At 38.1% G+C, this 57671-nt stretch carries 48 protein-coding genes, 17 tRNA genes, 3 rRNA genes and 3 riboswitches (2 of these 71 cut by a window edge); of the genes, 13 read left to right on the top strand and 55 right to left on the bottom strand.

Features of this window, described 5'->3' with window-relative positions; genetic code table 11:
* Positions 1 to 24, bottom strand: partial view of an IclR family transcriptional regulator gene (locus ACE1MS_RS01410; RefSeq protein WP_447402652.1) — the 5' end (the start) only. Its footprint begins 705 nt before the window's first position; only the first 24 of its 729 coding nucleotides appear in the window; its start codon is at positions 22 to 24; the stop codon falls past the left edge of the window.
* Positions 25 to 262: 238 nt separating this feature from the next.
* On the opposite strand from ACE1MS_RS01410, the gene ACE1MS_RS01405 reads away from it, so the two are divergent.
* Positions 263 to 1924, top strand: a complete 1662-nt coding sequence (locus ACE1MS_RS01405; RefSeq protein WP_447402651.1) for a M20/M25/M40 family metallo-hydrolase — start codon at positions 263 to 265, stop codon at positions 1922 to 1924.
* 67 nt (positions 1925 to 1991) lie between these two features.
* Here the strand turns inward: ACE1MS_RS01405 and ACE1MS_RS01400 are convergent, their stop codons facing one another.
* The 5 genes from ACE1MS_RS01400 to ACE1MS_RS01380 all read right to left on the bottom strand — a co-directional run bounded on the left by ACE1MS_RS01400 (position 1992) and on the right by ACE1MS_RS01380 (position 5838).
* Positions 1992 to 2279 carry a hypothetical protein gene (locus tag ACE1MS_RS01400; protein ID WP_447402650.1) on the bottom strand — a complete coding sequence of 96 codons (288 nt, stop codon included), beginning with the start codon at positions 2277 to 2279 and terminating at the stop codon, positions 1992 to 1994.
* Positions 2280 to 2294: 15 nt separating this feature from the next.
* Entirely contained in the window at positions 2295 to 2945 is a 651-nt protein-coding gene (locus ACE1MS_RS01395; protein WP_447402649.1) for a methyl-accepting chemotaxis protein, read from the bottom strand.
* Between the two features lie 127 nt (positions 2946 to 3072).
* Complete coding sequence (locus ACE1MS_RS01390; protein WP_012292539.1) at positions 3073 to 4257, bottom strand: NAD(P)/FAD-dependent oxidoreductase; 1185 nt, start codon at positions 4255 to 4257, stop codon at positions 3073 to 3075.
* 45 nt (positions 4258 to 4302) lie between these two features.
* On the bottom strand, positions 4303 to 4731 hold the full coding sequence (locus tag ACE1MS_RS01385) for a DUF1641 domain-containing protein (protein ID WP_012292538.1): 429 nt from the start codon (positions 4729 to 4731) through the stop codon (positions 4303 to 4305).
* 477 nt (positions 4732 to 5208) lie between these two features.
* Positions 5209 to 5838, bottom strand: coding sequence for a TetR/AcrR family transcriptional regulator (locus ACE1MS_RS01380; protein WP_230584527.1), 630 nt, complete (start codon positions 5836 to 5838; stop codon positions 5209 to 5211).
* A 116-nt stretch (positions 5839 to 5954) separates the two neighbouring features.
* Between ACE1MS_RS01380 and ACE1MS_RS01375 the strand changes: the two genes are divergently transcribed.
* On the top strand, positions 5955 to 8141 hold the full coding sequence (locus ACE1MS_RS01375; protein ID WP_012292536.1) for an MMPL family transporter: 2187 nt from the start codon (positions 5955 to 5957) through the stop codon (positions 8139 to 8141).
* A 348-nt stretch (positions 8142 to 8489) separates the two neighbouring features.
* On the opposite strand, the gene ACE1MS_RS01370 is transcribed toward ACE1MS_RS01375, so the two are convergent.
* From ACE1MS_RS01370 to ACE1MS_RS01335, 8 genes are all read right to left on the bottom strand, one after another.
* Positions 8490 to 9365: a MurR/RpiR family transcriptional regulator gene (locus ACE1MS_RS01370; RefSeq protein WP_036166650.1), complete on the bottom strand. Its 876-nt coding sequence runs from the start codon at positions 9363 to 9365 to the stop codon at positions 8490 to 8492.
* Between the two features lie 71 nt (positions 9366 to 9436).
* A complete protein-coding gene (gene murQ, locus ACE1MS_RS01365; RefSeq protein WP_031418311.1) occupies positions 9437 to 10342 on the bottom strand; it encodes an N-acetylmuramic acid 6-phosphate etherase in 906 nt (301 codons plus the stop codon).
* Between the two features lie 5 nt (positions 10343 to 10347).
* Complete coding sequence (locus tag ACE1MS_RS01360; protein ID WP_031418310.1) at positions 10348 to 11355, bottom strand: N-acetylglucosamine kinase; 1008 nt, start codon at positions 11353 to 11355, stop codon at positions 10348 to 10350.
* Positions 11342 to 12169, bottom strand: a complete 828-nt coding sequence (locus ACE1MS_RS01355; protein ID WP_198695249.1) for a carbohydrate ABC transporter permease — start codon at positions 12167 to 12169, stop codon at positions 11342 to 11344. Before ACE1MS_RS01355 ends, ACE1MS_RS01360 begins: the two co-directional genes overlap by 14 nt.
* 11 nt (positions 12170 to 12180) lie before the next feature.
* A complete protein-coding gene (locus tag ACE1MS_RS01350) occupies positions 12181 to 13125 on the bottom strand; it encodes a carbohydrate ABC transporter permease (protein ID WP_416277986.1) in 945 nt (314 codons plus the stop codon).
* Positions 13126 to 13182: 57 nt separating this feature from the next.
* Positions 13183 to 14496 carry an ABC transporter substrate-binding protein gene (locus ACE1MS_RS01345; RefSeq protein WP_180276606.1) on the bottom strand — a complete coding sequence of 438 codons (1314 nt, stop codon included), beginning with the start codon at positions 14494 to 14496 and terminating at the stop codon, positions 13183 to 13185.
* On the bottom strand, positions 14493 to 15521 hold the full coding sequence (locus ACE1MS_RS01340) for a serine hydrolase domain-containing protein (RefSeq protein ID WP_289450013.1): 1029 nt from the start codon (positions 15519 to 15521) through the stop codon (positions 14493 to 14495). Before ACE1MS_RS01340 ends, ACE1MS_RS01345 begins: the two co-directional genes overlap by 4 nt.
* A gap of 144 nt (positions 15522 to 15665) precedes the next feature.
* Complete coding sequence (locus ACE1MS_RS01335) at positions 15666 to 17180, bottom strand: DHA2 family efflux MFS transporter permease subunit (RefSeq protein ID WP_031418305.1); 1515 nt, start codon at positions 17178 to 17180, stop codon at positions 15666 to 15668.
* Between the two features lie 157 nt (positions 17181 to 17337).
* Between ACE1MS_RS01335 and ACE1MS_RS01330 the strand changes: the two genes are divergently transcribed.
* Positions 17338 to 18255 carry a TetR/AcrR family transcriptional regulator gene (locus ACE1MS_RS01330; protein WP_012292526.1) on the top strand — a complete coding sequence of 306 codons (918 nt, stop codon included), beginning with the start codon at positions 17338 to 17340 and terminating at the stop codon, positions 18253 to 18255.
* Between the two features lie 32 nt (positions 18256 to 18287).
* On the opposite strand, the gene ACE1MS_RS01325 is transcribed toward ACE1MS_RS01330, so the two are convergent.
* Together ACE1MS_RS01325 and ACE1MS_RS01320 are read right to left on the bottom strand one after the other, a co-directional pair.
* Entirely contained in the window at positions 18288 to 19931 is a 1644-nt protein-coding gene (locus ACE1MS_RS01325; RefSeq protein WP_099805784.1) for a sensor histidine kinase, read from the bottom strand.
* Positions 19928 to 20629, bottom strand: coding sequence for a response regulator transcription factor (locus tag ACE1MS_RS01320; protein ID WP_012292524.1), 702 nt, complete (start codon positions 20627 to 20629; stop codon positions 19928 to 19930). Before ACE1MS_RS01320 ends, ACE1MS_RS01325 begins: the two co-directional genes overlap by 4 nt.
* A 103-nt stretch (positions 20630 to 20732) precedes the next feature.
* On the opposite strand from ACE1MS_RS01320, the gene ACE1MS_RS01315 reads away from it, so the two are divergent.
* The 3 genes from ACE1MS_RS01315 (at position 20733) to ACE1MS_RS01305 (ending at position 23054) form a co-directional block, all read left to right on the top strand.
* On the top strand, positions 20733 to 21872 hold the full coding sequence (locus ACE1MS_RS01315; RefSeq protein WP_198695245.1) for a DUF418 domain-containing protein: 1140 nt from the start codon (positions 20733 to 20735) through the stop codon (positions 21870 to 21872).
* Positions 21873 to 22098: 226 nt separating this feature from the next.
* Positions 22099 to 22638 (top strand): DUF1273 domain-containing protein, encoded by a 540-nt coding sequence (locus ACE1MS_RS01310; protein WP_031418299.1) that lies wholly within the window; start codon positions 22099 to 22101, stop codon positions 22636 to 22638.
* Positions 22639 to 22739: 101 nt separating this feature from the next.
* Entirely contained in the window at positions 22740 to 23054 is a 315-nt protein-coding gene (locus tag ACE1MS_RS01305; protein WP_012292521.1) for a hypothetical protein, read from the top strand.
* Between the two features lie 45 nt (positions 23055 to 23099).
* On the opposite strand, the gene ACE1MS_RS01300 is transcribed toward ACE1MS_RS01305, so the two are convergent.
* The 3 genes from ACE1MS_RS01300 to ACE1MS_RS01290 all read right to left on the bottom strand — a co-directional run bounded on the left by ACE1MS_RS01300 (position 23100) and on the right by ACE1MS_RS01290 (position 26595).
* A complete protein-coding gene (locus tag ACE1MS_RS01300; protein ID WP_031418298.1) occupies positions 23100 to 24494 on the bottom strand; it encodes an L-cystine transporter in 1395 nt (464 codons plus the stop codon).
* A 291-nt stretch (positions 24495 to 24785) separates the two neighbouring features.
* Positions 24786 to 25736, bottom strand: a complete 951-nt coding sequence (locus ACE1MS_RS01295; protein WP_197224085.1) for a GGDEF domain-containing protein — start codon at positions 25734 to 25736, stop codon at positions 24786 to 24788.
* Positions 25714 to 26595, bottom strand: a complete 882-nt coding sequence (locus ACE1MS_RS01290; protein ID WP_031418296.1) for an EAL domain-containing protein — start codon at positions 26593 to 26595, stop codon at positions 25714 to 25716. The genes ACE1MS_RS01295 and ACE1MS_RS01290 overlap by 23 nt, the downstream gene beginning before the upstream one ends.
* Before the next feature lie 327 nt (positions 26596 to 26922).
* Between ACE1MS_RS01290 and ACE1MS_RS01285 the strand changes: the two genes are divergently transcribed.
* From ACE1MS_RS01285 to ACE1MS_RS01270, 4 genes are all read left to right on the top strand, one after another.
* Positions 26923 to 27108, top strand: a complete 186-nt coding sequence (locus ACE1MS_RS01285) for a hypothetical protein (protein WP_031418294.1) — start codon at positions 26923 to 26925, stop codon at positions 27106 to 27108.
* Positions 27098 to 28534 (top strand): amidase, encoded by a 1437-nt coding sequence (locus ACE1MS_RS01280; RefSeq protein WP_447402648.1) that lies wholly within the window; start codon positions 27098 to 27100, stop codon positions 28532 to 28534. Before ACE1MS_RS01285 ends, ACE1MS_RS01280 begins: the two co-directional genes overlap by 11 nt.
* Before the next feature lie 126 nt (positions 28535 to 28660).
* Positions 28661 to 29821 (top strand): PucR family transcriptional regulator, encoded by a 1161-nt coding sequence (locus tag ACE1MS_RS01275; RefSeq protein ID WP_197224083.1) that lies wholly within the window; start codon positions 28661 to 28663, stop codon positions 29819 to 29821.
* Between the two features lie 105 nt (positions 29822 to 29926).
* Positions 29927 to 30823, top strand: a complete 897-nt coding sequence (locus tag ACE1MS_RS01270) for a DMT family transporter (RefSeq protein WP_031418289.1) — start codon at positions 29927 to 29929, stop codon at positions 30821 to 30823.
* Between the two features lie 57 nt (positions 30824 to 30880).
* Here ACE1MS_RS01270 and ACE1MS_RS01265 read toward each other — a convergent pair whose 3' ends face one another.
* A complete protein-coding gene (locus ACE1MS_RS01265; protein WP_012292515.1) occupies positions 30881 to 31453 on the bottom strand; it encodes a YitT family protein in 573 nt (190 codons plus the stop codon).
* Positions 31454 to 31624: 171 nt separating this feature from the next.
* Between ACE1MS_RS01265 and ACE1MS_RS01260 the strand changes: the two genes are divergently transcribed.
* Complete coding sequence (locus tag ACE1MS_RS01260) at positions 31625 to 32941, top strand: DUF2252 family protein (protein WP_031418287.1); 1317 nt, start codon at positions 31625 to 31627, stop codon at positions 32939 to 32941.
* Between the two features lie 22 nt (positions 32942 to 32963).
* On the opposite strand, the gene ACE1MS_RS01255 is transcribed toward ACE1MS_RS01260, so the two are convergent.
* The 8 genes from ACE1MS_RS01255 to ACE1MS_RS01220 all read right to left on the bottom strand — a co-directional run bounded on the left by ACE1MS_RS01255 (position 32964) and on the right by ACE1MS_RS01220 (position 41844).
* Entirely contained in the window at positions 32964 to 33485 is a 522-nt protein-coding gene (locus tag ACE1MS_RS01255) for a DUF2179 domain-containing protein (protein ID WP_012292513.1), read from the bottom strand.
* A gap of 518 nt (positions 33486 to 34003) precedes the next feature.
* Positions 34004 to 35302: a nucleobase:cation symporter-2 family protein gene (locus tag ACE1MS_RS01250; RefSeq protein ID WP_031417662.1), complete on the bottom strand. Its 1299-nt coding sequence runs from the start codon at positions 35300 to 35302 to the stop codon at positions 34004 to 34006.
* A complete protein-coding gene (locus tag ACE1MS_RS01245; RefSeq protein ID WP_036162548.1) occupies positions 35302 to 35886 on the bottom strand; it encodes a xanthine phosphoribosyltransferase in 585 nt (194 codons plus the stop codon). Before ACE1MS_RS01245 ends, ACE1MS_RS01250 begins: the two co-directional genes overlap by 1 nt.
* Before the next feature lie 131 nt (positions 35887 to 36017).
* Positions 36018 to 36119: riboswitch (purine riboswitch) on the bottom strand.
* Between the two features lie 164 nt (positions 36120 to 36283).
* On the bottom strand, positions 36284 to 38107 hold the full coding sequence (locus ACE1MS_RS01240; RefSeq protein ID WP_198695288.1) for an APC family permease: 1824 nt from the start codon (positions 38105 to 38107) through the stop codon (positions 36284 to 36286).
* Positions 38108 to 38226: 119 nt separating this feature from the next.
* Positions 38227 to 38376, bottom strand: a riboswitch (cyclic di-AMP (ydaO/yuaA leader).
* A gap of 213 nt (positions 38377 to 38589) precedes the next feature.
* Positions 38590 to 39108, bottom strand: coding sequence for a PepSY domain-containing protein (locus ACE1MS_RS01235; RefSeq protein WP_036160619.1), 519 nt, complete (start codon positions 39106 to 39108; stop codon positions 38590 to 38592).
* Positions 39109 to 39200: 92 nt separating this feature from the next.
* On the bottom strand, positions 39201 to 39866 hold the full coding sequence (locus ACE1MS_RS01230) for a PepSY domain-containing protein (RefSeq protein ID WP_036166615.1): 666 nt from the start codon (positions 39864 to 39866) through the stop codon (positions 39201 to 39203).
* Positions 39863 to 41158 (bottom strand): sensor histidine kinase, encoded by a 1296-nt coding sequence (locus tag ACE1MS_RS01225; protein ID WP_099805790.1) that lies wholly within the window; start codon positions 41156 to 41158, stop codon positions 39863 to 39865. Before ACE1MS_RS01225 ends, ACE1MS_RS01230 begins: the two co-directional genes overlap by 4 nt.
* Positions 41155 to 41844, bottom strand: a complete 690-nt coding sequence (locus ACE1MS_RS01220; protein ID WP_012292506.1) for a response regulator transcription factor — start codon at positions 41842 to 41844, stop codon at positions 41155 to 41157. The genes ACE1MS_RS01225 and ACE1MS_RS01220 overlap by 4 nt, the downstream gene beginning before the upstream one ends.
* A 212-nt stretch (positions 41845 to 42056) precedes the next feature.
* Between ACE1MS_RS01220 and ACE1MS_RS01215 the strand changes: the two genes are divergently transcribed.
* A complete protein-coding gene (locus ACE1MS_RS01215; protein ID WP_012292505.1) occupies positions 42057 to 43322 on the top strand; it encodes an Nramp family divalent metal transporter in 1266 nt (421 codons plus the stop codon).
* 629 nt (positions 43323 to 43951) lie between these two features.
* Here ACE1MS_RS01215 and ACE1MS_RS01210 read toward each other — a convergent pair.
* The 5 genes from ACE1MS_RS01210 to ACE1MS_RS01190 form a co-directional block, all read right to left on the bottom strand.
* Positions 43952 to 44641, bottom strand: a complete 690-nt coding sequence (locus ACE1MS_RS01210) for an ABC transporter permease (protein ID WP_031417679.1) — start codon at positions 44639 to 44641, stop codon at positions 43952 to 43954.
* Complete coding sequence (locus ACE1MS_RS01205; protein WP_031417680.1) at positions 44634 to 45557, bottom strand: ABC transporter ATP-binding protein; 924 nt, start codon at positions 45555 to 45557, stop codon at positions 44634 to 44636. The genes ACE1MS_RS01210 and ACE1MS_RS01205 overlap by 8 nt, the downstream gene beginning before the upstream one ends.
* 137 nt (positions 45558 to 45694) lie before the next feature.
* Positions 45695 to 46630, bottom strand: a complete 936-nt coding sequence (locus tag ACE1MS_RS01200; protein WP_012292501.1) for a sensor histidine kinase — start codon at positions 46628 to 46630, stop codon at positions 45695 to 45697.
* Positions 46631 to 46635: 5 nt separating this feature from the next.
* Positions 46636 to 47328, bottom strand: coding sequence for a response regulator transcription factor (locus ACE1MS_RS01195; RefSeq protein ID WP_031417681.1), 693 nt, complete (start codon positions 47326 to 47328; stop codon positions 46636 to 46638).
* A gap of 161 nt (positions 47329 to 47489) precedes the next feature.
* Positions 47490 to 48953 carry an amino acid permease gene (locus ACE1MS_RS01190; protein WP_031417683.1) on the bottom strand — a complete coding sequence of 488 codons (1464 nt, stop codon included), beginning with the start codon at positions 48951 to 48953 and terminating at the stop codon, positions 47490 to 47492.
* Positions 48954 to 49035: 82 nt separating this feature from the next.
* A riboswitch (Lysine riboswitch) is annotated at positions 49036 to 49212 on the bottom strand.
* 151 nt (positions 49213 to 49363) lie between these two features.
* Here ACE1MS_RS01190 and ACE1MS_RS01185 point away from each other — a divergent pair.
* A complete protein-coding gene (locus tag ACE1MS_RS01185; protein WP_031417685.1) occupies positions 49364 to 50596 on the top strand; it encodes a CynX/NimT family MFS transporter in 1233 nt (410 codons plus the stop codon).
* Positions 50597 to 50654: 58 nt separating this feature from the next.
* Here the strand turns inward: ACE1MS_RS01185 and ACE1MS_RS01180 are convergent, their stop codons facing one another.
* The 22 genes from ACE1MS_RS01180 to ACE1MS_RS01075 all read right to left on the bottom strand — a co-directional run.
* Entirely contained in the window at positions 50655 to 51176 is a 522-nt protein-coding gene (locus ACE1MS_RS01180; RefSeq protein WP_036166605.1) for a hypothetical protein, read from the bottom strand.
* Positions 51177 to 51241: 65 nt separating this feature from the next.
* Positions 51242 to 52288 carry a nitric oxide synthase oxygenase gene (locus tag ACE1MS_RS01175; RefSeq protein WP_031417689.1) on the bottom strand — a complete coding sequence of 349 codons (1047 nt, stop codon included), beginning with the start codon at positions 52286 to 52288 and terminating at the stop codon, positions 51242 to 51244.
* 289 nt (positions 52289 to 52577) lie between these two features.
* Positions 52578 to 52649 (bottom strand) — tRNA-Glu (locus ACE1MS_RS01170).
* 1 nt (position 52650) lies between these two features.
* Positions 52651 to 52727, bottom strand: a tRNA-Asn gene (locus ACE1MS_RS01165).
* Between the two features lie 7 nt (positions 52728 to 52734).
* Positions 52735 to 52808: transfer RNA gene (locus ACE1MS_RS01160), tRNA-Ile, on the bottom strand.
* Between the two features lie 4 nt (positions 52809 to 52812).
* Positions 52813 to 52886, bottom strand: a tRNA-Gly gene (locus ACE1MS_RS01155).
* Positions 52887 to 52892: 6 nt separating this feature from the next.
* Positions 52893 to 52968 (bottom strand) — tRNA-Phe (locus ACE1MS_RS01150).
* 4 nt (positions 52969 to 52972) lie between these two features.
* Positions 52973 to 53065 (bottom strand) — tRNA-Ser (locus ACE1MS_RS01145).
* 13 nt (positions 53066 to 53078) lie between these two features.
* Positions 53079 to 53154 (bottom strand) — tRNA-Ala (locus tag ACE1MS_RS01140).
* A gap of 9 nt (positions 53155 to 53163) precedes the next feature.
* Positions 53164 to 53240, bottom strand: a tRNA-Pro gene (locus ACE1MS_RS01135).
* 15 nt (positions 53241 to 53255) lie between these two features.
* Positions 53256 to 53332: transfer RNA gene (locus ACE1MS_RS01130), tRNA-Arg, on the bottom strand.
* 18 nt (positions 53333 to 53350) lie between these two features.
* Positions 53351 to 53423 (bottom strand) — tRNA-Lys (locus ACE1MS_RS01125).
* Positions 53424 to 53436: 13 nt separating this feature from the next.
* A tRNA-Gln gene (locus tag ACE1MS_RS01120) sits at positions 53437 to 53511 on the bottom strand.
* Between the two features lie 9 nt (positions 53512 to 53520).
* Positions 53521 to 53596 (bottom strand) — tRNA-His (locus ACE1MS_RS01115).
* A 43-nt stretch (positions 53597 to 53639) separates the two neighbouring features.
* Positions 53640 to 53713: transfer RNA gene (locus ACE1MS_RS01110), tRNA-Trp, on the bottom strand.
* Between the two features lie 4 nt (positions 53714 to 53717).
* Positions 53718 to 53801 (bottom strand) — tRNA-Tyr (locus tag ACE1MS_RS01105).
* A 7-nt stretch (positions 53802 to 53808) separates the two neighbouring features.
* Positions 53809 to 53884 (bottom strand) — tRNA-Thr (locus tag ACE1MS_RS01100).
* Between the two features lie 10 nt (positions 53885 to 53894).
* Positions 53895 to 53970: transfer RNA gene (locus tag ACE1MS_RS01095), tRNA-Asp, on the bottom strand.
* A 4-nt stretch (positions 53971 to 53974) separates the two neighbouring features.
* Positions 53975 to 54050: transfer RNA gene (locus ACE1MS_RS01090), tRNA-Val, on the bottom strand.
* 11 nt (positions 54051 to 54061) lie between these two features.
* Positions 54062 to 54177 (bottom strand): 5S ribosomal RNA (rrf, locus tag ACE1MS_RS01085).
* Between the two features lie 65 nt (positions 54178 to 54242).
* A 23S ribosomal RNA gene (locus tag ACE1MS_RS01080) occupies positions 54243 to 57170 on the bottom strand.
* A gap of 307 nt (positions 57171 to 57477) precedes the next feature.
* Positions 57478 to 57671: ribosomal RNA gene (locus ACE1MS_RS01075) — 16S ribosomal RNA — on the bottom strand; it runs 1358 nt beyond the window's last position.
* Together the 16S, 23S and 5S rRNA genes with 17 tRNA genes alongside form the textbook arrangement of a ribosomal RNA operon.

The following is a 57671-nucleotide window of genomic DNA, read 5'->3' as shown; positions in this document are numbered from 1 at the left end:
TGCTCTTTCAATAGATTGAATCATTGCTCATCCTCCTTTTATTCATTTTAACGAATTTTTACTCATTTATATAGAGTTGCAACCGAATAAATTAATAAAAAGAAACAGAATTTTATAAAAACGAAAATTGACGTTTACGGTTTTTTCTTATATGATGAATCATATTCCACAATACGGATTAATTTTCACATAACGAAACAATGAAGTAAGTATAGTTGCTATTTTGAATGATATCTAATCGAACAAAAAAGGAGCCATATACATGTATTCACAACTAAGACAGTTACCCATCTCAAAGCAAATTGAAAAGCTTACAAATGAATTAGTAAATATTAATAGTATTAATGGTACTCAAGGAGAAGGGAAAATTATTGAGTATATCTATGCGAAAATGAAGGAATTCCCTTACTATCAAGAAAACCCTGCATTTCTTTGGACTTTAAACGTAAAACAGGACCCTATTGGCCGAAAAAATCTTTTTGCTTTCGTAAAAAGTCCTAATGAAACAAAAAGGACCATTATCTATCACGCTCATTTGGATACAGTGGACATAGAGGATTATGGTCATTTAAAAGAGTTTGCTTTTTCTCCTACCAAGCTTGAGGATTTCTTTAAAACCTATGAAGGAAATACGGATGTACAGAAGGATGCTCAAAGTGGCGACTGGATGTTTGGGCGTGGAGCTGTAGATATGAAAAGCGGAGCTGCTGTCCATATTGCCAATGTACAATATTTCACCAATCATCTTCATGAACTAGAAGGAAATATATTACTTATTTTAAATGGTGGCGAAGAGGCCGAGCATAATGGCATCATTGACGCATTAGATGAGCTTAATCGTTTAAAAATGGAGCAGGAACTAGATTTTCTAATGGCCATTAATACTGACTTTACAACTCCTTTATATGGTGATGACCCTCATCGTTATATTTATACGGGTGTTGCTGGAAAGTTACTGCCATCCTTCTACATTTATGGGCGAGAAGTACATGTGGGAGATACATTAAGTGGCATCGACCCCAATTATGTGGCAGCAAAAATTACGGAGCGTATTCATAATAATTTAGCATTAATGGAGGCAATTATAGGTGAAACCATCCTTCCACCTACATGCTTATATCAACGAGACACCAAAGAATCCTATACAGTTCAAACCGCATCTACTAGCCGAATTTATTTTAACTATTTTTTATATGAAGAGTCTCCAGATCATGTTGTTAAGAAACTTAAGTCTGTCGCACAACAGGCATGTATCGAAGCAAAGCAATATTTACAGCTTCAGTATGAGAAATATATGGAGCGTTCCAACATACCTAAGCGTTCATTATCCTGGCATATAGACGTTGTTACTTATGATGAGTTTATTGTTTATTTAAACGGAAAGGGTATTGAAACCGAGCTTATTATTGCTGATGTCTTGAAAAAAAATGCAGGTAAGGAATTACGCCAACAGTCGTTTGCAATCGTTGATGCGCTGCAAAAGGCAGATCCTGAGCATAAGCCTCGAGTTGTCTTATACTTTGCACCACCATTCCTTCCCCATAATTATTTAAAGGAAAGTGTGGCAAGAGACCAGCTATTAAAGCAAGCCATTTCACAGGTCGTTCATGAGGTAGCGAAAGAAACAGGCGAAGTATTTCAGGTTAAACGCTTTTTCCCTTATTTAGCGGATGGAAGCTTCTTATCTATTCATGCTACACAAGAGGAACTCCAAGAGTTGCTCAATAACTTCCCAAAATGGGATACACTCTATCCCCTACCATTTGAAAAAATAAAGGCGCTGAATATCCCTTCTGTTACAATGGGTGTATACGGAAAAGATGGCCACAAATGGACTGAGAGAGTTTATAAGCCTTATTCCTTCGGCGTGCTACCAAAGCTCATTCAGAAGGCTACAAAAGAAATATTCAAATCCAATCTTTAATATCGAAAAAGCACCGCTCTAATTATTTTTAGAACGGTGCTTTTTTATGTATCCAGTAAAACTATAGTTAAATTGAATGAGGAAAACCCTTCACCTTTTCAACAGCTTCTAGTAATTTTTTTGTGACGATATCTGATTCATCAATATGGTCAGTTAAAACTTTATTTGTTTCATCAAAAAGAGCTGTTGTTGTTTTAAATTTACTCATGACATCTTCAGTCGAAATTTTTTGGCTATCTATATAATCAAGTAATTCCTTCACTTCACCTTGGACATTCATTATGATTTGGAGTAATGCGTTAATTTGCTCAGACGTATCTGTACTTTTTTGAAGTCCTTCTGTCACCAGCTGCATATTATTTTTATTATCCTAATATGCCTCAGATATTTGATCCTCAATTTTTTTCGTAAGATTCACAATATCCTCTGTGCTTGACTTTGTATTTTCAGCAAGCTTTCGTACTTCTTCTGCAACGACTGAAAACCCCTTACCATGCTCCCCAGCTCTCGCTGCTTCAATAGATGCATTTAAGGCAAGTAAATTGGTTTGATTAGAAATCTCACTGATTACTTTGACGATATCAGTTATTTGCTTTGAACGTTCACTTAAATGGTTCATACTATTCGTCGTTTTTTTTGATTGCTCACCAAGCTCATCAATGACATGCTGAACTTCCTTTACAGCTTGTTTACTTTCAATCGATAAAGAAACCATTTCATCTGATGAATGAATTAAAGAGTTTCCTTTTTCTAGAGCATGTCCAGATATGGTATTGGATTCAATGGTGCTGTTTTCTACACGATTAAATTCGCTTAAAATATTTGTAACCATTTCACCCAAAATGACATGTTGATGATTAACTATATCGTGCTGTCCAATCGTTGAAATTAATTCCTTATGTAATTCATTGAGAAAAATTTGAAATTCATGATCCTTCTTATCTAGCTTTGCATTCAACTCGTCAATTTTCCCCTTAAATTGCTCTATATCTTCTCTTTTTGATTGAAATATCGTTAACACATGTCATCACTCCATAACTAGATTTGTATTAATTTTACTCTCTTTGAAGTAATTAATAAACAAATATCGTAAAGGTAGACTTTCCATAAAAAAATCCCACCTCCTAATAGAAGTGGGACCAAAATTTTTAGTAAGCTAAACCGAATAGAGCTTTAATATGTGTTAAATAACGAATATTCGAAGCTTCTTTCATTAATGTTGCAGGAAGACCTTTAAGTTCTGTGTTGCTTGCACCAATTGTAGCAACCGCATCTTTACGGCCTAGGCTTGCAAGTGTACCAGAGTTCACTGCTGAGAATGATTTCATCTCTTGGTTTTTATATTGTGCAAAAACATTATAACCAGCAAGCTCACCCATTTGCCAAGCAACTTGCGCAGTTGGCGCGTAAAGTGGACGACCACCATCAGCTGGTAATGCTACAGATGCGTCACCAATAACAAATACATCTTCGTGTGATGTAGATTGTAGGAATTCATTAATTGTTGCTTTACCACGGTCAGCTGCAAGTCCTGATTCACCTACTATTGGAAGTGGTGCTACCCCACCTGTCCATACAAGTGTGTTTGCAACAATTGGTTCACGGTCTTTTAGAGAAATAACATTACCGTCAACACCAGTTACAGGTGTACCAGTAATAAATTCCACACCGCGTTTTGTTAAGCTTTCAGTCGCGCGTTGAATAAGTGTATCCGGAAGTACTGGTAAGATTTTTGGACCAGCTTCAACAAGTTTAATTTTAAGATCAGCAAAGTTAACACCGTGTTTTGCAGCGATTTTCGGGAAGTTGTCCACGATTTCACCAACAAGCTCAACACCTGTTAAACCGCCACCACCGATAACGATTGTTGCATCTGCTTCATCTTTAGATTGTGCATATGCTTTAATGCGATCTTCGATATGTTTGTTAATTTTATTGGCATCATTTACTGATTTAAGAACCATTGAGTTTTCTTCTAATCCAGGGATACCGAAGAAACCAGTTTGGCTTCCTAAAGATACTACAAGCGTATCGTACGTTAATGTATAGCCATTATCTAAATCCACTTTTTTATTATCTACATTGAATTTCGTTACTTTTGCAATGTGTAGATCGATGTCTAAACCTTTAAAGATTTTTTTAAGTGGTAATGCAACAGCACCTTCTGCAATGGTACCACCGGCTAAACGGTGAAGTTCAGTGATAATTTGGTGTGTTGGGAATTGGTTTACTACAGTAATTTTAGCTTCATCAGCTGATAGATACTTACGTGCTGTTAATGCAGTTAAAACGCCAGCGTAACCTGCACCTAAGATGACGATTTCTTTTGACATGATTAATTAATCCTCCGTCCTTACGAATTGAATTTACCTTAAGTCTTATTTAGCTTTGCGTTCTGAGCTTACTTGTAAGAAAGCATTAACAAAACGGAATACATTTTGAACTTGAGGGTCTTTTAGCATTTTCACAAGACCGAATAAACCTATTACTTCGTGGCTTTCAGATGCTCGGTCTTTCGCTTCAATTGCAGTTGCTGCTAGGTTTTTCGCAGAGCCTACTACAGGTCCAGCGATTTCTGTTACTGCACCCACAGTATCATTTTTAAGCACTTCATCTGTTGCTACAGCTTGAGCAAACTCGTATGATTTCGTTAATAAAGTCATCATTTCAGTTAACTTTGGTAATTGCTCAACTAAAGTTGTAAGCGATTCTTGAACTTCAGGTTTTAGTAATTGATCTAGTACATCTAATTGCTCTTTACTCACAGTTACTTGTTCAGCCTGTGCTTGGTTATTCGTTTCTGACATTTTGAACTCTCCTTTGCCATCACTAGTACTATTTTTTATTGCTTACATGTAAAAAAGACCATTAAGGTAAAACTTAACAGTCGTTACAGCGTATATCCTACACAATCACCAGTCACAAGGCCTGGATAGCGATTCGTATGACTTGTTATTACAATGTTAACTTTAAGTCGCAAAAAGCGCATCATAATACCATCCTTATCTTGTCTTGGTGACATTACAACCTTCATTATAAGACTGTTTGTACATTATTTCAATGCGCTAAATCACAATTTCGACAATCTTTTCAAAATTCATTGATTTTATCAACTATTAACTGCCTTACTATCATAAATTTTCTAATGCATCAAATTTTGTAGCTGTCATTCACTTTTTTGTCATTTTTAGAGACTCTTTTTAAAATTCAAATGACCTTTATAACAATGAAAGGAGCTATCTCTATTCTAATGAGATAACTCCTTTCATAAAAATTAGGAAGCTTTATTTATTTTGAACAGATAGCCAAAAGAAATTTGTTACTTCTTTTGCCGTTACATCTATTGAACCTAGCAAAGTTTTCCCGTCGCCATCTTTAAAATACCCTACCGTCATCAGTGCCATAAAGTTATGAGCAAAAAACTTGGCATTTCCTTTTCGAATCGTGCCCTTGTCCATTTCTATTTGTATAGCCCGCTCAATGGTGTGGTACATTTCATTTTCGGATGCTTGTACTTGTCTCAACTGAGATTCCGATAAATTGATGGAGGCCTCCCGCATAAAATTATTCATATCAATATCAATAGTTGCCGATAAATGAACCTTAACGAGCTGTTCAAGACGTTCTTTAAATGGTTTTTGTTGCTCTAAAATTTGTAGAATAGATAGCTTGATACGATCCATCATAGCAATTAGTGCCGATGTATACAATTCGCCTTTAGTTGGGTAGTAGTAATAGATAGTCGCCTTTGTTACGTTACAAGCTTTCGCTACATCATCCATCGAAATGTTTTTGTAGCCTTCTTTAATAAAAAGTTTTGTAGCCGTCTCAAGGACTAGATCTTTTGTCGGTTTCGCATTTTCATCATGGCGAGGTCTTCCAAGCATACGCGGTGACTGTTTCAACAAGTTCACCTCCTTTATAAAAAACAATCTTTTTACTCATATTATAACATATCGGTATTTCTAGATTGATTAATTAACCTTCTAGTATATATAATTAAATCACTTACAGGAATGGAGGTTTTCTTATGAAAAAACATCCACTTGAGCAATGGGGCTCAATGGTTGCAAGTAAAAAGGGGCGCTTATTAGCACTAGCCTTTTGGGTGTTATTAGTAATTGTATTGTCGTTTGCTTGGCCACAAATCAATAGTATTGAAAGTGAGTCAGGCAAAAACCTACCTGACACGGAAATGTCTGAACAGGCTGCGGCAATAATTGCCGATCAATTCCCTAATGATGCCGGTACACCATTATTATTGGTTTGGTATCGTGACAGTGGACTAACCAATCAAGACTATTCAGCCATACAAGGTGTATACAGTGAGCTTCAAGCTAAACCCTTAGCTCATCAAACGATGGTTCCACCATTTGATAAAATGCCAACCCAGGCTCTATCAGCCGCTACTTCAGAAAATGGCACAACCATCGTTACACCTGTATTTTTTGAAAAGGGGGTTGCTACAGATGTCCTACAGGATAGTTTAGATAAACTAACCAAAATAATGGAGAGCAACCAAGTCCAATTAGATAAAAAACTTTCGAATGATATGCTACATGTTCGTTATTCAGGACCAGTTGGAATCGCTACTGATGCTGTTAGTTTATTCTCCCAAGCAGATGTAAAGCTATTGATTGCAACAGTATTACTCGTTTTAGTACTACTTATAATTATATATCGTTCGCCATTACTGGCTATTATTCCTTTACTTGTTGTAGGTCTTGCCTATGGAGTAATCAGCCCAACATTAGGCTTCTTTGCGGATCAAGGATGGATTGATAAAGATTCACAGGCAGTCTCTATTATGACGGTATTACTTTTTGGTGCAGGTACTGATTATTGTTTATTCCTAATATCTAAATACCGAGAAATTCTCTTCCATGTTGAAGATAAAACTGTCGCAATGAAACTTGCTGTGAAAGAATCAGGTGGCGCTATTTTAATGAGTGCCCTAACAGTTGTCATTGGTCTAGCTACCCTTAGTTTGGCTCATTACGGCGCATTTCAACGCTTTGCCGTGCCATTCAGCTTTGGTGTACTTGTAATGGGAATTGCAGCTCTCGTCGTCCTTCCTGCAATTCTTGTCATCATTGGTCGTGTAGCTTTCTTCCCATTTGTTCCACGTACAGAAGAAATGGCACTGAACAAAGGAAAAAAACAACATAAGCCATCACATAAGATTAGTCATAAAATCGGACATTTTGTTACGCAGAAGCCATGGATTGTTATTACGGTAACCGTTATATTACTTGGCGGATTAGCAGCATTCGTTCCACGTATTCAATATACGTTTGATTTACTCTCATCCTTCCCAAAAGACATGCCGTCACGAGAAGGCTTCACTTTAATAGAAGAGAATTTTTCTCCTGGAGAATTAGCACCTGTACAATTAGTGATTGATACAGGGGGAAATGAAATTAATTTACAGCAACAGCTTTCAACAATTCCTTATATTGATAGTGTGGCAGATGTTCAAATAGGGAAAAAAAATAATGAGATTCAGTTATATGAACTATCTTTAAATGCTAACCCCTATGCAAAGGAATCGTTGGCTCATATTCCTGAGTTAAAGGCAGAGGTTATCGAAATACTCGAGCAAAGTGGGCTTAAAAATGCTGATAAGCATGTTTGGATTGGTGGAGAAACTGCTAGTCAGTATGATACCCAACAAATAACTAAGCGTGACGAAACGGTTATTATGCCAACCATGATTGCTTTAATCGCATTATTATTATTTGTTTATTTGCGTTCCATTACGGCCACTGTTTATTTATTGGCAACCGTGATTATCTCTTACTTTGGAGCATTAGGCGCAGGTTGGTTGATTTTACATCATATTATGGGGGCAGAAGCCATTTCGGGAGCTATCCCATTGTATGCATTCGTGTTCTTAGTAGCGCTCGGCGAAGATTATAATATCTTTATGATTTCAGAGATTTGGAAAAAACGTAAAACAACTGATCATTTAACAGCTGTAGAAGAAGGAGTTGTCCGAACGGGAAGTGTCATAACATCTGCTGGACTTATTTTAGCAGGTACTTTCGCCGTACTAGCAACATTACCAATTCAAGTACTTGTTCAATTTGGTGTTGTCACAGCAATCGGTGTACTTCTGGATACATTCATTGTTCGACCATTGCTTGTTCCAGCAATCACAACGGTTCTAGGCAAATACGCCTTCTGGCCAGGAAAACTATTCAAAAAAGAAGTCTAACCTTTATAAATAACACGGTCATTAGCAAATCCACTTGCTAATATCCGTGTTATTTTTTTATTAATACTAGAAACATTAGTCATATATTTATTCTAAACTGAGCCTTATAGGATCTCTATTAAAGGATTGACTTTATTAAACTATTCTAAATTACAGTAACGCTTTCCATTGCTTAACTCCTTTTCAGGCAATACCCTCGAAAAATATGCCTTTGATTTTGCTAGTTCACTTTATTTCTACGACCCTGAAACACAAGAACGTCTATAAAAGGTAGATTGTATCTGTACCAACACTCTATTTGTGACAAAGCGACAAAAACGAAGACGATGATAAGGAGTCGTCTTCGTTTTACTTTATTTTTCTTTTAGTTACCTTTTTATGCAAACCTTGAATAACTGTTCGTGTCTCATCTAAATAATCAATTGTCTGATTATACGCACTGGTCACTACTCCCATAAATAAAATATCAATGACGAGAAGCTGGGCAAGACGAGAGGAAGTGGCACCGCTTCTAAAGGTCGCTTCTACATTCGGTGATACATATAAACATATGTCAGCTAAACTAGATACTAATGAATTACCGTAACGTGTTAGGCTTATTGTAGTAGCAGGAGTTTCGCCTGCTATTTCAAGAATTTTGGCCACTTCATGTGTTTCTCCAGAGAAGGATATCCCGACTACCACATCCCCCTCCTGTGCATTAACAACCGATGTAGCTCCTAGATGTAAATCCATGAATGCTTTACTATGCCTATTAATTCTTAAAAATTTTTGATCTGCATCCATTGCCGTAATTCCAGAAGCACCTACACCAAAAAAAATAATTCTTCTTGCTTTTGCTAAAGCTGATACAGCTCGCTCTAATTCAGCTTCATCTATTAAATTAGCCGTTTGTGTCAGAATCTCACTACTCTGCAAGGTCACCTTCTCTACAATTGATTGTAACGGCTCATTTGCTTCAATATCTCTGTCGACGGTGTTCTTACGCTGTAAATCACCAGCAATACGTAATTTTAATTCTTGAACACCGCTGACATGCAAAGATTTACATAATCTTACAACAGCAGCACTGCTTGTTTGGCTTGCCTCTCCCAACTCTACAGCGGTCATTTTAATCGCCTGTGTGGGATGTTCTAAAATAAAGCTTGCCACCTTTTTTTCAGAAGGAGGTAGCTTCTCTCGCATTTCTGAAAGCATAATTAAACCGGCATTAATTTTTTCCATACATCCATCCCCACCTCTAGTATGTAGCCTTCATGAAAAAGTGAATGGAGCAGTTCCATTCACCTCTTACTTCAAAACTTCCGTAATTCTACTGCTCTACGCACATGCCCTTCGGATTGGGCGAGTAATGCGGTTGCTTCTTCTAACCCTGTATTTGTTAGTAACATGACAATAGCCAGTTTTACTTGATAGTTGGTTTGCTCTAAAACTTGCTCAGCTTGAATATAGGATACTCCTGTCACTTCACAAACAATTTGTTTGGCACGTTCACGCAATTTAAAATTACTAGCATGAACATCCACCATTAAATTTTTATAGACTTTACCTAGTTTGACCATGGTGGAGGTTGTAATCATATTCAGAATTTGTTTATGGGCTGTTGCGGCCTTTAGTCTAGTGGAGCCAGTCAGAATTTCTGGACCAGTAATAACCTCAATGGCTATATCTACATTTTCGCTAATGGTGGAACGAGCGTTACTGACCAAGCTAATCGTTTTTGCCCCTATATGCTGGGCATAATTTAAAGCTCCTTTGACAAAAGGTGTTCTACCACTTGCCGCAATACCAATAACTATATCTAAATTAGTTAGCCGTTGTTTCTCTAACTCTTGTCGTCCTAAAGATAAATCATCTTCTGCCCCTTCTATGGCAATCATTACGGCCTCTGAGCCACCTGCTAAAATGGCTTGCACTAGCTTAGGAGAAGTACTAAATGTTGGTGGACATTCAACGGCATCTAGCAGCCCGATTCTCCCACTCGTCCCTGCCCCTACATAAAACAATCTACCCTCATTTTTTAAAGCATGTACAACAGCCATAATAGCTTGTTCTATTTCAGGTAATACCTTGTCTATAGCCTGCGGAATTTTTTTATCCTCTTCATGCATGAGCCTTATAATTTCAGCAATGGACATTAAATCTAAATTAGCTGTGTCTGGATGATAATCCTCAGTCGTCAGTTTTGTCATTCGCTCCATCGAAATCAAATCCCTCCATTCGAATTTTTAACGCTCATCCAAGTTCCCTTTACTGTTTGTTGTAGAGCCCCTGTCATTGGAATTCCTTCACTAAAGAGCCCGTTTATAAAAGCACCAATAGCAGGTGGTACTTCAGGCTGAATGATTTGATTATAAATGGTAGCTTGTTGCAATTTTGCTTGAAAGCATTGAACAAAGTAATGGTTTTCAAATAAGCCTCCACATGTAACAATTGGAAATTTTTTTACGTGTGGTTCTTTTCTAAACATCATTTGGAGAAGTTGAACTAAATGGGTAACTGCATGGTCAGCAATCCTCTTCGCTGTCTCATTATTTTGGGTAGCTAAAAGTAATACCGTCCTAGCAATAGAGGATATACATATACGTGGCTGCGAATGCTCATAAATTAGCGTAATAATTTCAGTAGGATCTGTTAGTGCTAGACGCTCTAAAACAGCTTTAGAAAAGGCATCCTCATACAAACCACAAGCATCATATTGACGAGTAATGGTACGTAATGCTTCTTGTCCAATATAGTAGCCACTCCCCTCATCACCCAATAGATACCCCCATCCTCCAATGCGACTAATGAAATTTTCTTGAACAACATAAACAATTGAGCCTGTTCCGGCTATAACTACTAATCCCTCCTGCGTAAACGTCCCACTAGTAAGTGCCGCTACTGCATCATTTGTAACAGTAACCTTACAGAACGGGAAGGGGAAAATATGAGCTATCCACTCCTTCCAGCGTATTAAATCCTCTTGACGATCCCCTCCTGCTACGCATAAGAAAACCGTTGAAATATCACTTTTTGTAGCACCTACCCTTTGCACTAAACATTCTAGTAACTGTTGAATATGTTGTCTTACCTCATAGGATGGAGTAGACTTTATATTCGTGCCGTCTCCATCCATAACGGCGAGAACACTTCCATCTTTTGTCCCAATTACAGCACGAGTTTTCGTTCCACCGCCATCGACACCAATAATATATGACTTATTTAATGGCACCTGCCGTCAGCCCCTCCATAAATTGCTTTGAAGCAATAAAGAATAATAGAATCATTGGTAATGATGCTAATGTCAGTCCAGCAAAAAGTGAGCCCCAGTCAGCTGAATGCTCTCCAAATAACGACATCATTCCGACAGGGATTGTCCGTTTGATCTTTTCTGTAATAAAAATAAGCGGAAAGAAAAAGTCATTCCATGCTGCAATAAAATTGATAATAACGACTGTTCCTAGTGCAGGTCGCATTAATGGCAATACAACATACCAAAGGACCCTTAGGTTCCCAGCACCATCCATACGGGCAGCCTCCTCCAATTCAGAAGGTATCGTTTTAAAAAAGCCTGTTAGTATGAGCATGGATAAAGGTATACCTGTCGCTGTATTCATTAAAATCAAAGACCATAAAGAATTAATTAGTCCTAAATCACGCATTAAAATAAAAAGAGGGACGATTCCCAATTTTATTGGGATCATCATGCCTAATAAGAATATAAAGAATAAGGCATGGTTCCACGAAAATTTAAAGCGAGCTATATAAAAGGATGCCAATGAACAAACAACAACAATCAGTACAACAGATACAATACTGACAAATAGGCTATTCATAAAATATGTGGTAAAGGGAATTTTAGACAATAATGTGCGGTAAGTATCAAGGCTAAAGCTAGATGGAAAGCCCAATGGATCCTTGTAAATGTCCACACTTTTCTTAAAGGAGGACAAAATCATTAACAAAATAGGATATAAGCTAATTGTCGCTACTGTAAACAAAACAAGATAATAGAATGGTCGAACCCAAATGGCTCCTTGCTTCATATACCTCCCCCTTACATTTGGACGTCTTTTTTATTGGCCAAGCGTAAAAATAGCGTTGTACAAATTAATATAAATAGAAAAAGCACTGTCGCTAGGGCAGACCCTATACCAATTGCTGTAGCACCGGAAGCAGATGAACTACCAAAGGCTAAGCGATAGAAAAACACGGCCAATGTATCCGTAGAATAATAGGGCTCCCCCATAGAGCCTTGCATGGCATAAACAAGTTCAAATGCCTCAAAGGATTGAATAAATGTTAAAATGCCCATGATCATTATCGATGGCACCATTAAGGGCAAATAAATCATACGTAATAAAGTAAAGCCCTTTGCACCGTCTAGTCTCGCAGCCTCAATCAACTCATTGGGAATGCCTTGGAATCCAGCTAAAAAAATTAAAACGCCAAAGCCTAGCCCAAACCAACAATTGACTAAAATAATGGCAATTAAAGCTGTTCCAGGATCACCGAGCCAAGCCTTTTGCAACGTCTCTAAACCTAATTTATCTAAAAGGACATTTAAAGTTCCAAAATTAGGGTTTAAAATAAGCTTCCATAAAAAACCTACAACAATTACCGATAACACTCGCGGGAGAAAAAAGGCTGCCTTGAAAAACTCAGCTCCTTTAATTTTTTGGTAGATAATAAACGCTAAAAAGAAAGCTAACCCATTCATAACAACCATTTGCACAACAAAATAGATAACATTATGTTTGAATGCATTCCAAAACATGGAGCCATAAGGTTCTGTCGTGAAAAGCTTCGCGAAGTTTCGTAATCCAACAAAATCCCCACGTGACATTCCTTTCCATTCAAAAAAACTATAGGATAAAGCTGCTAGAATTGGATAAAGCACAAACATTCCATAAATTATAATTGCAGGAATAGGGAAAAGGTGGATAGACCACCTTGCCCATGATTTTCTTTTTGATAACGGTGAAGCTGTAGACTCCCTCATGATGAGCAGCCCCCTTTAAAATTCTGAGAAAGGAAGATTCCTTGTAAGGAACATTATTTATTTTTGAAATGGCGTGTACCAAGTTTTAGCGTTTTCTTGTACTTTGGCAGCGACCTCTTTAGGTGTTACTTGACCTAAATACATACCTTGTAGTTCACTTTCAAGTAAACTTTTTGTTGTTGGGTCCCCTCCTGTAAAATTAGTCACCCACATGTATGGTGTCGATTCATTTGCAGTGGATTTACTAATCTCATTTAATAGGGCATTGTCAGAGGTAATACCAGGTATGGCACTGATCATGGAAAATTCCTTCACAAACAATTCACCGAATTCCTTTGTAGTTAAAAACTCTAAAAATACCTTTGCAGCCTCTTTATTTTTCGAATTTGCATTAATAGCAAATGAGCCATCTACCCAAGTCGTCACTGTTTTCTGACCCCCTTTAGAGGGAATAGGAAAATACCCTAACTCTAAATCAGGATTCATTTCTAATACAACAGGAATTTCCCAGCTACCTAACGGGAACATAGCCGCCTCCTCTAATGCAAACAAAGTACGAATATCATCCATTCCTAACCCCTCTGAATTAGCAGGAAAATACTTCTTTAAGTCATTCATTACTTGAATTGATTCTATAAACTGAGCATCAGTAAAATCTTTTTCTCCCGCAAGCACTGCTTGGTAGAAATCATTGCCTTCGTAAATCGCCGGCCCTACAATCCCATGCAGTAATGACAATAACCAGCCTTCCTTCGTGCCCATTGCTATTGGTGTAATACCCTTTTCAAGTAATTGATCATTTAATGCTATGAACCCCTCCCAAGTAGTAGGTATTTCGAGGTTATGATCCTTGAAGATTTTTTTATTATAGAAAAATTGCGTTGAGCTCAAATTAATTGGTACCCCATATTGATTTCCATCTTCATCACGGGATGCTAGTAGTGCCTCTTCAGGAAAAGAAGGTAAACCATTTAAGCCATTTATTTTCTCGACATATCCTGCTTCAGCAAGCTTTAATCCAGCTGCATAAGGTCGTAAGTGGAAAATGTCTGGGCCTTCTCCAGCCTGTAATGCTGTATTGAGAACAGTGTTATACTCTGTATTTTTAGTCGGATTAAAGGAAATCTGTATTTCGGGATGTTGTTCATTAAATAATTCGATAACTTTTTCATATTTCGCCACATCTTCAGTACGCCAACTTCCTATCGTGAGAGAAATCTCTTCTATTTCCTCCCCTTCTTCCTTATCAGGTGTTGTTGAAACCGTTGTTTTCTCTTTTGAGGTACACCCCACTAAAGCTACAACGAATAATAATAGAAACAGCCATAACCATTTACTCTTTTGTTTCATGTCAACTAATCCACCCTTCATATAAAAAATTTTTCATAAATCAACGTATGAAGCTTTTCCCGAATACTTCTCATATTTGTATTCCTTCCATAATGAACTGCATTCGTCAGGAAAATAACAAAGGCCTTTTCAACAGGGTCCATCCAAATACTTGTGCCTGTAAAGCCTGTATGACCAAACGACCCCTTATTCCACCTCCTAGCAAAACAAGATGATAAGCAATCTCCATCCCATACTTCAAAACCAAGTCCCCTATTTCTGAATGTCTTCGTATAGGCAAGTTCTAGCCACTCATAAGGAAGAACTTGTTGTTGTGTAAGTCCTAACCAAATCTCTGCATACTTCGCTAAATCTTCCGCACATGAAAATAAACCGGCACTACCAGCTACACCTTCCAACAGCAGAGATTTTTCATCATGAACAATTCCTTGAACAAATTTTCCATCCACCATCTCTGTGGATGCCGTTAGTCCCCGTTGATGCTTCTGTAATTGAAAGTGAGTACGATTCATCCCCCAAGGCTTCAATATCTCCTGTTCAACGAATTGACTAAGTGACCTCCCCGATATTTTTTCAATCACTTTCCCTAATAAAATCATACCTAGATCACTGTAGAGTACTTGCTCACCTGGCTGAAACACCACTTTACTGGAAAATATCTCTGTCATTATGTCGCGTTGATGATGCCTTTGCACCACTGGCATTAAGTCTGCCGGTAGCCCTGAATTATGCTGTAATAAATGTTGAATTGTCATATTGGCATACTTAAAATTGGGTAAATATGTTTGAACCTTATCGTCCACAGTCATTTGTTGTCGACTCAAGAGCAATAAAGTAGCTGGTAGCGTTGCCACTACTTTTGTTAATGACGCTAAGTCGAAAATTGTATGGCTCGAAATGGATTGTTTACTGCCATCTTCAGCTGTAAAAGCCCCATAACTACGTGACAAAATTCTTTTATGATGCTGTTGAACAATCAATACTGCACCTGGAATTTCCTTTTTTCGCACTAAATCATTTATATAGGCATCTACCAAATAGAACACCCCGCAGCTTTAACTATCTAAATTTTCTGTAAATTAGTATTATCATATAAAATAAAATGATAAAAAATTACACCAATCTTAAAATTTTTTTTCATAAAAAAACTCCCCGCCAAGTCATTGCATACTTGATAGAGAGTTTCTTCATTATTTAGTTGGTTTTTTCAAATCCATCGAAGCTGCTGCACTTTCAACCTTTACGCGTTTTAAGAAGAATGCAAGCACGACTGCAATCACTGTTATACCAGCCGCAATTAAGAATGAGTGTGTAATACCATCTAATAAAGCAGTTTGCATAATTTGATCTTGCATTTGTTGCATTTGCTCTGGTGTAGGTGCTGCACCTGCTTGTGCTGCATTTGCTTTCGCCTCGACAATTAATTCTTCGGCTTTAGCTTTTGTACGATTATTCATGAATGTAACTAAAATCGCACTACCAATGGCTCCTGATACTTGCTGTAATGTGTTGTTAATAGCTGTACCATGTGGATTCATAATTTGTGGTAATTGGTTTAAACCGTTTGTCATAATAGGCATCATTACCATCGACATACCGAACATACGAATTGTATACATCGATACAATAAATGTATAGCTTGAATCAATTTCTAATTTTGTTAAACCGAATGTTGCGATTGTAGTAATCGTTAATCCGATAATGGCCAATATACGTGGACCAAACTTATCGAAAAGCTTACCAGTAATTGGTGACATAATCCCCATTACAAGCGCTCCTGGAAGCATCATTAAGCCAGCTTCAAAAGGTTCAATACCGCGAATAGATTGTACGTAAGCCGGTGTTAGAATCATCCCTGAGAACATTGCCATGGAAACAATAACAGAGATAACAGACCCTAATGCAAACATTGGATATTTATAAATACGTAATTCCAATAATGGTTGATCCATTTTTAATTGTTTAATGATGAAAATAATTAAGGCGATAAAGCCAATTGAAATTGTGCCATATACCCAAGGGCTTGACCAGCCTTTATCCCCTGCTGTACTGAAGCCGTATAAAATACCCCCGAATGCAACTGTTGATAAAAGTACTGATAGGAAATCTAAGTGAACTTCACGTGTCTCCATCACGTTTCTTAATTTCCAAACACCAAATAATAAACTAATAATCGCAAATGGAATAATCATTTGGAAAAGCATACGCCAATCATGATGCTCCACAATATAACCTGATAATGTCGGTCCAATTGCTGGTGCCATAATCATGACTAAACCGAAGATCCCCATTGCTGCCCCACGCTTCTCTTTCGGGAAGCTAGTTAGCATAACATTCATTAACAGTGGTGACATACTGGATGCTCCAGCTGCTTGCACCATACGACCTGCTAACAGCATGCCAAAGCTGGGAGCGAAGCCTGCCATAATTGTACCAATAGTAAAGATAGACATCGCTGTAATAAATAAATGTCTATTTTTAAAGCGTGTCACAAAAAATGCTGAAGCAGGAACTAAAATACCACTTACTAGCATATAGCCTGTTGCGAGCCATTGTACTTTTGAATATGTGATCCCAAAATCTTTCATAATTGTTGGTAATGCCACATTCAACAATGTGTTATTAAGAAAAGCAACAAAAGCACCCACAAATAATATAGCAATCATGCCATAAGGGGGCTTCTTCATTGTCTGCTCACTATTCATTTATATCCCTCAATTCTTTCGTGTGTTTTTCGATAAAACTTATTTTATACTCGTAGTCTACTTTTTTCAACAAATAAGTTTATATTTTTTATAAACGTTGATATATCAACGTTTATGGTGTAGAATAAGAGTATAATATTTTTAAAAAGGTGAGGTCATGAACAAAAGAAAAAGACAAATTATCACAGCTGCGCGTGCACTTTTTATTGAAAAAGGATTTCTAGATACATCGATTAACGACATCATCCATGATGCTAAAATTTCAAAAGGGACATTTTACAATCATTTCTCTTCGAAGAACGAATGCTTAATCGCCATTTTAGATGAAGGACGTGAGGAAGCAAGTAATCGTAGACATGAACTTATTTACGGAAAGGATCCTACAGATTTAGAAGTGTTAACACAGCAAGTTGCTGTTCTCATGTACGTCAATCGCGAACATAACTTAATTCAAATTTTTGAATCAATCTTTCATTCGAGAGATAAAGAACTAAAAAAAATTATTATTAACTACCATCTACAGGAATTAGAATGGTTAGCTAATCGTCTTGTTCAAGTCTTCGGTGAAGAAATTAGCCCAATAAGCTATGAATGTGCTGTGCAAACGCTTGGAATGATTAACCTCACATTGCGCGCAGTTTTTATAGCTGATTATGATAAATATATCAATCGAGAAGCCATTGTACGTGTAGCATTGCGCAATATTAGCGTTATTATACCTACTATGCTTGAATCGAAGGAAATTATCGTTAGCGTTGAAATGATCAATACTATTCAAAATGTAGTCAATTATAAAACCGTTACAAAAGATATGGTCATCGAACAATTACGCGGCTTTGCCAAAGGATTAACGAATAATGAAACAGTAGAAGGCTTGGAGTATGCAGAATTTTTATTAGAGGAGCTTCAACGCGAAAATCCAAAGCTTTTTATCATCGAGTCACTTCTTACACCTTTCCGTAAAGCATTCGTTGGAACAGAACATGTCGCAGAAGCCCGCGATATCGCCAATAGTCTATGGCGCTATGTAAAAATTGAGCGTCCGGCTGAGCGCTGCAACAAAAATAGACAATAATAAAAGAGGTATCAAAATTTGATACCTCTTTTTTAATGACATTGAAATCTTAAAATAAATACTGTACCGTCACGATCTGAACGTACACTTATGGTGCCATTGTGGAGGTCAATAAGCTGTTTTGTAATGGCTAGTCCTAAACCTGTTCCTGTTGTATCATCTGTCGTGTTAGTTCCACGGTAATAACGTTCGAATAGGTTATCGAGCTCTTCCTGAGGAATGCCAGGACCATGATCAGCAATTGTTAGCATCACTTCTTTACCAGTATGTTGCGCCTCCACCATTACCTTCGTGCCTACAGGTGTATATTTTTTCGCATTGGTTATTAAATTATCCATAATCCGCTTGAGCAAAAGTTCATCTGCCTGCAGCATCACATCACCATAAACCCTTACGCTTACCTGTTCATCAGCAAATTGTGTTAACCATGTTGTCAATGGCAGTAATACCTTATCAAGCTGTATGGCCTTATTTTTTAACTGATACGTATACGTTAAATCTTGTATGAGGGCATCCATATAGGTTGCCTTTTCCTGCATAGTTTGTGCAAAAATACGCATCTCATCCTTTGTCCACTCATAATCCTCCGAGGCAAGCATTGTGGAATAGCCATAAATAGAGCTTAAAGGCGTCTTTAAATCATGCGATAAACCTGTAATCCACTCCTCACGTAACTGCTCTGATTGCTTAATTTGCCTTTCATTTGAATCAAGTCGCTCAGATAAATGGTTTAAGGACTCCTCTACAGGCTGAAATAATTTAAATTTCCGTTTCAATTTCCCACTTTTCTTATGATGGATGTTCTTATCACTAATATCACTGTAATCGAATTGGGTAAGTCGCTCAATTCGCGATATGACATAAACAAGTGGACGTACAAATTGTCGTGAAATACTAATAGATAAAAAAATAACGCCCAGCAATAAAATAATATGCCCACCAAAGAAAACGGAAACAAACAATATCATCGCCTTATTGAAGGGCTCTTCAAATGGTTTATAGGATGGGTTAGGCATACGGACAACAAATGTGGACTCATCCGCTAAGGTTGTACTTTGCTTAAGTTCCTCATGCTCGAATATGTCATATTTCTCCTCAACCAGTTGGGGCTTCTTTAGCTCTTCATAACGTTTTCCTACAATGTCCGTCCGGTTCCATTCCGTATCATAAATTTCAACACTAGCTTTATGTTCTTTTAAACGCTGAATTGTGACATCTGAAATCGTCCCTGTAGCTAACCAATTATCAAGAGCCTCGTCAAATAATGGCTGAACAGGAGAAATAGGTAGAAATAACAAATAATATTTTGGAAGTTCCCATGTGTGCATACCTGGCTGCTTTAATGCAAAAATTTCACTATCAGGCCTTCCACATAGTTCACAGCTTTCCCCTGTATAATCTACAATGGTCATCGACTGATCAAATAAGTAAAGTTGACCTGCATTTTCCTCAGCACGCTCTACTAAATAATCGGCAATTTTAACGGAATCTCCCTTTTCTATGACGGCATCGTCCTCAATTTCAAAGGAGCTCATGACATGAATATTGTCTCCTACACGATCATTAATAAAGATCGCAAAAAACACCAAGCTCATAATAAAGCCCGAAATAATTAATAAATAAAATATAATGAAATACGATACAAAACGAAGCGTTAGTTTCCCTGCTGGCTTCATGAGGAAACATCCCCAACAAGCTTATAGCCAATACCTCTGACCGTTATAATGCAGGTAGGTTTACCAGGATTCTTTTCAATTTTTTCTCGCAGTTTTCGTATATGTACCATTACTGTATTATCATCAAACAAACAATCTCCCCATACACGCTCGTAAATTTGTTCCTTAGATAATACTTGCCCCGCATTATCACATAAATATTTCAATAAATGAAACAAACGGCCACTAATGATTTCCCTTACCCCATCTACAGTGATTTCTGCTGCATCAATATCGAATGTAAAACGGCTACATGTAAAAAGATGATTTTCTGTGACTTGCTTTTTCTTCATATAACGTGCTAACTGTACCTTTACCCTTGCAACAAGCTCGAGTGGATTAAATGGTTTTGTAATATAATCATCTGCACCATTCATAAAACCCCGAAGTTTATCGGCGTCACTGCTTTTAGCTGTTAAATAAAAAATAGGAGCATCGCTTTTTTCCCGAATAAGATTCGCCACTTCTAACCCACTACCATCCGGCAGCATAATATCTAAAAGGTAAAAATCAAATGTTTTAGCATAAATCTCGGATTTTGCTGCTTCTATCGTGTTACATAATGTAATGCTTGTCATGCCTTCTTTTCTTAAAATGATATCAATCATTTCAGCAATCGCTCGTTCATCCTCTAATACTAATATGGATGCTTTCTGCATATCCTCACCTACTTTTAAGATTACTTTAAGGTAGTCATTATTTCACCATAAGCTTCCTCAACTATTCTATGTATAAGATAACCAATTAAGGAGATAAAACGCAATGACAACTAATCGTGTTACTTTCATTGATACAATGCGTGGGTTTAGTTTATTTGGCATCTTAATGGCGAATTTGCTGATATTCCAGTTTGGAATGTATGGCAAAGATGAATTAAAAAATCTTTCTACCTTAGATAACGGAGCTTTATATTTTGTAAAGATTGTAATTGAAGGCTCCTTTATGCCCATCTTCACTATTTTATTCGGCTTCTCGCTTATTAAATTAATTGAATCCATTCGAAGAAAAAAAAATAAAAGCCGCTGGTCAGTATTACGTCGGGCAACTGGTTTAATTGCCCTCGGTTTACTACATTCCATTTTATTATGGGAAGGCGATATTCTTTTTACTTATGGCTGTATGACTTTATTTTTAATTCCCTTTATTAATCGTAAACCAAAAACTTTGTTTATATGGGCGGGTATTCTATTTGTCCTTACGACGGCTTTAACATACGATTCTATGGAGGCAACTAAAAAGGAACAAAAGGAATTAGATACTTACATTGAACAAGCAAATGATGTCTATGCTAATGGAAGCTACTTAGAAATTTTTGATTTCCGAGCAAATGCAGAAGTACCTGGAATGGAGGACCCTTCCTTCATCTTTATTGTATTAATTTTTGCGCCATTGTTTTATGCTCCCTTATTCCTCTTCGGTATGGCACTCGCTAAAAAGCAAGCCTTTACGAAAATGGACGAGGAAGTAAAGTGGTATAAGCTAGGGGCACTGCTAGTTCCTATAGGACTCGCATGTAAAAGTGTAAGTTTTATAGAAAGTGATTTTTCTTCCATCTTATCGATGGGCGGATCTCAGCTATTAGCACTTGGCTATGTCAGCCTTGCAGCTTTACTCTATAAAACACGCCCTGTACAGCTTCTCGCCCCTGCATTTGAGAGCGTAGGCAAATTATCTTTAACCAATTATTTACTACAAACTATTATTTGTACAACTGTTTTTTACGGTTATGGTCTCGGATTATACGGCAAGCTAGGTATCTTTGGCGGTATTTTATTCGGTATCGTTGTTTACAGTCTACAATGTGTCTTCAGCCTTGCCTATTTAAAGAAATTTAAACGCGGCCCATTTGAAACAGTCTTACGTGTATGGACGAATTGGTCGTGGACTGGTCAGGTGAAGTAAGACACCTACAAACTACTATAGAAGAAAGGAATTATTTCATATGAATAGTGACTCTAAAGAAGACTTTACAGACTCGTGGTGGTTTTTAGGTATTTGTGCGGCTGTAGCAGTAATTTTAACACTATTGCATTTTAATCGATAATATCACATTCGTTTTCCTTGCCCCCTACTGTATACTATTACTACAACTATACAGCTAGGGGGCATTTTCTTGTTAACGCGTATCATGATTACAGGCTATAAACCACATGAACTTGGTATTTTTAATGATAAACATCCTGGGATTGGCATCATTAAAAAGGCATTGGAAAACCGTCTACGTCTTCTACTTGATGAAGGGCTCGAATGGGTTATTATAAGCGGCCAACAAGGTGTAGAATCTTGGAGTGCTGAAGTTGTATGGACGCTAAAAAAAGAATTTCCTCATTTAAAATATGCAGTTATCACACCCTTTTTAGAACAAGAGAAAAATTGGCAGGACCCTAAAAAGGAAAAATACCAAACCATAATTGCCCGAGCAGATTTCGTTACAAGCATTACAAAAAAACCGTACGAAGCTCCTTGGCAATTTATTGAGAAGGATAAATTTATAATTCAAAATACAGATGGACTATTATTAATTTATGATGAAGAGAATGAAGGCTCTCCAAAATATATCAAACGTCTGGCAGAAAAATTTATGGAGTCACATGACTATTCACTTTTAACAATCAATGCCTATGATTTACAGATGATAGCGGAGGAAATACAGCAACAAGATTGGTAGAAAATAATTGATATAATTTTCCGACAATTATATACTAGTATTATGAAATAGGTTGTCTGTAGCCAGCTTTTTTACCACCATTCGAAAGGAGCTGTCATCATTTGAAGAAACAAATCGAAGTAATTTTTGAAGCTTCTCCTATAAATATTGCTCATGATACGTATCGCAGAGAGTGTAGCTATACACGCGGCATTCATATTGAAGAACAAGAATTTCTAGCCATTTTAAGTACCATGAGTAGGGATTCCCGCTTATATTTTGATTTTCATAACCCACGTAAAGAGATTAAAAAAGGAACATATTTAAATGGACACTCCGGTTTAGCCTACAATATTTTTGAGTATTATAAAAAACACTTTAATATTGAGATTATTGATATAATTAATGGTAAAGATTTTTATGTAAAAATCATATAAAATAACCCCCTTTAAAGTTTCACCTTTAAAGGGGGTTATTCGATGTTATAGGTCGGATACTTGCGCGCCTAACTCTTTATTATTATACATTTCTGTATCCAATTCTTTCGTAATACGTGCTGTTGTAACACCAGCTGTCATTGAACCACTTACATTTAAAGCTGTACGTCCCATATCAATTAAAGGCTCAACTGAGATTAATACACCTGCAAGGGCAACCGGTAAATCAAGGGCTGATAATACAAGGATTGCTGCAAAGGTTGCACCACCACCAACACCTGCTACACCAAATGAGCTAACTGCTACTACTGCAATAACTGTAATAATGAACACAGGATCAAGAGGATTAATGCCTACTGTAGGTGCGATCATAATCGCTAGCATGGCAGGATATACACCAGCACAGCCATTTTGACCAATTGATAAACCAAATGAACCTGAGAAGTTGGCGATACCCTCAGATACCCCTAGACGACCTGTTTGCGTTTTAATATTCATCGGTAAAGTACCAGCACTTGAACGTGAGGTAAAGGCGAATAATAATGTTTCCGCAGACTTTTTCATATACGTAATTGGATTTAATCCGCTTAATGTCAAGATTAATAAGTGTACTAAGAATACAATTATTAAAGCTGCATAAGAGGCAATTACAAACTTACCTAAATTATAGATGGCACCGAAATCAGATGTTGCTACAGTACGAGCCATAATAGCTAAAATTCCGTACGGTGTTAAACGTAAAATAATTGTTACAACACCCATAACAAGGGCATAAATAGCATCTAGCCCTTTTTTAATTGTTGCTGCTGTCCCTTCATCTTTACGTGCTACACGTAAATAAGCAAAGCCAAGGAATGCTGAGAAAATTACGACAGCAATTGTTGAAGTTGAACGAGCTCCTGTTAAATCAAGGAATGGATTGGCTGGGAATAACTCAACAATTTGTGTTGGTAAATCTGGTGCTGCTAAACCAGTCGTTTTTTCCTCTAGGTATTGGCCACGTGCTGTCTCCGCTTCACCTTGTAAAATGTGTGTTGCATCTAAATCAAATACTGTTGCAGAAAGAATACCTACTGCTGCCGAGACAGCTGTCGTACCAATTAAAATAGCTAAAATAAGAGCAGCCATTTTCCCAAAATTTTTGCCAATTTTCATTTTTGTAAAGGCAATGAGAATTGATATAAATACTAATGGCATGGCTACCATTTGTAACAATTTAACATACCCAGTACCTATAATATTGTACCAAGATGTTGTTTTGGCTAAAACTTCAGAATCAATACCGTAAATAAAATGAAGTCCAAGACCAAGTAAAATCCCTAAACCTAGACCTGCAAAAACACGATTCGAAAACTTCACGTGTTTTTTATTCATGACATATAAAATTCCAACGAACACAAGCAAAACTGCGACGTTAAGAATGATTTGTAAATTCGACAATGGAATGCCTCCTAAGGTGTTTTATAATAATGTAATCGAATTATATACCTATAATCCCTATAATTCAAGTATGTTTTATTAAGATTACTAATTTCATACAATAAAAACGATTTGTCATGATTTATTATGCCCTCGAAACGTAAAACGATTATTTTAGTGAAACTTCTTTAAAATATTTTAGTCTCCTATGCTTCAATTGGTGACAACATTATCACTTTAATGGGTTCATTCCCTGTGATTACAAAATTAATACTAAATACCCCTCTAAACATTAACAAAAACCTACATCGTTTAATGAACGAAGTAGGTTTCTTGTTTATTAATCAAATAACAGCTTCCAGTAATTTTTTTACACTGTTTTTTCACGTGCGTCACTGTATTAGATAATTGTTCTACGGAGTCAAAATATTGAAATTCATTTGTAATAACTGCAACGGATAAGGTAGTACATGTTAATGGCTCCAGTTTTCCAATTCTATTGGCTACCTGCACATATTCGAGATCCTCTAATTCATAAAAACTCGAAATATTTGCATCAAACTCATCAATAATTTTCTGGCAAATCGAGGCTGCCTCATAATGGGGCAAAATCGCTACAAAGTCATCGCCACCAATATGCCCTAAAAAATCGTCTACCTCACATAAATGTCTCTTAAGAATATCTGTTAAATATAGTAGGATTTTATCGCCACTATTAAAGCCATAGGTGTCATTATAGGATTTAAAATGATCTAAATCGAAATATATTAAACTATATTGTGGAAGTTTTAAGGCTTCCTCAAGCTTTTCATTGATTAATTTATTACCCGGTAAACTACTTAGTGGATTCAAAAAGCTAGCAATGGCCACCTGAGTGTCAACGAGCTTTAACAGAAGCTCCCTTATACTAACCATTCCATCATATAGATCATTTTTAGTGACAATTACATCATCATATAAATCCTCTGGGGGTCTAGACATCGCTTGAGTACTAACCTCAGTAATCGGTATATTCCGATCTACAATTAAAGGATTCTTTTTAATAATTAATTGATTTTGCCGTCCCATAAATAAATGATAGCCATATTGAGTGCCTATTTTTTGATAGAAATGCGTACGTGTAATATGCCCAATAGGTTTTTTATCACGAACTACAACCACACTCCGTAATGATGGGTTACTCGTAAAAAGCACATCTACTTCTTTATTTTTCACAAATTCATCAATACATGGAACCTTTTCAATGACTTCCCCAATCTTCATGGTCACCCACCCTTATTTTCCCCAAATGCATTTCCTTTGCGGGCTTTCCTATCGCATACCCTTGCGCATAGTGAATACCGATACGATGTAGATACTCAAGCTCTTCCTGTCTTTCTATTCCCTCAGCAATAATTTTAGTTTTAGCCTGCTCGGCATACTTCATTAGCAATGTAACAAGCTGCTGCTGCTCACTAATCTGATCAATACATTGAATTAATGAACGATCTAGTTTAATAAATTCTGGCTTTAAATAAATAAGTGTTTTTAAGCTATTGTAACCCGAGCCAACATCATCTACCGCAATACGATAGCCCTGCGATCTATAATGTGATAATACACGTTCAAACTCAACAAAATCTATAACAGCACTACGCTCCGTTAATTCAAAAACTACTTGTTGTGGCTTAATGCCGAGTTCCTTTAATAATTGTAGCGTTTCCCCACTATGATATTTTTTATCTAATAATACATTCGGGTGTATATTCAGAAATACTAAAAGGTTTTTATCTACCAAATCATTGTGCATACGTTCCTTGAAACGTTGTAAAGAAAGATTTCTACAAAAACACTCAAATAAAAATACACAATCTGTTTGTCCTACAAATTCATAAAACTGGTCTACACTCGTAAACAATTCAGAGGGTATTGGACGATTTAAAGCTTCAAATCCAATTGTTTGCGCTGTCTGTAAATCTACAATAGGCTGAAAGTATGTATGTAAAGAACCTTGTTGAATAATTTGCTTCAATGCTTTTAAACGTTTTATATATAACGTATTTTGTTGATGTTGCCCGTATAAATATTTTAATAAAGAAAAAACATTATTCGTTTTTCTAGTTTGTTCCACAGCTGACTCCATGCTTGCACCTCTTCAATTGGTTATTATGGTTCATTGTACGCTTCCATTGTAAATAGACTGTTAATCGCATGTAAAAAGAGCAGGCTCTAGCACTAGAATTCAGGATACCTTTTTCCGAGTAGTAAGATTTTGTTCACATCTATTAAACGGTTCTTATTTCACAATATTCACTTTATTACAAATTGTTTATTTGATATAAACTATCGTTAGTGTATGATTGTAATAATAGGATTATATTACCTATTATAATTATTTGTGATTGACGATATTGGTCTTTATGGGGAAACCTATTTAGATAATAAAACTATTCAAGGGAGGATCTTGTTAATGAGCTTGTCTATTCAACAATTATTGGAGAACAAAGGAATTACACCGAAACCTGAACACCTTGAACTATTAAAAACACGCTGGGAAGGTATGCAGTCCCTTCGTAGCCACCTAGAAGGTATTGCGATTGATGACGCGGATATCGCTGTACGCAATATTCCTGGAGGTGATCACATTGACAACTGATTTACATTTAAAATCTGTTGAAGAACTGGCACCTTTACTACAATCGAAGGCCTTATCTCCTGTGGAACTTACGAAAGCTATTCTAGATTTTGCTGAGGAAAGTCAGCCTAAGATTAATGCCTATATGGCCTTTTATCGAGAGGAAGCATTGTCTCAAGCAAATAAAATAGAACAAGAGATTCTCCAAGGGCAATATAAAGGAATGTATCACGGAATTCCGATGGCCTTAAAGGATAACTTATATTTTAAAGATAAAATTACAACGATGTCCTCCAAAATTCATAAGGACTTCGTTTCTAATTATGATGCAACAGTAGTAGAGAAACTTCGTGATGCTGGTGTTATTTTCACTGGAAAATTAAGCATGCATGAATATGCTTGGGGAATTACTAATAATAACCCTCATTACGGGCCCGTTCGCAACCCCTGGGATTTGGATAAAATTCCTGGTGGCTCTAGTGGTGGCTCCGGTGCCGCTGTTGCAGCAGGTGCAAGTGTCGCCTCACTAGGAACAGATACAGCAGGCTCGATTCGAATCCCTTCTTCTGCCTGTGGTATCGTTGGCTTAAAGCCTACGCATGGTCGTGTAAGTAAATATGGCTGTTACCCACTCGCTTGGAGCTTAGACCATATCGGCCCCATGACAAAGACGGTAAAGGATGCAGCCGGCTTGCTGGAAGTCATCTCTGGTTTTGATCATCGAGACCCTACTTGCATAGATGTACCTACTGACAATTACGTGCAGCAACTTTCAGGTAATAGTAAGGATTTAGTCATCGGCATTAATGAAGAATACTTCTTTAAAGACGTAGATGCTGACATAGAAAAGGCTGTTCGAGCGAGCATTCAAAGTTTAGTAGATCAAGGTGCTAAAGTGGAAGTAGTGCGAATTCCATCCTTACAATATGCAGAATGGGCAGAGCTTGTAACATCCCTTTCTGAGGCAGCAGCTATACACCATTCTGATTTACAAAAGAGACCTCAAGATTTCGGAGACGATATCCGGTTATTATTTGAGCTAGGGGAACTACCTTCTGCCGTTGATTACTTACAGGCACAGCAGGTACGTCGTCAAATTAAGCAGGAGTTTAACGAAATTTTTAATCAAGTAGATGTGCTTATTACCCCTACTCTACCTGTAGTGGCAAATACCATTGGTGATGATTTCGCTGAGCTAAATGGCAAAAAAGTAGATTTGATTGATAATATCATTCGTTTTACAGGACCAAGTAACTTAACAGGCTTACCTGCCCTTTCAGTTCCTTGCGGCTTTAAAGGAAATTTACCAATAGGTCTACAAATTATTGGTCCTGCCTTTAAAGAAGGACGAATTTTAAATGTTGGGTATGCTATTGAACAGACGAACCCATTAAAAAATAGAAAGCCTAATATTTTCGCTACTATTGAATCTATCAATAATGTTTAAAATCTGCTCACGATGAGCAGATTTTTTTATTGTATGTATAATCTTATCAAACTAATGGTTTTTTATTGTGGCGTACTTTTATAATAGAAGATAGTAGCTTACTACAAGAAAGGCAATGATCCATTCATGAATGTAGAGAATTTTTTACAATTACCCATTACTAAAGATTTTATCGTTGTAGCTGGTCACAGCGGTTTGCATAAAGCAGTTCACAACGTAGAAATACTAGACTTTGAATTCTCCCCAGATATACATCATGTGCGAGATACCATATTCACCCCTAACAGTGTTGTGTTAAGCAGTCTATTATTTGCCAAGCAAAAGCCGGAGTATTTATTAAATGCCGTCAAAAGCTTAATTGAGCTAGGAGCAAGTGCCTTAGCCTATAAGCCTGTTATTTATAAAGATTTGCCCGAAGAGGTTATAACTTATGCGGAAGAACAAAATTTCCCAATCCTTAGATTTGGTGGAGATGAGTTTTTTGAAAAAATCATTTTAGAAACGATGGCTTATGCTAAAACACAGGATTACTCGTTTTTTTTAGAAACAATTGTACGAAGATTAATGGAGGAGGATCTTGCACCGGAGGAGCTGAAGTCGATTTTTCAGCAAATCGAGAGACCCTTTGACAAGTATGTATTTGTAGCTAATCTAAGGGAAAAGGGTTTATCTCGAAGTGATTGGAGGCAAAACTTTTTATCAATGGAGCCTTTACTAAAAACGGGTTTAATTTGCTCCTATAAGCAAAGTCTTTTTATGATTATTACCCACCCATCTCAGCAGTTTCAGGTTGAGAGGTTTATACATGAATGGCTAACATTAAATACTATCCCTGCTGAAGCATTCACCTTTGGTTATAGCAATTGGTACGACACACAAACAGGAATCTCAATTGCTTTACAAGAAGCCTATTTTGCTAGTGTTTTTGCCGAAATTGAAAAGGTATCAAGCTGCCACTATAAGTCCCTTGCATCAGATCGTTTATTAATAGAGCTGTATCGTAAAGATCCTACATTTGCGATGGACTATGTATCTTCCTTTTTAGCGCCTTTACTCGATGATAAGGCAGATCCTGATTTATTAAAAACAGCCAAAACCTATATTACAAAAAAAGGAAACATTAAAGAGGTAGCTGTTGCCCATTATTGTCATCCCAATACTATCCGCTATCGTATGGCTAAAATCCGTCAGCTAGTAGTACCTGTAGAGAATGACTATGTATTTTATGAGCGTTTAGCTGCAGCCGTTAAATTGTACTTATTACATAGCAAATTGAGTGATGAATAATCGCTTTGGAATAAGTACAAAAAAACGCCTGAATATTTAGAAATAAAATCAAATTAATATCTTCTCTCTTATGCTATCCTAATGGAAGTTAGGAGGAAGAATTTCATGAAAACTTACATAGCTGATGGTATGCTACTCGTTACAGCCATTGTTTGGGGCAGTGGGTTTGTTATAACAGCCATTGCCTTAGAATATTTAACCGCTTATCAAGTTATGGCTGGTAGATTTTTATTAGCTTCAATTATATTAACTGTTTTATTCGGTTCCCGATTAAAAAAAGCGTCTAGATCTGTCATATGGAAAGGTGCTTTATTAGGTACGATATTGTATATAGCATTTGCTCTTCAAACGGTTGGACTTCAATATACCACACCATCAAAAAATGCCTTTTTAACCGCTGTTAATGTCGTTATTGTCCCATTAATCGCCTATGCGGTTTATAAGCGTCGAATTGATGGGTATGAAATCATTGGGTCCTTTATGGCCATTGTTGGAATTGGCTTTTTATCGTTACAAGGTTCATTGACGATGAATATGGGGGATGCCCTTTCGTTAGCTTGTGCCGTTGCTTTTGCCTTTGATATATTTTATACAAATCTTTTTGTTCAAAAGGAAGATGCCATTGCACTCACTATCATTCAATTTCTTACCGCTTCCTTTATAGGTATTCTTGTGGTCATTAGCCAAGGAGAAATCCCTACATCACTAGAAAAAGAAGCCATCTATTCGATTATTTACTTAGGTATTTTTTCAACAACGATAGCTTACCTCTTTCAAAATGTGGCCAATCAATATACTACTGCTACAAAGGCTGCTATTATACTATCAACGGAATCTTTTTTCGGCATGATCTTATCGGTTATCTTCCTGCACGAAATTTTAACGAGCCGTATGGTTGTAGGAGCTGTTCTTATTTTACTCGCCATACTCATTGCAGAAATCAAACCAGCACACCCTAAAAAGAAGCTGATGAAAACACTCGATAATCAGACACCCAAATAGTTTCAGTCTCTTACTGGAGCTATTTTTTTATGCAACACGCTCAGGAGTAAACGAATGTTATGAAGCACGACTCGTAATGATGCTCGTCGTTATGCCTACTACTAGAACCGTAATAATAGACAATAAAAAAGTAGTGGAGGATAACAGGAAGCCGCCCACAACAATAACGATAGAATCAATAAAAAATATTAATATCCCTACATTAATACTTGTTTTATCACTAATAAATTGTGCAATGAGGTCTGTCCCTCCAGTGCTTGTCTGAAAACGAAGCATTAAGCCGATTCCGAAGCCTACCAGAATCCCCCCAAGTATAGCACTGTAAAGAGCATCTATATGAATGAGATTTCTGACTGGCTTTAACAAGTCTATAGTCAATGAAGAGGTAATTAAGCCATGAATACTATTGTAAAAATAAGCTCTATATTTAAACCATGCAATAATAAAAATAGGGATACTAATGATAATAATCATTAAACCAATCTTTAGCTTATATAAATAATGTAAAATCAGCGCTAAACCTACTACTCCCCCATCTAATATTTCATAGGGTGTTAAGAATAAGTTAATTCCTAACGACAAAGAAATACTCCCTACTATAATGACAAGGCTTTTTATCAAAAAATACATATGACCCCCCTCCGTAACTGAGCATGTCTTATAGTATGAAAATAGGTGATTGAACATGTTACGAAATAACCCTAGATCCTTAGCCATTTTTATCGAGTACTTTTGATAAATTTCTTCGAAACCTATTCATTTATTTTTCGTATATACATGTAACCTAAAGGGGGTTTTTAGATGGAGCATGCATTATTGGAACAGGTGAAACATACAAGAGTTTTTTTAAGAAAGGAGCTATTAAATACTATCTTTGAGGAGTTTGATGCTCAACGAATGAAGTTAACTGAAGCACAGCGTTTGGAGAAGTATCAGAAAATGCTTGAAAGTCCATTTCGCTTTTTCCGAGGAAGTGCTTATCTCTTTTATTTTGACATGACAAAAATTTCTTCCATTTTCCATACACCTACTCTCAAACCAACTTGGATTCAAGGAGACATGCACATGGATAACTTCGGTGCCTTTCAAAATGAAGATGGTACGATTGTCTTTGATGTCAATGATTTTGATGAAGGTTATGTTGGCTCTTATTTGTATGACATTATTCGGATGAGTGTTAGTATCGCACTCTATTTAGAGGAACAAGGCGTACATAGGACTGCTCAGGAAACGGCTATTCAACACCTGCTCAACAGCTATATGGATCAGTTAAAACGTTTTCAGCGTAAACAGGATGATCCTCTAACGCTCGTATTTACGAAAGAAAACACAAAGGGACCCGCCAAGAAATTGTTGAAAAAGCTAGAGAAACGTCAAAGCTCCCAATTTTTACAGGATATATCCTATGTCAATGAAGACGGGCAACGACTATTTATTAGCAATGATGAAATTCAGCCCGTTACTGCCGATGAATATAATGCCATTACGAGCGCACTACCTGCTTACAAGATTAAAGATATTGCTTGCAAGTATGGCTCAGGTACTGCTTCCATCGGCTTAAAACGATACTATATTTTAGTAGAAAATAAAAAAGGTGCATCGGGAGTAGGCGAATTAGTATTAGAAATGAAAGAGGTACGTACAGCGATCCCTGCCTATTTCCTTCCTTACAACCAAGAATTTTGGAAGCATTATGAGCATCAAGGAGCTCGAGTAGTGGGGACACAAAAAGCCATGCACCATTTAGAGGACCCTCATTTAGACTATATCACTATGAATGAGCAGGAATTTTACATTCGAGAACGTTCTCCCTATAAAAAGAAAGTAAAGCCTAAAAACTATAAAAATGTTGAGGATTACTATGCAACAACTTCAATCATGGGACAAATAGCCGCTAAAATACATGCACGAGCGGATATCGATTATTCCCATGTTTTTACCTATCATAGTGAGGATGAGATTTTAAAAACGATTGGGAAAGATCGTCATGTATTTGTTGATCAAGTAATTTTACAGGCTATGAACTACAAAGACACAGTCTCCTCCGATTTTGACCTATTTAAAAACTGGGTTGATACTCAATTTAAACAGCAATATCAAAAGGACCTTAGCCAATAGCTAAGGTCTTTACTTTTAAAAATTATTTTTGCTTAGCCTTCATACGAGCTAGTAAAAAACCACCTTTAAATGACTTCGGCTCATACGAAATTATAAATGCATTAGGTTCAAATTGCTCTACTATTTGAAAGAGTTCCGTCTCTCGATTTCTCTTTGTTAAAATTTCATATTTATAGCGATTACTATCTCGCCCCTCTCCAACATAAATCGTCACAGCAAATCCCTCATTACGGAGAAACCTTACAAGCTCTTCATTCTTATTTTGAGTATTGATTGTTGTATAAACATAACCAATCGCCAGCTTTCGTTCAATTTTGGCTCCTAAAAAAATACCTAAACCAAAACCAACTGCATAAACGACCATAGCTAACATACTTTGTTTCCCACTAAAAACAAGCGAAAGGCCAAATACATACACGAGCATCTCTAGCATACCGAATATGGCAGCAAGGAAAGTAATGTTTTTCACCAAAAATATTGTACGTAACGTTAAAAAGGGTACATATACTAATTGAAGTATTAAAATCAAAACGATACTTTGCATTTATACTAGACCTTTCTAAGAGTAGTTATATATAAGTGTATGTTGAAATAGAGTGTTACATTCTATTAAAAATACCTTATTTATAAATTCCCTCGCCATTCAATTCTAAACATCAACGGCTAAAATAAATATATAGTAAAAAAGCTGTTGTATTACTCAAACGACATTAGCTTTGGTCACTTTCAAGTTCAAAATATAGTTTAGTAAAAGCCATGTTACCTCTTCTATTTAAAATAGAAGAAGATGACAAATTTCTTTGAAAAGGAAGAACCCTATTTAGTATCCAGGGTGCTCTAACCATTGAATAAAAAATCGGTAATGTTCATTATATTATTCTACTCTCTTCACTTTTTTAGTAGCATAATATCTTCAACATCTTTTCTAACATGCACACTTTTACGCATAGAAAAAAGCCCCCTACCTTCAACTAAATTAATAGTTAAAAAACAGGCGACTTTACAACATTTTTTTCATCAAAATATGTGGGATATTCTGATAAATATCATTGCATTATCTCTTTATGCTTCCCCATGCATCGGGTCTTTTTTATGCTTTGGTCCAATCATATTGAATAAAATATTCAAGATAATCGCTGTGACTGAACCACAGACGATACCGTTAGAAGTTAAAATAGACACTTTATCTGGTAGAGCATCAAAAATACCAGGAACGACTGATACACCGACACCTAAACTTACTGCAATCGCAGCAATCATCGCATTTTCAGCAGATTCGTTCATCACAGGTACTAGCATACCCATACCTTGTGTAATGACCATACCGAACATCGCAAGCATGGCCGCACCTAATACAGACGTTGGAATAATCGTTGTTAATGCTGCGATTTTGGGTAGGAAGCCAAGTGCTACCAGTAGACCACCCGTGATGTAAATGACTTTGCGGTCTTTTACGCCTGACATACGTGTAAGTCCTACATTTTGTGAGAATGTTGTGTACGGAAAGGCATTAAATATACCACCGATTACAGATGCAAGACCTTCTGAGCGATAGCCACGAGCCAAATCTTTTGAATCTAGTTTTTTATTACAAATATCACTTAGTGCAAAATAAACACCAGATGATTCAACTAGAGATACCATAGCTACAAGAGTCATTGTAATAATAGCTGTTACATCAAATGTTGGCATTCCAAAGTAGAATGGTTGTACCATATGGAATACATCCGCTTCTGCTACTGGGTGAAAATTAACCTTGCCCATGAATGCCCCTAAGATGGTACCCGCTACTAGCCCAACTAGAATGGAAATAGCACGGATAAAGCCTGTAGAAAAACGATAGACGATTAATATGATTACTAGCGTAATAAATGCTAATGCAATATTTGAGCCGGATGCAAAATCCTCTGCTCCTTGTCCACCTGCCATATTATTTAAAGCTACTGGCAATAAAGAAATACCGATAATAGAAACGACAGATCCTGTTACTACTGGTGGGAAAAATTTCACTAGCTTCCCGAAGAAGCCGGCAATAATCACGACAATCAAACCAGATGCAATAATGGAACCATAAATATCTGTGATACCTTGCTCTGGGTTTGTACCTATAGCAATAATTGGACTTACCGCTGTAAATGTACAACCAAGTACTACAGGCAAACCAATACCAATAAATTTACCCGAGTAAACTTGTAAAAGTGTTGCAACCCCGCACATCATAATATCAATCGCCACTAAATACGTCATTTGTGTTGAATTAAAGCCAATTGCCCCTCCAATTATAAGTGGCACTAGGATGGCTCCAGCATACATCGCAAGTAAATGTTGAATTGCTAGCGTCGTTGATTTAAAGGTATTCATTACGCGCGAGCCTCCGTAGCAAATGTCACTTTGCCATCTTCAAGAGAATCTACAATCGCTAATGATTCTACGCGGACACCTTGCTCACGTAATAATTTGCCCCCATCTTGGAAGCCTTTTTCAATAACAATGCCCACTCCTACAACATGGGCACCCGCTTGAGCCGCAATATCAAGTAAGCCCTTTACTGCTTCACCATTTGCTAAGAAATCGTCAACAATTAAAATATTGTCGTCCTCACTTAAAAAATTACGTGATACTGAGATATCATTTGTTTCATTTTTTGTGAATGAATGTACTTTTGACGTATAAAGGTTATCTGAAAGTGTTAATGATTTACGTTTACGAGCGAACACTACTGGTGCACCGATTTCTAGTCCTAACATGACAGAAGGAGCAATACCTGAAGATTCTATTGTTAAAATCTTTGTAATTACTTGGTCAGCAAAGCGGTTTGCGAATTCGTGGCCAATTTCTTTCATTAACAATGGATCAATTTGATGGTTTAAAAATGAATCTACTTTTAATACTGAAGAAGATAGAACTTTACCCTCTTGCATAATTTTGTCGTGTAATAACTTCATTTCTGTCATATCCTTCTTTCTTAAATATTAATAAAAAAAGCTGAACACCTTGGTCCCATTCAGCTACGAGTGGAGCAAAGCATTCAGCGTTAAAACGTCGAAAGGAATAGAAAACATCATGTAAGAAGTTCTCTAAAAGCATTGCTACCCATAGTCGATTTATTTACGGTAAATCGGTAGAAACTTGCAAGCCATATCCTCGCTATTATATGAGTAAAATTGTATGAATCTATCAGAATATCCAATTCATCACTATATTCGGTAGAAGCCTATAACTTCTACTAAAAAAAGTTTGATTTTTCGGAATTTAATGGTATTCTGCGACTTTTTAATTGTAAACGTTCGTGTTTTCAATCAACGTACTGATTATAACAGACAATTTTCTAGCATGCTAGCATTATTTTGATAAATGAAAAGGTACTGTCATAATCACGACATTTCTGTGAAATAACAATGTCGTACGTATTAATAAGCTCGATTGGTTGTGAAGCATATGATGCCAGCCTTTTTTCGGTAAAAATTGAGGGATAACAACCGTTACTTTATGACCTGTTTTCGCACATTGATGGTCCACTTTATCAATAAATTTTATCAATGGCTGTGTGATGCTACGATATGCTGAATAATAGGTTACTAATCGAATATCTGGTTGCCAAGCCTGCCATTTTTCTTCGAAGGCTTTTGCATCTGCTGGATCGAAAGCCACATAAAAGGCAATAACTTTATCAACCCTTAGTGATTTCACATAATGAAGAGAATTTTCAACCACCTTCGTTATACCAGCTACTGGTACAATGAAAACATTGCCCTCAATGGTTGCCAGTTCCTCTTTACTCAATCTCAGCTGCTCTCCAACGGCTTGATAATGAAGCTTGATTCGATGAAATACGAAAATGATAATTGGTAAAAAGACAAACACTGGCCATACTTGAGGCATTTTTGTCACAAAAAACATCATCGCTACGATGAATGAAATGGCTGCACCCATTGTATTGATCGTAAATTTTGCCATCCAGCCAGTAGGTTTTTCACGCCACCATTTTCTCATCATACCGGTTTGCGCTAATGTAAACGGAATAAATACCCCAACAGCATAGAGTGGAATCAAATGTTCCGTTGTCCCATCAAATAAGATGATTAAGATAATGGCTGCTAGCCCTAGCATCATAATGCCGTTCGAATAACCAAGGCGATCCCCACGCATTTGAAATATTCTCGGGATAAAACCGTCTTTTGATAAATTGACAGCAAGTAGAGGAAATGCAGAATAGCCCGTATTTGCTGCAAGTACCAAAATCATCGCTGTTGCACCCTGTACTATATAATAAAAGATATTTCGACCAACACTTGCTTCTGCCAGTTGGGAAACGACTGTCGCTTCCGAAGTTGGCGCAATTCCGTAAAAATACGCTAAACTAACAATACCGATAAATAAAACCGCTAAGATTCCCCCCATCGCTAACAATGTTTTAGCAGCGTTTTTAGGGGCAGGATTTCTAAAATTAGGAATGGCATTCGAGATAGCCTCTACACCTGTTAAGGCTGAGCTTCCTGACGCAAATGCCTTTAATAAAATAAATAAACTAATCCCTGCTACTGGAGTACCAATCTTTGGATGCAGCTCTGCTGGCACCTGACCTGTTGCAACATTATAGAGCCCCAACCCAATTAACACTAACATAACGACTACAAACAGATAGACTGGATATGCCAAAACAGAGGCGGACTCTGTTACACCACGTAAATTCAAGATCGTTAAAAAAATCACAAATATAATAGCGATTAGCACATTGTATGGATGCAGACTTGGAAATGCCGATGTAATTGCGTCTGTACCTGCAGATACACTTACCGCTACCGTTAAAATATAATCAACGAGCAATGAGCCTCCTGCTACAAGACCCGCATTCACACCTAAATTTTCCCTAGATACTATATAAGCGCCACCTCCATGTGGATAGGCGAAAATAACCTGACGATATGATAAAGTCAGTGCCACCAAAAGGACAACAACCCCTGCAGCAATCGGTAAAGAATACCAAAATGCTAATGTTCCCACAGTCATCAGGACAATTAAAATTTGTTCTGGTCCATAGGCTACGGAAGACAAAGCATCGGACGATAATATGGCCAATGCCTTTGTTTTACTAAGCTTTTGTTCCCCTAACGCATCGGATCTTAATGGTTTGCCGATTACATAACGTTTAAATGAGGATTTCATCAATAAACACCTTCTAGTTTCTTAGATTGTGTTTCGCCTTCCTAAATGAGATCAAAAAACGCCTACAAGTCATCACCAAATAAGACTTGTAGACGCTCATCTGTCTGCCAAGCTCCAACTTTTCTGCTCTTAACGCTTACGAGGTTAGCTGTCGGATTCGGGCCTGAGTAGCCCTACCCTTCAAAAGAAGAGATTCACCCCTAGAATTGCTTATGCACTCCGTCAAAAATGGGTCCCCCGCGTCTAGTTTGCTTCAGCGATTTAGAAATTTGAAACTTTAATAATGATGCCATATTACGCCTGTCAATTAAAAAAGTAAAGAAGAAAATTTTTCTTTTTCACAAGTGAAATACATAGACATTTTGAACTCATGGTAAATATCCGTGGTAGAAATTAATTTCCTCGCAAACACCTAATTTAAAGGGATTATACAACAAAAAAAACCTTAAAAGTATGCTCTACTTTTAAGGCAACAACCAATATTAGTCTTCCATATCTTTTTCAAAATTAACAATTTCTCCTGTAATCGGATCAACATCAACCTCATATTCATATTGGCCATCTTTTAACTCGATTTCATAAATCCCATCATCTAATTTAATTTTTGTTACTGTACCCTTTGCTTTTGTTAGAGCCGCTTCAATAGCCTTTTCTTTACTTATAAGGTTGGTAGCAGTATTAGTGTTAACCCATTCATTATCGTCGTCATCTTGACGCTCTTTCTTCTGCTTAAGTAATTTTCCGGTATAGGCATCGAATTTTAAATCATACTCATCTGTATCAGTATGCACCTCTACCTCATAAACAGAGCGGTAGTTATTTTGATCAAGTTCAATATCTACTACTGTCCCCTCTACTACTGCCAATGCCTTCTTTTCGATTTTTTGCATGGATAGGACCTTTTTTTCTTGTGCACTTCCTGATAATAAAGTTGTAGAGCCAATCGCCGCTCCAACACCAAGAGTCACCACTAATGCAGGAATCATAATTATTTTTTTCATGTTCATCTCTCCTTTGTTTTATCTGCTTTTAGCTTACCAAGCAAAGATGATAGAACTATAAGAGGAACATTAGAATTTCATGAGAAAACTCTTTAATCGTCCCATGAAACAGAAAGGACCTTTCCAGATACAGCATGAATTTGGAACGTGGCTTCTTCATGCTCTGTTTCAATTTCAACTAAATAATAACCGCCCTCCGCCGTATCTTCAAAATCTACAGAATCCACCTTCCCGGTTAATTGTTGCAGCGCTATATCAATGGCTTGCTGTTCGGTAATAATGTGGGGGTTTTCAGGCTGATTTAATGGTTCTACATCTTTTTCAGATAACACTTCACCCGAATAGCCATCTACTGTGATATCTTTTTGCTTATGTTCCTTTTCAACACGTGCGGTATAAATGGTTTCCGTGAGCATGACGCTTTCTACCTCACCATATTTTTCTTTCACCATTTTTCTTATTTGATTTTCTGTTAACAATAATTTACTTTGCCCTTTTTGCAACGTTAGATCAGAAACCTGCTGTGTTGTAGCATCAAGCATGGCTGTATATTTCAAATTCTCACGTGTAAATTGTATTTCAAATGTATTTCCATGTTTCTTTACTTCTGAAACTTGACCTTTATAAATAGCTTCGATATGGCGAATCGCCTCTTCTTCACTGAGAGACTCCTTTTGAAAATAGCGATTTTGAATAAACCAAAGCACTCCGCTACAAAGAAGGACAATTACAATAATTAGTACAACCCACTTTTTCATTGCTGCCCCTCCTTCGGTATACATAAGGTAAAACTTGATCCTTCCCCAACTGTACTTTCCACATCTATAGTGATGCCCAATTGTCCTGCAAGATTATGTGCAATCGCAAGCCCTAAACCAGAACCACCTGTTTTACGATTGCGATCCTCTGTGACACGGTAAAAACGCTCAAACAAATGCGGAATATGCTCCTTAGGAATACCGACGCCAAAGTCCTGAATAGTCATTCGCACGTGTGAAGTAGTTTCTGCTGTGGAAATATAAACATCCCCCTCACTATACTTCCTAGCATTATCAAGCAAAATAAAGAGTAATTGCTTCAAAATTTTTTCATCACTATAGATAAATTGTGGTGCTTTTGCATCGACTATAAAAGCTCTATGATACGCCTGCTGCATTTGTGCAGCTACTTTATTTAAAAAGGGAGCTAGCTCTAGCTGTTCAATATGAATTTCTATATGCTCATTATTTTTTGCTAGCTCTAACAATTGCAATACCATTTCATGCATACGAGAAGACTCATTTGCAATAGCCTGAAGCGATTCTTGCGCTACTTCACGATTGTCAAAGCCTCTTCGTAAGAGTAACTTTGCATAGCTTTCGATGACAGTAATAGGCGTCTTTAATTCGTGAGAAGCATTTGAAACGAATTCCTGTTGCTTTTGATAGTGCTGTTCAAGCTTCTCCATCATCATATTGAAAGTTCGATTAATTTTTGCTAATTCATCCCCACCTTTAGCCGGGATGTCCATTTTTTCATATTTCCCCGTCGATGCACTTTTGCGCATTGTCGCATTTAAGCGTTCTAGTGGTAACAAAATTAGGCGACCAAGTGCCAGGCTCGCTAAAAAGATTGGAATGGTGGCAATAATGGACACGACTATCAAAATAGCCTTTAATAAATCCAATGTACTTTCTACTTCCTCCATGGATTGTTGTAAGGTGATATCCACAATTGTCCCATCTATCCAAATAGTAGGCATTGTATAGGTAATGGAAGTAACATCGGGCATATCTAGAGTAGCCTGAACCTTCGTCTTCAAATTTTCTCCATCATAAACATAGATTGCACCACCAGCTGGCATGTACGCTCTTAATACTTGCTGTAGGTTGGTTTGTGCATTTAACTGACTTAATGTTGAGCTTAAATCATTCGCTCGTGTATGAAGTTGACTATATTCCGTATTATAGGCAAATTTCTCGTACAAAAAATAAATTCCACTATTAGTTGCCACTAAAATTACTAGCATTAACAAAGTGGTCAGTAGATGAATTTTTGTTTTAAGCTTCATGATTTATTTTCCTTTAGCACATAACCTACACCACGAACTGTTTGAATAATGGGCGTTGCATTTGCAATTTCAAGCTTTTGGCGTACATAACGAATATAAACATCCACAACATTTGTATCTCCGTAGTAATCAAAGCCCCATACCGTCTCTAATATTTGTTCCCTTGTGAGCACTTGCTTAGGATGCTTCATAAGATACAGCAATAAATCGTATTCTCTAGGAGTCAGCTGGATTTCCTTACCATAATAAATCACTTCTCTTGTCTGCTCATTGATCGATAACTGTCCAAACGATACACCGACCTTTGTTGGACTAGCATTTTGAGAAAACCGTAGTGCATTACGGATACGGGCCAGTAATTCTTCAATTTCAAAGGGCTTTGTCACATAATCATTAGCTCCTAAATCCAAGCCCTTTACCTTATCCTCTACCTCACTTTTAGCAGTTAGCATGATAACTGGGGTCTTTGATTCTGTTGCGCGAATCCGCTTTAGCACATCTATACCACTCATTTCGGGTAACATAATATCCAGTAAGATTAAATCCCATTGCTCCTCACGATATTGCAATAAACCATCTGCTCCTGTATGGGCTATCACCGCTTCATAGCCTTCAAATTGAAGCTCTAACTGCAGCACTCTCGCAATATTTTCTTCATCTTCTATAATTAAAATTCGATTGCTCACGTCGAATCAGTCCTTCACCTTTTCTTTCATCGTAAACGATAGAGGTAAGGAAAGTCTAATTAGAAATTGATGAGAAGTGTGCATACTTATTTTTTTAAAGTTTTAAGCAAAGCGCTTCCCTTTTTCTAATCCTAGCGTTAGAATACTATTATCTCATTTTCCTCTAGGAAACTTTATTTCTCGAACGATACTTTTTGAAATGAGGGAACAATATGGTATATAAACAAGTCACAAAATCGTCTGCCGAGGCAGTTTTAGATGGAGATATAAAAGGTTGGCGACGTTTTTTGCCTTTTCTTGGGCCTGCATTCATTGCAGCGGTCGCCTATATTGATCCTGGCAATTTTGCCACAAATATTACAGCTGGCTCTCAGTATGGTTACTTACTCCTTTGGGTAATAGCCTTTTCTAATTTAATGGCGGTGCTCATCCAATCCTTATCTGCAAAGCTTGGGATTGCGACAGGGAAAAATTTACCTGAGGTGGCACGTGAACATTTTTCTAAAAAAACATCTATATTTCTTTGGATTCAGGCTGAATTAGTCATTATTGCTACCGACCTTGCTGAGTTTATCGGAGCAGCATTAGGGCTTTACTTGTTATTTAATATCCCTATGCTTCCAGCAGCTATCATTACAGCTATTGGATCATTTGCTATTCTAGAGCTTCAAAGAAGAGGATTCAGAGCATTTGAGGCAGGCATTTCTGGTATGGTTTTAATTGTGGTTTTAGCATTTGCCTTCCAAACGTTTTTAGCTCAGCCAGAATGGGGCGAAGTAGCAATTGGTATGTTCACACCTCAGTTTGAGGGGGTGGACTCATTACTATTAGCAACTGGTATTTTAGGTGCGACCGTCATGCCCCATGCTATTTACTTACATTCTTCTTTAACACAAAGTCGTATTATCGGTCGTAATGAAGAAGAAAAAAGAAGAATCTTCCGTTTTGAATTTATTGATATTATCATCGCTATGATTATTGCTGGAGCCATCAATATGAGTATGCTCATTATCGCGGCAGCAGTATTTCACACACAAGGAATCGTAGTAGAGGATTTAGACGTTGCCTATAACGGATTAAAGGATGCTCTCGGTCCAATGGCTGCCGTTTCCTTTGGTCTTGGTTTACTTATTGCTGGGCTAGCTAGCTCATCTGTAGGGACATTAGCAGGTGACGTAGTGATGCAAGGCTTTATTCAACGAAAAATACCACTTTATTTACGGAGAGCCATTACAATGGTCCCGCCGCTAGCGATTATTGCATCTGGTGTAAACGCAACCTATGCGCTTGTTCTTAGTCAGGTTGTGTTATCTTTTGGTATTGCATTTGCCCTCGTCCCTCTCGTTATGTTTACAAGCAAACGGGACATTATGGGCGGTTTAGTGAACCACCGTATTACTACTATTTTAGGCTGGTTTGTAGTTGTGATCGTAGTGGCATTAAATATTTACTTACTAAGCGAAACAATATTTGGATAAAATAGTGAATTAATAGACTAACAAAAGGCATCGAGAAGAAAAATCTCGATGCCTTTTTGTTGATAATCTATAACCATCTATAGGAGACAATTATAGCTGATTTTAATACTATCGGATATTATCTATCCCTACAAGGACCGGTGCATGCAAAAGGGAAACCTTAAGTAGACACATCTTGTGGGGCAGCTGAAGCAGTTGCAGAAACTACAGTTGATAATACAGCAACAAGTGTAGAATTCTTAATTTCATTGTAATCACCTCCAAATAAATATAAGATTTTTATTACACACATTTACATTTTAGTAATTTTTTTAATTATAAATAGGAGGTTTTTTTCATGAAATTTTATATTCCTATACTTATTATTATTGTATTAATAGTTATTCAATGCCACTATGCCAAAAAAGGAAATCTGTTATTAACTATTTTATTGGCCACTTCCTTTTCTATTTTAATTAAATTTCTATTATGGGATTCTAATTACTTATTTTTATTGCTATACGTTAATTTCTTTTTATATTTAATAAGTTTAGTTACCTATTTTACAAGACCAACTATGTGAGTGTTACAAACGATCAAATTGCTATCATCATCGTTCGATATCAACAAAACTTATACTGGCTCTTTCATTAAACATCGACCTTCTCAATATTACGGATAGCTAGGTAGGCAATACTAACACCTAAGATTGCTAGTGAGATTGGAATAATAATGATGTCATTTAATGTGAAGTTACCTGTATTGGATGAAGTCACTGATACAATTAGAATAGCTGAAATAATTGTTGCTGGAATAGAGTATTTTCTCATACCGAAATACAACGGAATTAATGCTATCCCTGAGGCAGCAATTGCATTCATGAATACAGATGGTATATGTTGCATGATTAAAGTATTAGATAATACATCAGGAATTAAATCAAATTTATCGCTTACGATGCAAAAGATGGTTGTAATCAAGACATTGGAAATGATGATTACACTAAAGGTAAAAATCATGACAATTGCAAGCTTAGCAGCGATTAATTTCTTTCGGCTTACAGGATACATGAAGGCCAATGTGATTGTTTTAAACTTATATTCTCCAATGATCAGCTTAGCTATTAAAGTAGCTGCAAAAATAATAAATACCGCTCTGACAAATGAATCAATGACACTTAAAGCCATTTCATAATTTTCAATACCAACTTCCTCTTCTATTTTAGAAATAAATAAAATCATAAACATAAAACCTAAAATAATAATGTTAGCAAACATAGCACTTTTAAAATAGGAGCTTAAATGATATTTTTTCATTTCTAAACGCATTAAATTAAGCATGAACAATCCCTCCATTTATTAGCTTAAGGAAGTAATCCTCTAATGTGCTTGTTTTCTTGCTAATCTCCTCTATCTCAATGTCATGTTCAATCAATGTTTTTGTTAGAACTTTTTGGGATACGGTCAAATCATAAATTCGTATAGAATTGTCATCCATCAGCTTGAAATTAGCCATTTTTAATTTACTTTCTAAAATAAAGGCAGCCTTCTTACCATCGTTTACAATCACTTCAATATAGTCGGCTTGATTACGATTTATCGTATCCATCGTTACTTCAGTAATGAGTCTACCTTCCTTGATGACACCAATTGTATCGGCCAACTGTTCAATTTCCCCTAATATATGACTAGAGATAATAATTGTAATGCCATACTCCATACAGAGCATTTTGAAAAGCTCTCTCAACTCTTTAATCCCAATAGGGTCTAGTCCATTAATTGGCTCATCTAAAATTAGGAGCTCTGGCTTTGTAATAATAGCACGGGCAATACCTAGTCTTTGTTTCATCCCTAGTGAAAAATCTTTTACCCTTTTTTCCTCTGTATTTGTTAATTTTACAAGGTTAAGTACATGAGCTATTTCCTGCTTATTGTAATACCCCATATATTCGCAATGCAGTTCTAAAGTTTCTCTAGCCGTTAATTTTTCATAGAAAATAGGATATTCAATAATCGTTCCCATTCTTTTTAATATCTCATACGATTGATCGGTCAACCTCTCACCAAATATTTCAACATCTCCGCTTGTTGGCTTCGTCAAATTTGTTAGCATCTTCATCACTGTCGTTTTACCCGCTCCATTAGGGCCTAAAAAACCATAAATCTCCCCCTTCTTCACGTTCATATTGACAGCAGAAACCACTTCTTTTCCTTCGTACACTTTCGTAAGCTGGTTTGTTTTCACAATGTATGTCATGTCAATCTCTCCCTCAAATGTGGCTATTGTCATTATAAAAAATGAAGCTCTCTAATTTATTACTTGATTCTTACAAATTTCTTAAGCGCATAATAAAAGCCTGTAAAGCACCATAAAAGCTCTACAAGCATGTGATTTCAATACGTCATTCGTTTTAAAGCAATGGTAAAAATGGTCTTTTTATAGGGAATACTTGATAACTGGATGGAACCATCCATCATTTCCACTAATCGCTTTGTAATCGTTAAACCGAGGCCACTCCCCTGAAAGGATTTATTGCGAGAGTCCTCTAGCGTGTACATTCTCTCAAATACATTATCAATATGGTATTCATCAATTCCTTTACCACAATCCCATACATCTATATAAATACTCGTGTCATCATTTCTTATAGTTAAGCCCATTACATTGCCATCCGCTCCATAGGCAAGAGCATTGGATAAAAGATTGTTGAGAACCCTATTTAATGCTTCTTCATTGCCAAGGGCATACATAGGCGTTTCAGGAATTGTAATATTGATATCTAATCCCATCGACGTCACCATATCGTAAAATGATAATATATTTTTTCGGCTAATTTCACAAACATTGATTTTAGTGATTGGATAATCTGTATCTCCAGCCTCTAATTTGGCAAGATCAAAAAATGTATGAATGATTTTTAATACTTCTAATGTTTTAGCATGCACGCCTGCTAATAGTCTTTGGCGTTCTTCCTCACTAGCTGAGCCTTGGAGCTGAAGCATTTCAATATAGCCTAGCACAACCGTTAAGGGCGTTTTTAAATCATGTGAAATGTTGGCCAACATTTTTTTCATGGAATCTTCCATTTTCCGATGGGTCGCCTGAACTTTTTGGTGATAGTCCAGCCAAGCATTTATTGAAATAAGTAGCTGTTGAACTTGTGTATTGCTCGTAGTTACCAAAATTTTTTCGTTACTTTGTTCTTGAACGATGATTTGAAGTTTTTCATACATATATTGGACCGTCTGATTTTGTTCTTTTTTTGTTTTCCATTGAAAAATAACAATTCCTATAAGCACCAAAATGATAATGAATAGAATGATGATCATATCTGCTATCCTTCAAATTTGTAGCCAATTCCCCACAGTGTTTTAATGTACTGGGGGTTGGATGGATCATCTTCAATTTTTTCGCGTAGCCTTCGAATATGTACATTAATAATATTTTCATCACCATAATATGCATCTTTCCATATTAGCTGATAAATTTGCTCCTTCGTAAAAACTCGGTTTCGGTTTGTTACAAATAGCTTTAAGATGGCAAATTCCTTTGATGTTAGCTTTACTTCCAGTCCATTTTTATTTATAGAAAAATTAACAATATCTATCTTTAAATGGCCTATGACTACTACATCTTGTTTGTGATCTGTTTGGCCAGCGTATTTTGTTGCTCGTCTAATAACGGCCTTTACGCGAGCAGAGAATTCCAGCATAGAAAATGGCTTAGCAATATAATCATCTGCCCCTAATCCCAACCCAAGCGCTTTATCTACATCACTATCCTTTGCAGACATAATGATGATTGGAAGTGCTGCCTGTTCTCGAATTACTTTTAAAACCTCTAATCCATTAAGCTTAGGAATCATAATATCTAGTATAACTAAATCAAAAGTTTGATTTAAACAATATTGTAATGCCTCTTCTCCATTATTTGCAGTGGTGACATCGAAGCCTTCCAATAATAAAAAATTCGCTACCATATCGCGAATAGCCTCATCATCTTCCACTAGTAAAATATGTTTTTGCATTTCCATGCACCTCTCCCTACCAGAAAGTCAAAAATCACACTTCCATATCTATAGTATATTACCATATATATGATATTGGTTTAGTAATAATTTTAAAGGTCTATATATAAAAAAGCTGTCCCATCAACCATCATACAACGGTTTATAGAACAGCTTTTCGTTTAATTTTCTACTTTTAAATCACAATCTTTAAGAGGAAGCATTTTTGTTTTATGTTTAATTTTGTACCCCAGCCATAGCAATAGGAACAGGGGAATACCGATATAAGAAACAAGGATACCATACCAATCGATTGTATCACCGATAAACGCTGTGTAATTCTGTCCAATTACAACAATCATACAAATCGTAAAGGCGAATAGTGGACCGAATGGGTATAGCTTTGCTTTATACGGTAATAGCTTTGGATCTAAGCCCTGAGCTTCGAAGGCACGACGGAAACGATAATGACTAAATGCAATACCTAGCCAAGCAATAAAACCTGACATCCCAGAGGCATTTAAAAGCCAAATATAAACGACCCCATCACCAAAGAATGACGCTAAAAACGCTACACAGCCTACAGCTAATGTTGCGATTAGTGCATAAATTGGAATGCCTCGACGACTTAACTTTGCAAAGAATTTAGGAGCATGACCATCCACTGCTAATTGCCATAGCATACGTGAAGATGCATACAATCCAGAATTACCTGCTGATAGCATAGCCGTTAAAATAATGGCATTCATTAAGGAAGCAGCAAAAGCAATACCTAAGCGATCAAAAACGAGTGTAAATGGGGATACAGCGATATCTTCCGATAATAAGCGCTCATCTGTAAATGGAATCAACATCCCGATAGCAGCAATGGCTAAAATATAAAATAAAATAATTCGCCAAAACACAGATTTTACTGCCTTCGGTATATTTTTTCCTGGATCATCTGTTTCACCTGCAGTAATCCCAAGTAGCTCTGTTCCTTGGAATGAAAATCCTGCCGCAAGGAAAATACCAAATGTTGCAAGGAAGCCTCCATGGAATGGCCCATCACTAATAAAGAAATTTGTAAAACCTACAGGTGCTTGTCCACCCAAAATACCAAAAATCATTAATAAGCTAATAATAATAAATACAATGACCGTAGCCACTTTAATCATCGCAAACCAATATTCACTTTCCCCATAGCTCTTTACAGACAATAAATTAAATGTCAGTACAATCACAATAAATAATACTGTCCAAAGTGCTGATGAGCTATTTGGGAACCAATATTTCATAATTAATGATACTGCCGCAATCTCTGCCGCAATCGTAATTGCCCAGTTATACCAGTAGTTCCAGCCCAGTGCAAAACCTAAAGCGGGATCTACAAATTTTGTCGCATACGTACTAAAAGATCCTGAGGACGGCATATAGGCAGCCATTTCACCTAAACTTGTCATTAAAAAATATACCATAATACCGATTAAGGCATAGGCAAGCAATGCGCCTCCCGGACCGGCTTGTGCAATAGCACCACCACTAGCCAAAAATAGCCCCGTACCAATTGTACCGCCTAAAGAAATCATTGTGATATGACGGCTTTTTAATTCTTTTTTCAGCTTCGGTGCTTTATGGCCGAGCTGATTGATTTTTATTTCACTCACGATATAGCTTCCTTCCTATTTATGAGGCAAAAAAATGCCATCACATGAACAATGTGATGGCTAAGTTAATCCTCAGTTTTTCCTAAATGATAGCTCAACACGTTGTACAAACGTGACAGTTCTGTTCCTTTCGGAGACAGCCCCAGCATGAGGTTTTCAAGTCCCCTCACACTTCGGCAATATTTCCTTTCAGCTAATCTCTTCAATGCTTGTCATTTCAATTAGCTTACTTATAAATATCGCGACCTCTACCTCAATACAAACATGAGGCATATAATTATTAAATTTATGATGTTTACTATATTAACATAAGACCTAAGACATTTCAATATAACTATAAAAGTTCTGTATTTTGTGAATTTTCCACTATTTTTAATAGTGTGATAAAGTGTTATAGTAGTTCAATTAGAATGGTTATAACAGGGGGAATTATTTTGACTTTAAATGATCATTCCTCCAGCTTCCCAAGTAGAAAAATTAGCTGGAAGGGAACAACTTTATTATTAGTTTTTGGCGTAATATTTATAGCATCTACATTACGCATGCCACTAACTGTTGTGGGTCCAATTGTATCCTTTATACGCGACGACCTTGGTATTTCCAATGTTCTAGCTGGGTTTCTTACAACTATACCATTGCTTGCTTTTGCCATCATATCACCGTTCGCACCAGTTGTAGCACGAAAACTTGGGCTTGAGCTAACCTTATTTTTATCCACTATTTTATTGGCCTTAGGTATTGTACTACGCTCCCTCGGTACAACAGGGTTACTTGTATTTGGTACAGTGCTCATTGGCGTAGCAATATCATTTGGAAATGTGTTGATTCCAGGATTATTAAAATTAAAATTTCCTTATCATGTAGGATTATTGATGGCATTTTTCACTATGTCGATGAACTTAACAGCGGGGCTTGGAGCTGGTATTAGTTATCCAATAGCTAATTCTTCACTAGGTTGGCAAGGGGCATTGGCTGTGGCGCTTATATTAGTCGTATTAACCATTTTAATCTGGATACCTCAATTGAAATTAAATAAGCCAAAACCAGCTACTACCTCCAAAAAAACAGGTAAACCTCTTTGGAAATCACCTGTTACATGGGCAGTAACAGGTGCAATGGGGTTACAATCTTTATTATTTTATACAACAGCAGCTTGGATTCCTGAAATTTATATTGCGCAGGGATTGGCTCCTGATAAAGCTGGTTGGATGTTTTCTATTATGCAATTTTCACAAGTTCCCATGGCATTGGTTGTCCCTATTATTGCCGGTAAAATGACTTCACAGAGACCACTTGTCCTCATGTTTACATCGTTCTATTTAGTAGGATTTGTCGGCGTTGTGATGGAGTGGACAACTATGGGGATATTATGGATGATTCTTCTAGGTTTAGCAGGTGGGGCTTCATTCGCATTAGCAATGATGTTCTTCACACTCCGTACGCGTACAGCATTTGAAGCCGCTGATCTATCAGGATTTGCACAATCATTAGGCTATTTATTCGCTGCCATTGGTCCAATTCTTTTCGGATACCTCCATGATCTGTTTGGTGGTTGGAATATTGCAGGTTGGCTCTTTGTTGTTGTAGCTATGACACTCTTCTTATGCTCCATGCGAGCATCTAAAGATGAATATGTCCATTAGATTTAAGCAGATGGGGAAGCTAAACCATCTGCTTTTTGTCTATATCAATTCCTTTTTTCTAATGTTTTAGTAAGGCTAGTAGTTCCGAAAGTTCCTCTGTTGCGCTCTTGATATATGCCTTAATAGTAGTAAAAACAGGGATCGCCTCTTGAAGGAGTAAAAAACTAAAATAATAATAGCCTAAAAAAGCTTCTGGCTCATAACCTCTAGGCGGATCTCCCTCCCACTCCAGCTCATCATCATCTTCATTTTCTATCCATAAATATTTCGTATCCAATAGCTCCTGCATCGTTGAAACGTTATGTGTTGAATCTTGATAATCCTCAGTTATTGCATGAGCCACAGCTAAATAAAGCTTTATTTCTGCTAAGGAGACTTCCTCTACATTTTTACTTGAGAGCTTTTTTAAAAGAATAAGTAAAACCCATGGCGTCACCTGCCAAAGTGTTCCTTGATGTTCGATTAATTCTGTCAGCTCTTGATATTGTTCTTGTTCAATTAAACGAGGAATGTCTGTTCCTCTGCCATAAGGTGTCGTCAATTGTTGCCAAGGGATATTCGAAATATTTTGGTTCAACATCTTGAATTGCCCCTCCCCCAAAACGGTACTTAGAAGCTGTTGGTTTTAAAACAACTCCTTTCAAGTTAATAACATGGTTTTTGATAAAAATAATTGGGCGTATGATAAGTATTTATATAAGGTTTATGGAATATATGAGTGGTCGCAGGGGAAAGTGGTGGGATTAACCATGTCCAGTTACCCGTAATTTCTCGCCCTGCCGATTTCTCAGCTTCCTCAAATAATTTAAACTGCTGAGCAGCAGTATGATGATCTACAATGCTCACACCGTCCTCTTTAAAAGAATGAAGAACAGCAATATTGAGCTCCACTAATGCACGATCACGCCATAGAGAGGCTTGTTTAGTAGTATCCAAATTAAATATGTCCGCAATAGCTGGCAGCATATTATAGCGGTCATGATCGGCTAAATTGCGTGCACCAATTTCAGTTCCCATATACCAGCCATTAAATGGAGCCGCTTGAAAATCAATGCCAGCCATTTGAAAACGCATACTCGAAATAATAGGAACAGCATACCATTTTAACTCTAATTCCTCCACAGCTTCCGATTCTGGATGACGTATTGGAACCTCTAAAATATACTCTGTAGGAATTGTAAATAGCTGTGGAGCATGTCCATCTACCTGTATGACTAGTGGTAACACATCAAAGGGTGTACGCTCGCCTTTCCAGCCCATCGATTCACATACTTTTGTAAAAGTGATAGAATGTGCATCCCCAATGATGCCTTCTTCTGTTTCATAGCCTGCGTAACGAATTAGCTGATGATTCCAAATCCGTACTCTATCATTTGCAAACACTGTTATAGTTGGACGGATTTTCCCCTGATTTGTGGCATACTCTATATGCTCTAGTAACTTTTGAAAAATGCTCTGTTCATCTAAAACTTCTCTTGCATCTACTACATGCAACGATTGCCAAAACAACCGTCCAATACATTTATTGCTATTACGCCATGCAGCCCGTGCACCAAAAACTAGCTCTTCTGTTGTAGGCTTATATTCCCCTGCTCTTTTAATCTGTTGTAATCTATGTTCTAACCAAAGTTCGGATTCATTTTGTTCTTGCTGGTATTGATTTAAAAAACATTGTATCTCCTGTATATTCATATTGATTCCTCCACTTATCCCCATATTAGAGGAACAAGGCAATAAGCACCATGAAAATAGCTAGTGAAAAAACATACATATTTCATATATGAAATAGTTTGTTCAAATTTAACATGAAACAATGTTCCTGTAGTGATTGAAATGGAATTGTAACGCTTCCTAGAAAGAGAGGGATTATTAGAAGGAAAGGATTTAGACCTAACATTAAAAAGCAACTAAACGTAGCTTTGATGTCTGTTATGAAGAATATAAAAAAAGCATGTAACACACAACTGTGCTACATGCTTGATGACCCGTACGGGATTCGAACCCGTGTTACCGCCGTGAAAGGGCGGTGTCTTAACCACTTGACCAACGGGCCGTGGCTCCGAAGGCAGGACTCGAACCTGCGACAACCTGATTAACAGTCAGGTGCTACTACCAACTGAGCTACTTCGGAATAATGATGGGCCTAAATGGACTCGAACCATCGACCTCACGCTTATCAGGCGTGCGCTCTAACCAGCTGAGCTATAGGCCCATTTTGGAGCGGGTGATGAGAATCGAACTCACGACATCAGCTTGGAAGGCTGAGGTTTTACCATTAAACTACACCCGCAAATAATGGTGGGTCAGGACGGAATCGAACCGCCGACACTTAGAGCTTCAATCTAATGCTCTACCAACTGAGCTACTGACCCGAAATGGAGGAGGTAGAGGGATTCGAACCCCCGCGCGGTGTTACCCGCCTGTCGGTTTTCAAGACCGATCCCTTCAGCCAGACTTGGGTATACCTCCAAAAATATTAAAATGGTGGAGCCTAGCGGGATCGAACCGCTGACCTCCTGCGTGCAAGGCAGGCGCTCTCCCAGCTGAGCTAAGGCCCCATTTATAAATGGTCGGAATGACAGGATTCGAACCTACGACCCCTTGGTCCCAAACCAAGTGCTCTACCAAGCTGAGCTACATTCCGATAACATGAATAAATTGGCGCGCCCGACAGGAGTCGAACCCATAACCTTCTGATCCGTAGTCAGACGCTCTATCCAATTGAGCTACGGGCGCAAAAATAATAAATACTGATGAGCCATGAAGGACTCGAACCTTCGACCCTCTGATTAAAAGTCAGATGCTCTACCAACTGAGCTAATGGCTCGTAAAAGAAAAAATGGCTGGGGTACTAGGATTCGAACCTAGGCATGACGGAATCAAAATCCGTTGCCTTACCGCTTGGCTATACCCCAATTTTAAAATGGGGCGACTGATGGGAATCGAACCCACGAATGTCGGAACCACAATCCGATGCGTTAACCACTTCGCCACAACCGCCACTATATAATAACAGCCATATATGAACGAGTACCTCAATACCTGGCAGGGGCAGTAGGAATCGAACCCACACCAAAGGTTTTGGAGACCTCTATTCTACCGTTGAACTATGCCCCTAAAATGGTGGAGGGGGACGGATTCGAACCGCCGAACCCTAAGGAGCGGATTTACAGTCCGCCGCGTTTAGCCACTTCGCTACCCCTCCAAGGGAATGGTGCCGGCGATAGGAGTCGAACCCACGACCTACTGATTACAAGTCAGTTGCTCTACCAACTGAGCTACACCGGCAATAAAAAAATGGCGGTCCCGACCGGGATCGAACCGGCGATCTCCTGCGTGACAGGCAGGCATGTTAACCGCTACACCACGGGACCAAAATGGTGGAGGATGACGGGCTCGAACCGCCGACCCCCTGCTTGTAAGGCAGGTGCTCTCCCAACTGAGCTAATCCTCCATAAAAAATAAGCGAAGCGACGTCCTACTCTCACAGGGGGAAGCCCCCAACTACCATCGGCGCTAAAGAGCTTAACTTCCGTGTTCGGTATGGGAACGGGTGTGACCTCTTTGCCATCATCACTTCACTTATTCAATTGAAAGCTTGTTCTTTCAAAACTGGATAAACGGTTCATTGAATGCTTCAAACTTTTTGGTTAAGTCCTCGATCGATTAGTATTCGTCAGCTCCATGTGTCACCACACTTCCACCTCGAACCTATCTACCTCATCGTCTTTGAGGGATCTTACTTACTTGCGTAATGGGAAATCTCATCTTGAGGGGGGCTTCATGCTTAGATGCTTTCAGCACTTATCCCGTCCACACATAGCTACCCAGCGATGCCTTTGGCAAGACAACTGGTACACCAGCGGTGTGTCCATCCCGGTCCTCTCGTACTAAGGACAGCTCCTCTCAAATTTCCTACGCCCACGACGGATAGGGACCGAACTGTCTCACGACGTTCTGAACCCAGCTCGCGTACCGCTTTAATGGGCGAACAGCCCAACCCTTGGGACCGACTACAGCCCCAGGATGCGATGAGCCGACATCGAGGTGCCAAACCTCCCCGTCGATGTGGACTCTTGGGGGAGATAAGCCTGTTATCCCCGGGGTAGCTTTTATCCGTTGAGCGATGGCCCTTCCATGCGGAACCACCGGATCACTAAGCCCGTCTTTCGACCCTGCTCGACTTGTAGGTCTCGCAGTCAAGCTCCCTTGTGCCTTTACACTCTACGAATGATTTCCAACCATTCTGAGGGAACCTTTGGGCGCCTCCGTTACCTTTTAGGAGGCGACCGCCCCAGTCAAACTGTCCGCCTGACACTGTCTCCTGCCCCGCTAAGGGGCATGGGTTAGAATTTCAATACAACCAGGGTAGTATCCCACCGACGCCTCCTTCGAAGCTGGCGCTCCGAGATCTCTGGCTCCTACCTATCCTGTACAAGTTGTACCAAAATTCAATATCAGGCTACAGTAAAGCTCCACGGGGTCTTTCCGTCCTGTCGCGGGTAACCTGCATCTTCACAGGTACTATAATTTCACCGAGTCTCTCGTTGAGACAGTGCCCAGATCGTTACGCCTTTCGTGCGGGTCGGAACTTACCCGACAAGGAATTTCGCTACCTTAGGACCGTTATAGTTACGGCCGCCGTTTACTGGGGCTTCAATTCGCAGCTTCGCTTGCGCTAACCACTCCTCTTAACCTTCCAGCACCGGGCAGGCGTCAGCCCCTATACGTCACCTTACGGTTTTGCAGAGACCTGTGTTTTTGCTAAACAGTCGCCTGGGCCTATTCACTGCGGCTCTCATGCGCTTGCACGCTCAAGAGCACCCCTTCTCCCGAAGTTACGGGGTCATTTTGCCGAGTTCCTTAACGAGAGTTCTCTCGCACACCTTAGGATTCTCTCCTCGACTACCTGTGTCGGTTTGCGGTACGGGCACCTCTCACCTCGATAGAGGCTTTTCTTGGCAGTGTGAAATCAGGAACTTCGTCCATACGGACTCGCCATCACAGCTCAACGTTACAGTGTGCGGATTTGCCTACACACACGCCTTACTGCTTGGACGCGCATAACCAACAGCGCGCTTACCCTATCCTACTGCGTCCCCCCATTTCTCAAACGGTGAGGAGGTGGTACAGGAATATCAACCTGTTGTCCATCGCCTACGCCTATCGGCCTCGGCTTAGGTCCCGACTAACCCTGAGCGGACGAGCCTTCCTCAGGAAACCTTAGTCATACGGTGGACGGGATTCTCACCCGTCTTTCGCTACTCATACCGGCATTCTCACTTCTAAGCGCTCCACCAGTCCTTCCGGTCTGACTTCAACGCACTTAGAACGCTCTCCTACCACTGACATCGTAGATGTCAATCCACAGCTTCGGTGAATCGTTTAGCCCCGATACATTTTCGGCGCAGCGTCACTCGACCAGTGAGCTATTACGCACTCTTTAAATGATGGCTGCTTCTAAGCCAACATCCTGGTTGTCTGTGCAACGCCACATCCTTTTCCACTTAACGATTACTTTGGGACCTTAGCTGGTGGTCTGGGCTGTTTCCCTTTTGACTACGGATCTTATCACTCGCAGTCTGACTCCCGTGTATAAATATCTGGCATTCGGAGTTTGTCTGAATTCGGTAAACCGGGATGGCCCCCTAGTCCAAACAGTGCTCTACCTCCAGTATTCTCATCACGAGGCTAGCCCTAAAGCTATTTCGGAGAGAACCAGCTATCTCCAAGTTCGATTGGAATTTCTCCGCTACCCACACCTCATCCCCGCACTTTTCAACGTGCGTGGGTTCGGGCCTCCAGTAAGTGTTACCTTACCTTCACCCTGGACATGGGTAGATCACCTGGTTTCGGGTCTACGACCACGTACTATTTCGCCCTATTCAGACTCGCTTTCGCTGCGGCTCCGCCTTCTAAAGCTTAACCTCGCACGTAATCGTAACTCGCCGGTTCATTCTACAAAAGGCACGCTATCACCCATTAACGGGCTCTAACTACTTGTAGGCACACGGTTTCAGGATCTCTTTCACTCCCCTTCCGGGGTGCTTTTCACCTTTCCCTCACGGTACTGGTTCACTATCGGTCACTAGGTAGTATTTAGCCTTGGGAGATGGTCCTCCCGGATTCCGACGGAATTTCACGTGTTCCGCCGTACTCAGGATCCACTCAGGAGAGAACGAACTTTCGACTACAGGGCTTTTACCTGCTCTGGCGGACCTTTCCAAGTCGCTTCATCTAACTCGTTCTTTTGTAACTCCGTATTGAGTGTCCTACAACCCCAAGAGGCAAGCCTCTTGGTTTGGGCTCTTCCCGTTTCGCTCGCCGCTACTCAGGGAATCGATTTTTCTTTCTCTTCCTCCAGGTACTTAGATGTTTCAGTTCCCTGGGTCTGCCTTCAAGACGCTATGTATTCACGTCAAGATACTACGCGATTAAACGTAGTGGGTTCCCCCATTCGGAAATCTCCGGATCAAAGCTCACTTACAGCTCCCCGAAGCATATCGGTGTTAGTGCCGTCCTTCTTCGGCTCCTAGTGCCAAGGCATTCGCCGTGCGCCCTTAATAACTTAACCTATCAGCTTTCCATACACTTCACATTTCGTTGTCAGCCTCACTCGTTCAATCAGTCACGTACTGAAGTACGCTCCTTCATTTACTCGATTGCTTCCTAGAACTGCTCGTGTCTGAAAACCTTATCATGTTATTAAGCCTATAAAAAACTTAAAAAAATAAATGTGTTTGTTACAATTTCAATGTCGTTTTATCCAGTTTTCAAAGAACAAGTTTTGAAGTATTTCATTAAGAAAGAATGAACCTTCAAAACTGAACGCAAAACGTAATCTTACAAACCCTAGGTTTGTATTCCGAAAATATCCTTAGAAAGGAGGTGATCCAGCCGCACCTTCCGATACGGCTACCTTGTTACGACTTCACCCCAATCATCTATCCCACCTTCGGCGGCTGGCTCCAAAAGGTTACCTCACCGACTTCGGGTGTTACAAACTCTCGTGGTGTGACGGGCGGTGTGTACAAGGCCCGGGAACGTATTCACCGCGGCATGCTGATCCGCGATT

Source organism: Lysinibacillus sp. fkY74-1 (assembly GCF_053165895.1).
The sequence above is the reverse complement of the archived record's forward strand: the minus strand, read 5'-3'. Positions and strand labels throughout refer to the sequence as shown.

Coding starts and splice junctions, on each gene's coding strand:
- ACE1MS_RS01325 (WP_099805784.1), bottom strand. CDS start 19,931: ATGAAGCCAGCAGGGAAACTAACGCTTCGTTTTGTATCGTATTTCATT.
- ACE1MS_RS01345 (WP_180276606.1), bottom strand. CDS start 14,496: ATGAAGGGTGGATTAGTTGACATGAAACAAAAGAGTAAATGGTTATGG.
- ACE1MS_RS01240 (WP_198695288.1), bottom strand. CDS start 38,107: ATGAAATCCTCATTTAAACGTTATGTAATCGGCAAACCATTAAGATCC.
- ACE1MS_RS01390 (WP_012292539.1), bottom strand. CDS start 4,257: ATGTCAAAAGAAATCGTCATCTTAGGTGCAGGTTACGCTGGCGTTTTA.
- ACE1MS_RS01265 (WP_012292515.1), bottom strand. CDS start 31,453: ATGTATTTTTTGATAAAAAGCCTTGTCATTATAGTAGGGAGTATTTCT.
- murQ (WP_031418311.1), bottom strand. CDS start 10,342: ATGGAGCGAATGACAAAACTGACGACTGAGGATTATCATCCAGACACA.
- ACE1MS_RS01405 (WP_447402651.1), top strand. CDS start 263: ATGTATTCACAACTAAGACAGTTACCCATCTCAAAGCAAATTGAAAAG.
- ACE1MS_RS01310 (WP_031418299.1), top strand. CDS start 22,099: ATGATTACAGGCTATAAACCACATGAACTTGGTATTTTTAATGATAAA.
- ACE1MS_RS01215 (WP_012292505.1), top strand. CDS start 42,057: ATGGTATATAAACAAGTCACAAAATCGTCTGCCGAGGCAGTTTTAGAT.
- ACE1MS_RS01270 (WP_031418289.1), top strand. CDS start 29,927: ATGAAAACTTACATAGCTGATGGTATGCTACTCGTTACAGCCATTGTT.
- ACE1MS_RS01370 (WP_036166650.1), bottom strand. CDS start 9,365: ATGGAAAAAATTAATGCCGGTTTAATTATGCTTTCAGAAATGCGAGAG.
- ACE1MS_RS01285 (WP_031418294.1), top strand. CDS start 26,923: ATGAGCTTGTCTATTCAACAATTATTGGAGAACAAAGGAATTACACCG.
- ACE1MS_RS01260 (WP_031418287.1), top strand. CDS start 31,625: ATGGAGCATGCATTATTGGAACAGGTGAAACATACAAGAGTTTTTTTA.
- ACE1MS_RS01205 (WP_031417680.1), bottom strand. CDS start 45,557: ATGACATACATTGTGAAAACAAACCAGCTTACGAAAGTGTACGAAGGA.
- ACE1MS_RS01335 (WP_031418305.1), bottom strand. CDS start 17,180: ATGAATAGTGAGCAGACAATGAAGAAGCCCCCTTATGGCATGATTGCT.
- ACE1MS_RS01200 (WP_012292501.1), bottom strand. CDS start 46,630: ATGATCATCATTCTATTCATTATCATTTTGGTGCTTATAGGAATTGTT.
- ACE1MS_RS01210 (WP_031417679.1), bottom strand. CDS start 44,641: ATGCTTAATTTAATGCGTTTAGAAATGAAAAAATATCATTTAAGCTCC.
- ACE1MS_RS01235 (WP_036160619.1), bottom strand. CDS start 39,108: ATGAAAAAAATAATTATGATTCCTGCATTAGTGGTGACTCTTGGTGTT.
- ACE1MS_RS01400 (WP_447402650.1), bottom strand. CDS start 2,279: ATGCAGCTGGTGACAGAAGGACTTCAAAAAAGTACAGATACGTCTGAG.
- ACE1MS_RS01230 (WP_036166615.1), bottom strand. CDS start 39,866: ATGAAAAAGTGGGTTGTACTAATTATTGTAATTGTCCTTCTTTGTAGC.
- ACE1MS_RS01290 (WP_031418296.1), bottom strand. CDS start 26,595: ATGGAGTCAGCTGTGGAACAAACTAGAAAAACGAATAATGTTTTTTCT.
- ACE1MS_RS01355 (WP_198695249.1), bottom strand. CDS start 12,169: ATGAAGCAAGGAGCCATTTGGGTTCGACCATTCTATTATCTTGTTTTG.
- ACE1MS_RS01255 (WP_012292513.1), bottom strand. CDS start 33,485: ATGCAAAGTATCGTTTTGATTTTAATACTTCAATTAGTATATGTACCC.
- ACE1MS_RS01320 (WP_012292524.1), bottom strand. CDS start 20,629: ATGCAGAAAGCATCCATATTAGTATTAGAGGATGAACGAGCGATTGCT.
- ACE1MS_RS01185 (WP_031417685.1), top strand. CDS start 49,364: ATGGTTATAACAGGGGGAATTATTTTGACTTTAAATGATCATTCCTCC.
- ACE1MS_RS01180 (WP_036166605.1), bottom strand. CDS start 51,176: ATGTTGAACCAAAATATTTCGAATATCCCTTGGCAACAATTGACGACA.
- ACE1MS_RS01385 (WP_012292538.1), bottom strand. CDS start 4,731: ATGTCAGAAACGAATAACCAAGCACAGGCTGAACAAGTAACTGTGAGT.
- ACE1MS_RS01375 (WP_012292536.1), top strand. CDS start 5,955: ATGAAAAAACATCCACTTGAGCAATGGGGCTCAATGGTTGCAAGTAAA.
- ACE1MS_RS01295 (WP_197224085.1), bottom strand. CDS start 25,736: ATGAAGATTGGGGAAGTCATTGAAAAGGTTCCATGTATTGATGAATTT.
- ACE1MS_RS01330 (WP_012292526.1), top strand. CDS start 17,338: ATGAACAAAAGAAAAAGACAAATTATCACAGCTGCGCGTGCACTTTTT.
- ACE1MS_RS01315 (WP_198695245.1), top strand. CDS start 20,733: ATGACAACTAATCGTGTTACTTTCATTGATACAATGCGTGGGTTTAGT.
- ACE1MS_RS01175 (WP_031417689.1), bottom strand. CDS start 52,288: ATGAATATACAGGAGATACAATGTTTTTTAAATCAATACCAGCAAGAA.
- ACE1MS_RS01350 (WP_416277986.1), bottom strand. CDS start 13,125: ATGAGGGAGTCTACAGCTTCACCGTTATCAAAAAGAAAATCATGGGCA.
- ACE1MS_RS01195 (WP_031417681.1), bottom strand. CDS start 47,328: ATGCAAAAACATATTTTACTAGTGGAAGATGATGAGGCTATTCGCGAT.
- ACE1MS_RS01245 (WP_036162548.1), bottom strand. CDS start 35,886: ATGAAGTTATTACACGACAAAATTATGCAAGAGGGTAAAGTTCTATCT.
- ACE1MS_RS01275 (WP_197224083.1), top strand. CDS start 28,661: ATGAATGTAGAGAATTTTTTACAATTACCCATTACTAAAGATTTTATC.
- ACE1MS_RS01225 (WP_099805790.1), bottom strand. CDS start 41,158: ATGAAGCTTAAAACAAAAATTCATCTACTGACCACTTTGTTAATGCTA.
- ACE1MS_RS01250 (WP_031417662.1), bottom strand. CDS start 35,302: ATGAATACCTTTAAATCAACGACGCTAGCAATTCAACATTTACTTGCG.